The 57,480-nt window shown below is 58.1% G+C and carries 50 protein-coding genes and 6 pseudogenes (1 of these 56 cut by a window edge); 22 read left to right on the top strand and 34 right to left on the bottom strand.

From position 1 onward, the window contains the following. From B0G74_RS34220 to B0G74_RS34195, 6 genes are all read right to left on the bottom strand, one after another. Window positions 1-495, bottom strand: the beginning of a protein-coding gene (locus B0G74_RS34220; protein WP_132380608.1) for a 2-dehydropantoate 2-reductase N-terminal domain-containing protein. The gene continues 534 nt to the left of window position 1, outside the view; the window shows 495 of its 1,029 coding nt (coding positions 1-495); it begins with the start codon at window positions 493-495; its stop codon lies beyond the left edge, outside the window. A gap of 551 nt (window positions 496-1,046) precedes the next feature. After that, entirely contained in the window at window positions 1,047-1,829 is a 783-nt protein-coding gene (locus B0G74_RS34215) for a glucose 1-dehydrogenase (protein ID WP_132380606.1), read from the bottom strand. 68 nt (window positions 1,830-1,897) lie between these two features. After that, window positions 1,898-2,665, bottom strand: coding sequence for an SDR family oxidoreductase (locus B0G74_RS34210; RefSeq protein WP_132380604.1), 768 nt, complete (start codon window positions 2,663-2,665; stop codon window positions 1,898-1,900). A 74-nt stretch (window positions 2,666-2,739) separates the two neighbouring features. Then, on the bottom strand, window positions 2,740-3,564 hold the full coding sequence (locus B0G74_RS34205; protein ID WP_132380602.1) for a 3-keto-5-aminohexanoate cleavage protein: 825 nt from the start codon (window positions 3,562-3,564) through the stop codon (window positions 2,740-2,742). A gap of 42 nt (window positions 3,565-3,606) precedes the next feature. Further along, the gene (eboE, locus tag B0G74_RS34200; RefSeq protein ID WP_165923984.1) at window positions 3,607-4,806 is read right to left on the bottom strand and encodes a metabolite traffic protein EboE; all 1,200 of its coding nucleotides are present in this window, start codon (window positions 4,804-4,806) and stop codon (window positions 3,607-3,609) included. A gap of 84 nt (window positions 4,807-4,890) precedes the next feature. Continuing rightward, window positions 4,891-5,196 carry a Dabb family protein gene (locus B0G74_RS34195; RefSeq protein WP_132380600.1) on the bottom strand — a complete coding sequence of 102 codons (306 nt, stop codon included), beginning with the start codon at window positions 5,194-5,196 and terminating at the stop codon, window positions 4,891-4,893. Between the two features lie 417 nt (window positions 5,197-5,613). On the opposite strand from B0G74_RS34195, the gene B0G74_RS34190 reads away from it, so the two are divergent. The 6 genes from B0G74_RS34190 to B0G74_RS34165 all read left to right on the top strand — a co-directional run bounded on the left by B0G74_RS34190 (window position 5,614) and on the right by B0G74_RS34165 (window position 11,649). Continuing rightward, window positions 5,614-6,717, top strand: a complete 1,104-nt coding sequence (locus B0G74_RS34190; protein WP_132380598.1) for a sugar ABC transporter substrate-binding protein — start codon at window positions 5,614-5,616, stop codon at window positions 6,715-6,717. Window positions 6,718-6,805: 88 nt separating this feature from the next. After that, window positions 6,806-7,756: an ABC transporter permease gene (locus B0G74_RS34185; protein ID WP_165923983.1), complete on the top strand. Its 951-nt coding sequence runs from the start codon at window positions 6,806-6,808 to the stop codon at window positions 7,754-7,756. After that, the gene (locus tag B0G74_RS34180; RefSeq protein ID WP_132380594.1) at window positions 7,753-9,273 is read left to right on the top strand and encodes a sugar ABC transporter ATP-binding protein; all 1,521 of its coding nucleotides are present in this window, start codon (window positions 7,753-7,755) and stop codon (window positions 9,271-9,273) included. The genes B0G74_RS34185 and B0G74_RS34180 overlap by 4 nt, the downstream gene beginning before the upstream one ends. Before the next feature lie 22 nt (window positions 9,274-9,295). Further along, the gene (locus tag B0G74_RS34175; protein WP_165923982.1) at window positions 9,296-10,267 is read left to right on the top strand and encodes an ABC transporter permease; all 972 of its coding nucleotides are present in this window, start codon (window positions 9,296-9,298) and stop codon (window positions 10,265-10,267) included. 90 nt (window positions 10,268-10,357) lie between these two features. Beyond that, on the top strand, window positions 10,358-10,651 hold the full coding sequence (locus tag B0G74_RS34170; RefSeq protein WP_132380590.1) for a hypothetical protein: 294 nt from the start codon (window positions 10,358-10,360) through the stop codon (window positions 10,649-10,651). Window positions 10,652-10,875: 224 nt separating this feature from the next. Continuing rightward, window positions 10,876-11,649 (top strand): glucose 1-dehydrogenase, encoded by a 774-nt coding sequence (locus tag B0G74_RS34165; protein WP_132380588.1) that lies wholly within the window; start codon window positions 10,876-10,878, stop codon window positions 11,647-11,649. Between the two features lie 109 nt (window positions 11,650-11,758). Here the strand turns inward: B0G74_RS34165 and B0G74_RS47050 are convergent, their stop codons facing one another. The 11 genes from B0G74_RS47050 to B0G74_RS34115 all read right to left on the bottom strand — a co-directional run bounded on the left by B0G74_RS47050 (window position 11,759) and on the right by B0G74_RS34115 (window position 20,871). Further along, a complete protein-coding gene (locus tag B0G74_RS47050; protein WP_243658485.1) occupies window positions 11,759-11,893 on the bottom strand; it encodes an SEC-C metal-binding domain-containing protein in 135 nt (44 codons plus the stop codon). Window positions 11,894-12,204: 311 nt separating this feature from the next. Beyond that, on the bottom strand, window positions 12,205-12,399 hold the full coding sequence (locus B0G74_RS46280; protein ID WP_207915751.1) for a hypothetical protein: 195 nt from the start codon (window positions 12,397-12,399) through the stop codon (window positions 12,205-12,207). Between the two features lie 282 nt (window positions 12,400-12,681). Further along, window positions 12,682-13,596 carry a LysR family transcriptional regulator gene (locus B0G74_RS34155; protein WP_132380586.1) on the bottom strand — a complete coding sequence of 305 codons (915 nt, stop codon included), beginning with the start codon at window positions 13,594-13,596 and terminating at the stop codon, window positions 12,682-12,684. Between the two features lie 147 nt (window positions 13,597-13,743). Then, window positions 13,744-14,028 (bottom strand): YciI family protein, encoded by a 285-nt coding sequence (locus B0G74_RS34150; protein WP_132380584.1) that lies wholly within the window; start codon window positions 14,026-14,028, stop codon window positions 13,744-13,746. 54 nt (window positions 14,029-14,082) lie between these two features. Beyond that, window positions 14,083-15,156, bottom strand: coding sequence for a zinc-binding dehydrogenase (locus tag B0G74_RS34145; protein WP_132380582.1), 1,074 nt, complete (start codon window positions 15,154-15,156; stop codon window positions 14,083-14,085). 101 nt (window positions 15,157-15,257) lie between these two features. Then, on the bottom strand, window positions 15,258-16,334 hold the full coding sequence (locus B0G74_RS34140; protein WP_132380580.1) for a maleylacetate reductase: 1,077 nt from the start codon (window positions 16,332-16,334) through the stop codon (window positions 15,258-15,260). 174 nt (window positions 16,335-16,508) lie between these two features. Continuing rightward, window positions 16,509-17,387 carry an intradiol ring-cleavage dioxygenase gene (locus tag B0G74_RS34135; RefSeq protein ID WP_132380578.1) on the bottom strand — a complete coding sequence of 293 codons (879 nt, stop codon included), beginning with the start codon at window positions 17,385-17,387 and terminating at the stop codon, window positions 16,509-16,511. 145 nt (window positions 17,388-17,532) lie between these two features. Continuing rightward, a complete protein-coding gene (locus B0G74_RS34130) occupies window positions 17,533-18,507 on the bottom strand; it encodes a zinc-binding dehydrogenase (protein ID WP_132380576.1) in 975 nt (324 codons plus the stop codon). Between the two features lie 30 nt (window positions 18,508-18,537). Further along, a complete protein-coding gene (locus B0G74_RS34125) occupies window positions 18,538-19,548 on the bottom strand; it encodes a Gfo/Idh/MocA family oxidoreductase (protein ID WP_207915750.1) in 1,011 nt (336 codons plus the stop codon). 105 nt (window positions 19,549-19,653) lie between these two features. Further along, window positions 19,654-20,538, bottom strand: a complete 885-nt coding sequence (locus tag B0G74_RS34120; RefSeq protein WP_132380574.1) for an NAD(P)-dependent oxidoreductase — start codon at window positions 20,536-20,538, stop codon at window positions 19,654-19,656. A gap of 42 nt (window positions 20,539-20,580) precedes the next feature. Further along, window positions 20,581-20,871, bottom strand: coding sequence for a YciI family protein (locus tag B0G74_RS34115; RefSeq protein ID WP_132380572.1), 291 nt, complete (start codon window positions 20,869-20,871; stop codon window positions 20,581-20,583). A gap of 166 nt (window positions 20,872-21,037) precedes the next feature. Between B0G74_RS34115 and B0G74_RS34110 the strand changes: the two genes are divergently transcribed. Then, window positions 21,038-22,792 carry an extracellular solute-binding protein gene (locus B0G74_RS34110; protein WP_132380570.1) on the top strand — a complete coding sequence of 585 codons (1,755 nt, stop codon included), beginning with the start codon at window positions 21,038-21,040 and terminating at the stop codon, window positions 22,790-22,792. A 492-nt stretch (window positions 22,793-23,284) separates the two neighbouring features. Here the strand turns inward: B0G74_RS34110 and B0G74_RS34105 are convergent. After that, window positions 23,285-23,503: pseudogene (locus B0G74_RS34105) on the bottom strand (integrase core domain-containing protein); the annotation flags it as partial. A 161-nt stretch (window positions 23,504-23,664) separates the two neighbouring features. On the opposite strand from B0G74_RS34105, the gene B0G74_RS34100 reads away from it, so the two are divergent. The 4 genes and pseudogenes from B0G74_RS34100 to B0G74_RS45975 all read left to right on the top strand — a co-directional run bounded on the left by B0G74_RS34100 (window position 23,665) and on the right by B0G74_RS45975 (window position 28,217). After that, on the top strand, window positions 23,665-26,595 hold the full coding sequence (locus B0G74_RS34100; protein WP_132380568.1) for a Tn3 family transposase: 2,931 nt from the start codon (window positions 23,665-23,667) through the stop codon (window positions 26,593-26,595). 27 nt (window positions 26,596-26,622) lie between these two features. Beyond that, a complete protein-coding gene (locus B0G74_RS34095; protein ID WP_132380566.1) occupies window positions 26,623-26,862 on the top strand; it encodes a hypothetical protein in 240 nt (79 codons plus the stop codon). Between the two features lie 60 nt (window positions 26,863-26,922). Continuing rightward, a pseudogene (locus tag B0G74_RS34090) lies at window positions 26,923-27,957 on the top strand (tyrosine-type recombinase/integrase); the annotation flags it as partial. Window positions 27,958-28,019: 62 nt separating this feature from the next. Continuing rightward, complete coding sequence (locus tag B0G74_RS45975) at window positions 28,020-28,217, top strand: hypothetical protein (RefSeq protein ID WP_165923981.1); 198 nt, start codon at window positions 28,020-28,022, stop codon at window positions 28,215-28,217. Between the two features lie 324 nt (window positions 28,218-28,541). Here B0G74_RS45975 and B0G74_RS47045 read toward each other — a convergent pair whose 3' ends face one another. After that, the gene (locus tag B0G74_RS47045; RefSeq protein WP_243658445.1) at window positions 28,542-29,207 is read right to left on the bottom strand and encodes an aldehyde dehydrogenase family protein; all 666 of its coding nucleotides are present in this window, start codon (window positions 29,205-29,207) and stop codon (window positions 28,542-28,544) included. A 228-nt stretch (window positions 29,208-29,435) separates the two neighbouring features. Beyond that, the gene (locus B0G74_RS34075) at window positions 29,436-30,134 is read right to left on the bottom strand and encodes a glutathione S-transferase (protein WP_132380562.1); all 699 of its coding nucleotides are present in this window, start codon (window positions 30,132-30,134) and stop codon (window positions 29,436-29,438) included. A 124-nt stretch (window positions 30,135-30,258) separates the two neighbouring features. Between B0G74_RS34075 and B0G74_RS34070 the strand changes: the two genes are divergently transcribed. Continuing rightward, entirely contained in the window at window positions 30,259-30,834 is a 576-nt protein-coding gene (locus B0G74_RS34070; protein WP_132380560.1) for a TetR/AcrR family transcriptional regulator, read from the top strand. A gap of 532 nt (window positions 30,835-31,366) precedes the next feature. On the opposite strand, the gene B0G74_RS34065 is transcribed toward B0G74_RS34070, so the two are convergent. Beyond that, a complete protein-coding gene (locus B0G74_RS34065) occupies window positions 31,367-31,978 on the bottom strand; it encodes an NIPSNAP family protein (protein ID WP_132380558.1) in 612 nt (203 codons plus the stop codon). A gap of 116 nt (window positions 31,979-32,094) precedes the next feature. On the opposite strand from B0G74_RS34065, the gene B0G74_RS34060 reads away from it, so the two are divergent. Together B0G74_RS34060 and B0G74_RS34055 are read left to right on the top strand one after the other, a co-directional pair. After that, entirely contained in the window at window positions 32,095-32,973 is an 879-nt protein-coding gene (locus B0G74_RS34060) for a LysR family transcriptional regulator (protein WP_132380556.1), read from the top strand. 254 nt (window positions 32,974-33,227) lie between these two features. Beyond that, a pseudogene (locus tag B0G74_RS34055) lies at window positions 33,228-33,907 on the top strand (IS6 family transposase). Window positions 33,908-34,276: 369 nt separating this feature from the next. Here B0G74_RS34055 and B0G74_RS34050 read toward each other — a convergent pair. From B0G74_RS34050 to B0G74_RS34040, 3 genes are all read right to left on the bottom strand, one after another. Further along, window positions 34,277-35,350, bottom strand: coding sequence for a porin (locus B0G74_RS34050; RefSeq protein WP_132380554.1), 1,074 nt, complete (start codon window positions 35,348-35,350; stop codon window positions 34,277-34,279). Between the two features lie 191 nt (window positions 35,351-35,541). Beyond that, entirely contained in the window at window positions 35,542-36,984 is a 1,443-nt protein-coding gene (locus B0G74_RS34045) for an MFS transporter (RefSeq protein ID WP_132380552.1), read from the bottom strand. Between the two features lie 240 nt (window positions 36,985-37,224). Continuing rightward, a complete protein-coding gene (locus B0G74_RS34040; RefSeq protein ID WP_061152167.1) occupies window positions 37,225-38,148 on the bottom strand; it encodes a dihydrodipicolinate synthase family protein in 924 nt (307 codons plus the stop codon). Window positions 38,149-38,330: 182 nt separating this feature from the next. Here B0G74_RS34040 and B0G74_RS34035 point away from each other — a divergent pair, with 182 nt between their 5' ends. Together B0G74_RS34035 and B0G74_RS34030 are read left to right on the top strand one after the other, a co-directional pair. After that, window positions 38,331-39,275, top strand: a complete 945-nt coding sequence (locus tag B0G74_RS34035) for a LysR family transcriptional regulator (RefSeq protein ID WP_132380550.1) — start codon at window positions 38,331-38,333, stop codon at window positions 39,273-39,275. 137 nt (window positions 39,276-39,412) lie between these two features. Further along, entirely contained in the window at window positions 39,413-39,670 is a 258-nt protein-coding gene (locus B0G74_RS34030) for a DUF4148 domain-containing protein (protein ID WP_132380548.1), read from the top strand. A 399-nt stretch (window positions 39,671-40,069) separates the two neighbouring features. Here B0G74_RS34030 and B0G74_RS34025 read toward each other — a convergent pair whose 3' ends face one another. Then, entirely contained in the window at window positions 40,070-40,801 is a 732-nt protein-coding gene (locus B0G74_RS34025; protein WP_132380546.1) for a GntR family transcriptional regulator, read from the bottom strand. Window positions 40,802-40,961: 160 nt separating this feature from the next. On the opposite strand from B0G74_RS34025, the gene pcaB reads away from it, so the two are divergent. From pcaB to B0G74_RS47040, 4 genes and pseudogenes are all read left to right on the top strand, one after another. After that, window positions 40,962-42,332, top strand: coding sequence for a 3-carboxy-cis,cis-muconate cycloisomerase (pcaB, locus tag B0G74_RS34020; RefSeq protein ID WP_132380544.1), 1,371 nt, complete (start codon window positions 40,962-40,964; stop codon window positions 42,330-42,332). A gap of 26 nt (window positions 42,333-42,358) precedes the next feature. Beyond that, window positions 42,359-43,774, top strand: a complete 1,416-nt coding sequence (locus B0G74_RS34015; protein ID WP_132380542.1) for a cation:dicarboxylase symporter family transporter — start codon at window positions 42,359-42,361, stop codon at window positions 43,772-43,774. 306 nt (window positions 43,775-44,080) lie between these two features. Continuing rightward, window positions 44,081-45,481: a class II fumarate hydratase gene (locus tag B0G74_RS34010; RefSeq protein WP_132380540.1), complete on the top strand. Its 1,401-nt coding sequence runs from the start codon at window positions 44,081-44,083 to the stop codon at window positions 45,479-45,481. Window positions 45,482-45,748: 267 nt separating this feature from the next. After that, window positions 45,749-46,132, top strand: a pseudogene (locus tag B0G74_RS47040) (LysR family transcriptional regulator); the annotation flags it as partial. A 144-nt stretch (window positions 46,133-46,276) separates the two neighbouring features. Here the strand turns inward: B0G74_RS47040 and B0G74_RS34000 are convergent. From B0G74_RS34000 to B0G74_RS33990, 4 genes are all read right to left on the bottom strand, one after another. Beyond that, entirely contained in the window at window positions 46,277-47,605 is a 1,329-nt protein-coding gene (locus tag B0G74_RS34000; protein WP_132380538.1) for an FAD-binding oxidoreductase, read from the bottom strand. A 268-nt stretch (window positions 47,606-47,873) separates the two neighbouring features. Next, on the bottom strand, window positions 47,874-48,035 hold the full coding sequence (locus tag B0G74_RS45970) for a hypothetical protein (RefSeq protein WP_165923980.1): 162 nt from the start codon (window positions 48,033-48,035) through the stop codon (window positions 47,874-47,876). Next, window positions 48,028-50,139, bottom strand: a complete 2,112-nt coding sequence (locus B0G74_RS33995; protein WP_132380536.1) for an acetate--CoA ligase family protein — start codon at window positions 50,137-50,139, stop codon at window positions 48,028-48,030. The genes B0G74_RS45970 and B0G74_RS33995 overlap by 8 nt, the downstream gene beginning before the upstream one ends. Before the next feature lie 17 nt (window positions 50,140-50,156). Beyond that, entirely contained in the window at window positions 50,157-50,939 is a 783-nt protein-coding gene (locus B0G74_RS33990) for an enoyl-CoA hydratase/isomerase family protein (RefSeq protein WP_132381298.1), read from the bottom strand. Window positions 50,940-51,187: 248 nt separating this feature from the next. Between B0G74_RS33990 and B0G74_RS33985 the strand changes: the two genes are divergently transcribed. Continuing rightward, the gene (locus B0G74_RS33985) at window positions 51,188-52,522 is read left to right on the top strand and encodes an MFS transporter (RefSeq protein ID WP_132380534.1); all 1,335 of its coding nucleotides are present in this window, start codon (window positions 51,188-51,190) and stop codon (window positions 52,520-52,522) included. 18 nt (window positions 52,523-52,540) lie between these two features. Here B0G74_RS33985 and B0G74_RS33980 read toward each other — a convergent pair whose 3' ends face one another. Then, window positions 52,541-53,332: an IclR family transcriptional regulator gene (locus B0G74_RS33980; RefSeq protein WP_132380532.1), complete on the bottom strand. Its 792-nt coding sequence runs from the start codon at window positions 53,330-53,332 to the stop codon at window positions 52,541-52,543. Window positions 53,333-53,773: 441 nt separating this feature from the next. Here B0G74_RS33980 and B0G74_RS33975 point away from each other — a divergent pair. Continuing rightward, a pseudogene (locus B0G74_RS33975) lies at window positions 53,774-54,391 on the top strand (substrate-binding domain-containing protein); the annotation flags it as partial. Between the two features lie 250 nt (window positions 54,392-54,641). On the opposite strand, the gene B0G74_RS33970 reads toward B0G74_RS33975, so the two are convergent. From B0G74_RS33970 to B0G74_RS33955, 4 genes and pseudogenes are all read right to left on the bottom strand, one after another. Continuing rightward, the gene (locus B0G74_RS33970; RefSeq protein ID WP_132380530.1) at window positions 54,642-54,809 is read right to left on the bottom strand and encodes a DUF2934 domain-containing protein; all 168 of its coding nucleotides are present in this window, start codon (window positions 54,807-54,809) and stop codon (window positions 54,642-54,644) included. Window positions 54,810-55,073: 264 nt separating this feature from the next. Continuing rightward, window positions 55,074-55,928, bottom strand: a pseudogene (locus B0G74_RS33965) (N-6 DNA methylase); the annotation flags it as partial. Window positions 55,929-56,469: 541 nt separating this feature from the next. Further along, entirely contained in the window at window positions 56,470-56,733 is a 264-nt protein-coding gene (locus B0G74_RS33960) for a hypothetical protein (RefSeq protein WP_132380526.1), read from the bottom strand. Further along, the gene (locus B0G74_RS33955) at window positions 56,730-57,389 is read right to left on the bottom strand and encodes a ParB/Srx family N-terminal domain-containing protein (RefSeq protein ID WP_165923979.1); all 660 of its coding nucleotides are present in this window, start codon (window positions 57,387-57,389) and stop codon (window positions 56,730-56,732) included. Before B0G74_RS33955 ends, B0G74_RS33960 begins: the two co-directional genes overlap by 4 nt. Window positions 57,390-57,480: the final 91 nt, after the last annotated feature.

Here is a 57,480-nt window from a genome sequence, read left to right as displayed (position 1 = left end):
GCGTCCCTGTGTCGACTCGTCGAATCCTCCAACTGCAAACCATGACGTGTCGTGATCGTTCTGCCGGTTCGTGATGCCGGGAATGAACATGTTCGATGCAATCTCGATGACGGCACCGATTGTTCGATTTGGGCCAACGACGCTCGCGATGTCATCAATTGACATCCCATTTTGCAGACCCACCACGAGTCCGTCCGGTTTGACGTACGGCTCAATCAATTGGCAAGACCACTTGGTGTCGTACGCTTTAGTCACAATGAACACAACGTCGAATTTCTCGCGAAGCTCGGCCACCTGACAGAGATGCAATGCCTTCACCTTTGCATTGATGGTTCGGGTAGGGAGGTTCACCGTGATGCCATCCCTTCGTATCGCTTCAACATGATCAGGCCACTGCTCGATGAACGTGACGTCAAGTCCAGCGAGTGCCAGATCTGCACCGATGGAAGCCCCCTGCGCGCCAGTCCCCAACATAGCAATCTTTAAATCGGTCATTTCGAAATTCCTCAAAATTGGATGAATGCGGTCGTGTTTCGCGCACCCGGACAAACTACAAGAATCGCCAATACCGTGGCCCGTCTAAATGCGCTTCACGTTCGCTGAAGGACACCGGAGAGGAAGTCTCGATGACTGGCCGCAACCGCGATGCGTAGATTGGTACCTGTCTTCGCTTGCAAAAATCTCTTTGTTGTTCACCACTTCCCAACTGGCATGTCTTGCGACGCGGAGTTGCCCAATCGTGTCCACCATCGGAAGACACGGGTTAAAAAAGAGTGGCCGCCAGGGTGCTACAGCAAGCCACTCAACCCTGGAAAGGAAAGCGAATTTCCAGCTACCCTAGTTATAGCCAAGGATAGTTACAGAACGGATCTCGGGTCTTTCGGAGGATTCGGCTGCCAGTGAAAGAGCAGGACCGGCCTTCAACAGCTGATGCGGTGTACTGAGGCGGTAGGTCGAGGCCGGTATCTCGTAGGCGTTTGAATTACCGTTGGCGCCTGTCTGGATTTCCTGGTCCGTCAAGAGAGCTCTCATTTCTGTTGCCCCAATTAGACAAGTATCATTCCGCCATCAATCGCTACTATCTGGCCGGTCATGTAATCAGAATCTGACGACGCAAGAAATGCGCCGGTACCACCAAGATCATCGGGTGTCGCGGTCCGCCCCAGTAGGATTCCCTTGGAAAACTCGTCAATCGCTTCGCCAGGCTTCGAGCTGGCCCCCATCTCCATAAGATCCTTGTCCAACGTCTTCCAGAGAGGCGTCGCGACGACCCCCGGGGAGAATCCGTTGACGGTAATCTTGTACTGCGCGAATGCTCTAGCGGCAGCCTGGATGATCGCGACCACTGCGAACTTACTTGCGCAGTAAGGGGTGAAATCGGGATACCCCTGTCGGGCAGCGATCGATGCAGTATTGATAATCTTGCCGCCGTTCCCTTGCTTGATCATCTGTTTAGCCGCCTCTTGCGTACCAATAAGCACGCCGAGCCCGTTGACGCGCATGATCGCGTTCCAGTTGTCTTCCGTGATCTCAAGGAACGGCATCGGCTTATTGAAACCCGCGTTATTGAACATTACGTCCAACCGGCCGAACGTCTCGACCGTCTGCTTGATAGCAGCCTGAATCTGGCTGCGCTCCGCTACGTCAGCCCGAATGGCAATCGCTTGCGCACCGCTCTTAGTGAGTTCGTCGGCGGCCATTTGCGCCTGTTCCAGATGAATGTCGACGATGCTCAAACGCGCACCCTCACGTGCAAGTCTCGACGCGATGCCGAATCCAATCCCTTGGGCGCCGCCTGTGATCAACACAACCTTATCCTTGAGCCTCATTTCTGCCTCCAGTTCTCCACCTGATGTAGATGTGAATCCGCGTTGTCAAGCGCCCCGTAGAATTGAACTCATTGCGCCGTGTAGCCGCCGTCACAGACGAGGCTCGTGCCGGTCACAAAGCCCGCTTCATCTGACGCCAGGAACAGAACGCAGTTAGCGACGTCAATCGGTTCGCCAAGGCGCAACGGATGCAGCCTCTTCATCATGTCGAGATACACTTCCAGCCCTCCCGGATATGTTTCACCTGCTTTCATGAAAAGCGGTGTTTTCGTCGAGCCAGGATGCACTGCGTTGACGCGAATGCCGTATTCTGCGTAACACAGCGCGTCAGTTTTGGTCATCGCCAGGATCGCGCCTTTCGTTGCGTGGTACGGAGGAATATCGTTGTTTCCGATGAGCGCGTAGATCGAAGAGAAGTTGACGATGGCACCTGCGCGCTTTTGCATCATGTGCGGAACGACATGTTTGGTGCACAAAAACGAGCCGCGCACATTCACCGCGAAAACCTTATCCCACTCATCGATGCTTACGTCGTGAGCGAGCTTGTTGACTCCCGTGATGGCGGCGTTGTTCACCAGAATGTCAGGCGAACCAAGTCGGCCGACTACCTCCTCGACGCCCGCGCGAATCTGAGCCTCATCCGTCACATCGACAGATACGAAGATCGCATTGCCACCCGCCTCCCTGATGCGGGCCGCTGTCGCTTCCCCGGCTGCTTTCACGACGTCGAACACAGCGACCTTTGCGTTTTCTTCAGCGAAACGCCGAGCTGTTGCTTCCCCGATACCCGTCCCGGCGCCAGTGATAATGGCAACCTTCTGTTCAAGCCTCTTCATACGAGGTCTCCTTCCTGAGAGTGATCTGATAGCTGATATTTGCTTCTGGCATCCTGAGCGAACTTACGCGGCCGTCAGGCAAAGGATCTTTGGAATGCCGTTCTCAGCGACAATATGTGTCTTGCCTCGGCAAACGACGCGGGCCTTCGACCGTTTTCCTTGCACAGATGAATGACCTTGTAGAGCGTTGCGTTGTCACGCTTGCCGCTTGTGCTAATCGAGCCCTGTGCTTGTGTGACCGTGGCCTTTCCGTGGCCGCCCATTTCGATCGACCAGCGAGCGAGTTCCAGTTCGCTCTTTCCTCGGCCGACACCGGTCCATGTTGCTTCCGGAGCGAGCCTCCTGAGTGTTTCCACAAAAAACAGAAAGGCATCACGATCGGATGGCACGCCGAACTCGCGGCCCAAGCAGAAATTCACGCGAAGGCGACCATCGAGAAGACCGTCGTGCTGCAACTTCACAGCTCGGAAGACCATCGAGAGATCTTCAATGTCTAATGAGAGTTTCCCTCTGAGCTTTCGAAGGTGGTCCTCGCGTGACCGAAGCAGACCAATCGCCTCGCTGTTGCAAAAGATGGCGACCGGAACCGAAACGATGTCGGGATCGAGTGCGTCAAAATGTGTAAGTAGTCGATTCAACTCAAACAGGTTGCGGCAAGCGACCTGAAAAATCACTTCGGGGAAGCTGGCCCTGATTTCATTGATAACTAACCTCAGTTCCTCAACGCCTCCGCTGTTCTGCAGAGCGTGCGCGACCGCCCCAATGTCCAAAACGCTCGCACCGTGTTCGATCGACGCCTTCAGAATCTCTACAAATTCGGCCGTACTGCTTTGCTTACTATCGGAATCACCATCGCGAAAATAAGGGATCGACGTATTTACGATGCATAGGGAATTCATTTGCCTGGCTCCTACACAGCCGTTCTCGCGACTGTGATGGCATTAGTCGATCAGCTGTCCGCGGACCCAGTCGAGTTCGCGCGACACATAGTCCACAATGTCGCCAGTCTTCAAATGATCTGGCAGAACATCCCACGTGTAAGTCTCGATTTCCAGATGGGTCGAAAGCGGCAGAGCCTTGTGAACACGAAGTGCCTCTTCGATGGCGAACCGGGTTGTCCCGAGGCTACCCAACGCATCCAGAAATACGGGGACGTGAAAATGAATTCGCCACTCACGGGGACCGGGGTCACGTTCCCACGCATCAAACGCTTCTTCGAGGTTCAGATACTGACGAATTTTCCCGTCCTTTTGCTCCGTGGTTTGCGTCAGATAGATCGTGTCTGCGAACTTCTTGAGTAAGTCGACGTTAGCCTGCGTGACTTCCGGCACCCGAACAGCAGACGCTTCCTGCAACTTGAAGATGGGGATGCCGGCGTCGACGAGTCGATTCAACGACGCTTCAATGTCCTCACACTCAACAGCTTGGTGACAAATGTCATAGACGATGCCGACATATCGACGCAAAGAACCGATCGCTTCAGACACTGGCATTCCACCGATCTCGGCCAGCTGCCGCGCAGCGGCACCTGTATGCACGTGATCGCGGAAGTACGTCACGACATCGTCGGTCGTTTCCAGATAGCATGCAGGCTCTGGTTCAATCGCGAGCGTCACACGACGTCCAGTGCGGCTTTCGAGATCCGCAAGGTGCGCGATCATACGTAGCACGTTGCGCGTCATAGTCGCCAGATATTCGGGGCTATTGACCTTGGGTCGAAATGCAAGGGGCGCCGTCTGAATCGATGGAGCAACACCCGCCGGTGATATATCCGCAAGGATGTCTGCAACATTTTTCGTGTACTGCAGGCGTTCTTCCGAGTGCCAGTCCGGTTCGTACACCTGCTCCTTCACAAGAGTGTTCTTGAAACTTCCGTACACGAAGGCGTTCGCCGTGTACACGTAGAGATCGTTCTCTTTAAAGAAGCGTTTGATGTCGTCGCGCTCCTCTCTGTTCTCGACGAGTTCCGCAGCTGTCGCAGCGGACAGGCGGATTGACACGCCGAACGGAGCATGCGGAGAGACACGCTTCTTCACCTGGGGCAGATACTTGTGAAGGCTCTCACGCATCTGCTCCCATGTGTCACCCGGATGGACTAGGGTCGAGTACGAAAGGTGTCCATATTTGTTGCCGATGTCCATTTGCGTCTCCTGGATTGGTAAGCGCTGTCGTGATTCCCACGACTAAATCGTCGCCCGAATTTGAGCTGGATTTGTTTCTAAAATTCAAGCCGATGTTTGATAGTCGACCTGATGCCTCGCGGTGCGAACACTTCCGATCTGCTCTTTTACTCGCAAGTGCTCAGGATGATCCGCGTAGCCTATTAGGGCATCGTGCGAATCAAACTCCGAATACAGCACAACATCAAAGGCGTAATCGACCTGGCTCATATCTATCCCAACCTCGAGCATTCGCATCCCAGGAATTTTTCCATTAAGCGACTCGAAGGCGCGCTTAACGACATTCATCGCTTTCATTTTTTCCTCTGACGAGGAACCCGCGATCTGCCACATGACGATATGTTTGATCATGTTTTGCCTTTTGCATCTATTCTGCATTTCGATATGACACGCGGAATTTAGGCAGCTACGTGCACCTGCCTCCGCCACGCATCTAGTGTGGATGACTATAAGTGTCGTTTCCGACACCCGAAAGCTGCCGCAGCAAAAATGTAATTTCCTCCTCGCGGAAGAATTCGCGAAACGCATAGTCAGCAACACTCGTCGAAGATCCATTGCCGCGATCCCAGGGTAACCCTCATGATTTTTCCGCGCACCGGAAATGTCATTTATGCCTGGCCCCTTCTAATTTCCAGGCTGCGAAACTATCGTTTGTACAAGGCCACTGCGAATCGAACGTTGCAGCGCAACGACAGCGTCCACAGCTTCGGTCGAAAACCATTCGCAGTCGAGCCGCGAACTCACAGACATAATCATTTGGAGACGGACATGGCATCTAACGCTAAGGCAGGTCTGAAACTGCTCGCAGGAATCCTTTCAGCCACCGCATTCATCGGTGGAATTCTGGTTAACCCGTCCACGGCAATCGCCGCCGACTCGCCGAAGCTCATCGCCGGCATCGATGAAACCGCATCGGAATATTGGGCTGAATATCTGCGCGGCGTTGAGGCCATCGCCCAATCGGTCGGTACCAAATCGACTGTTATAGCCGACAACTATCAGGGCGACCAGTTGCTTGCGCAACTCGGCGCAATTTACGCCGGCGGCTGTACAGGCTGTTCGCTGGTTACAAACTCCACTTCAAATGCGTATGTGAAAGCTGTCGTTGAGCGATCGGCTCGGTCTGGCGTTTATGTAGTGACCGTGTGGAACCGTCCGGAAAATCTGCACCCGTGGGATACGGGGAACAACAAGTGGGTCGCCCACACGTCGTTTGACGGCGTTGAATCTGGCTACCTGCAGGGGATGGCACTTTGCAAGGCACTGAAAGGCAAAGGGCAGATCGCCGCCATCGAAGGCGTACCGTCAACGCCGCCGGCCTTCCAACGGATGGAGGGGCTAAAAAAAGCGCTCGCGGAGTGCCCCGGGATGAAGCTTGTCGATACACAGGTCGGCGAATGGCAAGAAACGAAGGCGCAGACCATCTCACGCACCTGGCTTGCACGCTACGGTGATTCGCTCAACGGGATCTTCGCGTCGAACGATGCGATGGCGCGAGGCGCCGTCGCAGCGCTTCGCGAAAAGCAACTGAACGGAAAGGTGTTCGTTACCGGTTCCGATGGCTCAAAGGTCGGACTGGATATGGTCAAGAGCGGCGACATGTTGGCGACGGTGATGAATGACGCCGTACTGCAGGGTGCCATCAGCATGGCGTTGGCGCGCGCGGCGGCTGTGGGAGACATCCAGCCGGACAAGCTGACGAAGGCACAACGCGACTTCTATTTGAAGCAGCAGTTGGTAACAAAGGACAACGTCGACCAGTTCCTCGCGCAGAAGGCGAACGCACCGAAGTACACCTATGCCGACATCAAGAAAGACTTCTGGAAATACTCGCAAGGCGAGATCCCGGCCGGCGTGAACGCCGCTAAATAGTTTCAGATCAGTTGTCGGAGAGATCATGGCGAACTCAAATAGCGTTAGACACGAAGGCATCCACTTCGGAAGAAGTCGACCCCTATCCTTGAAAACCCTTTACAACATGGGTCCGCTTATCGCCCTTGTCTTGATGGTTGTCGTATTCCAGGTGATCACGGGAAGCTTCGTTAGCATCGGGAATTTCAGATCCATCCTCGAAGCGGCGGCAGTTCCATCGATCCTGGCAGTGGGGCTCAGCTTCGTGATCCTGCTTGGCGCAATCGATCTCTCCATGCAAGGCGTGATCGCGGCTACGAGCATGACGCTCTCACTCCTGGTTGCCAATGGCATCAATGGCAATAACTTCGGATTCGCCGGAATCATCATCGCAATCATGGTTGGCGTGGGATTCGGCGCATTCAATGGTGTATTGCATGTCGTCGGGAAGACACCGTCGCTGATCGTCACCCTCGGTACCTGGTTCATTGGATTGGGGGTTGCAGCAGTTTTGTTTCCAGAACGCGTCCCCGCAATCCACGAGCCTCTGGTTCTTGGATTGTCATCTGTTCATGTTGCCGGCGTGGGCCTCATCGTCTATTTGGCTTGTGCAGTGATCGCCGTTGCATACGTCGTACTCAAGTACACCAGGGTTGGACGGATGATCTACGCAATTGGCGGCGACGAAGCAATCATCGTCGCGTCGGGTCTGCCGGTGAAGCGCTACAAGTTCATCGCATTCGTGATTTCAGGCGCAATCGCGGCGTTCGGCGGTGTCCTTCTTTCCGCCCAGCTTGGTAACGGCAACGCTGATATTGGAGCAGGTCAATTGTTTCCGGCCATCAGCGCCGCAGTGGTAGGCGGAACCTTGCTCAGTGGTGGTCGTGGTGGTGCTTTGCAATCGGCTTTGGGTGCGCTGATGCTCGAAGTGTTGAGCAACGGGCTGATCCAGATTGGTGCGGGACCGTACTCGCGAAACATCATCAGCGGTGCCGTCATCCTCATCGCTGTTGGCATCAGCAGCTATCACATGCGTCGTAAGTTGAGGGTCGTGAAATGAGTACCATACTTGAGTTGAAAGGCGTGAACAAGCGGTTCGGCAAAGTTGTGGCGCTCGACAACTTCAATCTGGAACTGCGAGCCGGGGAAGTGCTGGGACTGGTTGGTCAAAACGGCTCCGGCAAATCCACACTCATGAAGATGCTTGCCGGTCTTCAAGGCCCCGACTCTGGGGAGATCCTCTTACGCGGCGAGCCGGTACGGATTCGGTCAGCAGCAATGGCCACCTCCCTCGGGATTGGAATGGTCCATCAGGAGCAGTCGCTGGTTCCAAACCTGACAGTGGCCGAGAACATCTTTATCGACAAACCCAACGATGCGACTCGAGGCGGCCTATATCGTTGGGGCGCGCTGTTCAAGGCGGCACGCGCTCAATTGGACAAGATCGGTGTCGACATCCGTCCAGAGGCTCTGGTGGAAGAGCTTAGTTTCGCTGAGCGTCAGCAGGTAGAGTTAGCCAAGGTTCTTGCTATCGAAGAATTGGTGGACCACCCGCCAATCATCCTTTTTGACGAGCCCACGTCGGTTCTGAATCCCGACGAAATCAAGATTCTTTTCCGGGAAATTCAACGTCTAAGGACCCGTGCATCGATTGTCTTCATCTCGCACCGTCTGGATGAAATTCTGGAGATTTCGGATCGTGTCCTCGTTATGACAAACGGCGTGAAAGTGGCCGACAAACAAGTAGATACCATCGACAGAGACGACTTGTACACATTGATGGTTGGTCACGAGCGCGAAACGAAGGAGCGAGAACACACTCAGACTGTGCAGAGTTCGCGCCCCAAGCCGCGTCTCAGCATTCGGAAGCTTACGGATGGCAACAAGTTCAAGAATCTTGACCTTGACGTTGCAAAGGGCGAAATCGTCGGACTCGTCGGTGTACAGGGATCTGGGGCGGAAGAGCTGTGCCGGACCATCTTCGGCGCAGAAGACTCAGTCACTGGAGAAATCCTGCTCGATGACGTCCCAGCGCTTTGCCAAGGCCCACGCCAGGCCGTGAGCAAGGGGATCGCCTACCTCCCTTCCAACCGACGTCTGGAAGGCATGTTGGCAGGTCGGACGCTCGTCCAGAACATGGTCATCACGTATGGCCTCGAATACGGCCGTAGCCGCTTCCTTGTCGACTACAAGGCGGAAGAGGCTGCTGCGACCCAATGGATGTCGCGGCTGAAGGTGAAAGCAACGTCCGGAAAGGATCGGATCAATCGTCTCAGCGGCGGCAACCAGCAAAAGGTTGTGCTCGGAAAGTGGTTGATGTCGAAAAAGCTGAAGCTTCTACTCCTCGACCATCCGAGCCGCGGACTTGATCCTGGCGCACGTGACGACCTTTTCGAGGCGATCAAGGAGCAAGCGAGACAGGGTCTGTCTATTGTCTTCGTTGCGGATACGAGCGAAGAAGCGCTCGAATTGGCAGACAGGGTGATCGTACTCAGAGATGGACAGATAACCGCGTCCTACGATCTCCAGCAAGGTGTCATCCCGAGCCAAGAGGACATCCTCAGGGCAATGATCTGAATCAATGTGGGAGTCCTCGAAAATGAATGCCACGAAACCTCTTGGCTCCAATTTTGGAGCCTACGCCAACCAGGCGCGCGGACTAATTCCGCTGCTTGTACTCATCTTGCTCGTAGCTGGTAGCTCTCTCTTCGCACCGGGGATGCTTTCGACGGGCGGTCTTTCAAGCTTCTTCACAGATGCGGCGCCGCTTCTGATTCTTGTTGTCGGTAGTACCCTGCCGATTCTCGCAGGCAGCATCGATCTCTCCGTTGCCGGGATCGCTGCGTTGGTCGGTGTGCTCATTGTCCAACTCCATCCGATTTTCGGGGTGTGGGCGACGCCGGTTGTTCTCTGCGGCGCGGCTCTGTTCGGAGCACTGCAGGGGTATGTTCACGCGAAGTTGCAGCTTCCCTCGTTCATTACGACATTGGCGACGCTCAGTATCGTGACCGGTCTCGCGTTGCTGCTCTCTAACGCCACCGCCTTGCCGATTCCAGACGACGACTCCATCGTTGGTTGGATCTCCGGGAGCTTGGGTCCGATACCAAACTCAATCATTGTGGTGGTCGCCGTCACCATCATTCTCGCTGTCGTGTTGCGGTACACAAGATTCGGTCGAGATCTGTACGCGCTGGGTGCAGGAGAACGGACGGCGATTATGTCTGGCGTAAACACGATCAAAGTTCGCTGCGTCGTTTTCGCATTGTCGGCACTTTGCGCAGGGATCGGGGGCGTGCTCCTGAGCTCGATTACCGGCTTCAGTTCACCCGGTATCGCCGGCAATCTTCTGCTCCTTTCTATCGTTGGTGTCGTCCTCGGCGGGACCGCGATCTCTGGGGGCGTAGGCGGCCTCGGTTCAGCTCTGGTTGGAGGAGTGATTACCTCGTGGTTGCGCGTGATTACCGTCATGGTTGGCGTCGCACCGACAACCCAGAACATCGTATTCGGTGTCATGGCACTCATCGCTGTGATGCTCACTACGGATAGAGCAAAGATCGGCATCGTCAAATAAGAGTCGGACGGATTTCACTCGGGCTGCCTACGAGTTAATCCGTCTTGCCTTGCCGGGTGATGTGGTAACCGTTCTTGATATGAGTGTCCCATGAGCAAGATCGAAGAAACCGTGCAATTTGACGCGTACGAAATGAGCATCATTGCGAAGGCACTAGCGCTTTTCCTGAATGAGCGTTCTCGCGCATTCGAGCTAGCCGTAGAAATTGCGAGCGAAAAAGGTCAGGCCTCCCCCGACCATGAGGATTTTGGCCTGACGACCATCCTGCGGCTTTCTCGCCGCTGCGCCTCGTACCACCCTCGACGAGACGGTTCCCGAACTGTCTTGGACGTCGCGCAGAAGTCCCTGCAGCGCACAAGTCTGACAAACATTGATGCCAGGTAGAGGAGACATATCGTGGCAATTCCCGACTATTTCAGAGCGGCACGCGCTCAGTTTGTTCTCCGGGTCAAACGGTATCTTTGGCGTGTGGTCTACCTGCGAACGCGTGGCGAGTGTGTGTACGTTGATGACGAGTGGTAACAGCGGTTCACCCCATTCAGGAATGTTCTTGAACGGAAATTAAACCAACTGAATGAAAGCGGAGGTGGATAGTGAGTTCGCGGAGATTGGAAGGAAAAGTAGCAATCGTGACGGGTGCCGCGCGTGGGGTCGGGCGGGGAATCGTGCTTCGGCTTGCGCAGGAAGGCGCAAAAGTCGTTGCGGCAGACCTCGCATCATGCGACGAAACGATTGCAGAGGTGCAGAAGGCCGTCCCTGAGTGTGATGTAACGGCGGCATCGGTGAATGTGGTTCAAGGCGAATCGGTAGATGCGCTTGTAGACTCCACGGTTAGGAGGTTCGGGCGACTCGACCTCATCGTCAATAATGCAGCCGTCGTACAAACGATGATGGCGATGGCTGACACCCCGGACACCGAATTTGACCGTATCTACAACGTCAACTTCCGTGGTGTATTTAACGGAAGCCGCGCCGCTGCACGAGTCATGCGTGAGCAGAGGAGCGGTTGCATCCTCAACATCGGGTCGTGGTATGCAAAGCAGGGGTTCGCCAATTTCGCAGTCTATTGCGCGACTAAGGCCGCTGTTATGCGCATGACCGAGGCCTTGGCCCTTGAGATGGCTCCCTTCGGTGTACGGGCAAACACAGTTTGCCCGGGTAACACGGAGACCGAGATGCTGAAGAAAGCCATGAGGGAGGAGGCTGCGCTTCGGAACATCACCTACGAGGAACAGGTTCAGCATGTGAAGGACAGCATTCCCCTGGGGCGCCTCGGTCGTCCAGAAGACATCGCTGCGGCCATTGTCTATCTCGCCTCGCCCGAAGGTGAATACGTGACGGGCGAGGCGCTGAACGTCAATGGTGGTGTCATATTCTCATAGGACTTACGCCGGGGCTGTCCGCCAGCGACCTGAAATCTGGATCGCTGGCACCTTCAACAGACGACTCTCTCGTACGATGGCGGAAGGTTCTCGTCGGCAAATGACCGGCTTAGCTAAGGCAGCGCTTCTTGTATTTGCTCCCGCTACCGCACGGGCACGGGTCATTTCGGCCGGCCTTTTTTTCTCGGCTGCGCGCACTCAGTAACGCGCTCAGTGCCTGTTCGATCGGTATCGGAACTGCCATGTCTCGAGTTCTCTCATTCATGTCCTGGTCTTCGGTCCATGGATATGTCAGCGAAACCCCGAACCGCACATCCGGTCCCGTCGAACTCATACACAGGCCAAACCACCTTTCTGCTTTCTCCCTGTATTTACGCAGTTTGCAGTGAGATTTCAGACGAGGTCCAGCCACATGTACGGGCTCGTCCGTGCATTGGAACGTGATGCCAAAGCCTTCCTTGAAAGCGAACGTCGCGTCATGTATCTGGCCGTCTGCTCGAGTACGTGCTGCCTGTCGGTTTATTGCGCTACTCATCTCGATAACGGCCTCCTCGCTCATCGCAAGGAGCCTGAAACCCGGTCGATTGTTGCTGATTCCGGCCGCACCTCGACCTCCTTAACCACGCGACCAATTGTCGTGTCGGCGAAGCGCGTCAAGACGCCGTCCGCAGTAGCAGCACCCTGCACGCCGTCACGACGAACCGCCATCGCGAGGTCAAGTCCTGCTGAAAAATCGTCGGCGAGGTGCATAAGACCGACTTCAGGATCGACCCAGAGGTTCTTCTCATGCCTACTCCGAGGTAGCGATATGTGGCGTTGGCGCGTCGCTATTCGCTGACTTCGCAACGTGGTCGAGCCTCGAAGGACGTACGCTTTCGAGGTCAATAAGCACGGCAGATGAGCGATTGCATCGCTATCTGCGTTCTACGGACTGGCCATATAGGTGCGTGGTCTGAAGCACTCACACATCTGCCAGGATGCCGCCCGTGCCCCCAAAGCTCCGTGAGCCTGCAGCGGCGCATGCAGTCCGCCTCAATTTGTCCAAAGGCGTTCGTAGTCTTTCTCGCGAAATGTTCCAGTTAGCAAGTCAATGAATGTCCGCACTTTTGCCGATAGATGCTTCCTGCTTGGATAAGCGAGGTTGATCGTCAGTCGTGGCAGATCCCATTGATCCAGGACAGGAATGAGTCTCCCTGCTTTAACATCGTCATATACGATGTACTTCGGCTGCACAAGAATCCCTAGGCCGGAAAGCGCAGCAGTACGCAGAACCTGACCGTCGTTCGACTCCATAAGGCCATCTACGGCAACTGTCGACGTCTCGTCGCAGCGCGTGAACTTCAGCTCTCGATAGTTTTTGGACAACGTGTAGTTGAGGATCTTGTGCTCAAGAAGCTGCTCAGGGCATTCCGGCGCACCATTCAGTCGGAGATATTCGGGTGATGCCGTGAGTATCCGACGTGTCTCCGCAAGACGACGGATTGTGATTGAGGAATCGTTCTCATATTCACGCGTACGGACCGCCAGGTCGATGCTGTTGTCGATGATGTCGAGATACCGATTTGCGGTCTCTACATGCACCGATACGTCAGGGTACAACCGCGTATATTCGGGTATCAACGGTGCGATATGCAAGATGCTAAAAGATAGGGATGCCGTGATCCGCAATGTCCCGGTCGGCTTGACGTTACTTGCCTGCGCCGCCGAATCAGATTCCTTGGCATCCTGAAGAATAGCTTTGGTACGTTCAACATATTCACGGCCGATTTCCGTGAAATAGAGTCTGCGCGTACTGCGCTCGACCAGCCTCACACCCAGTCGATCTTCCAGACTCGACAGATAGCGGGTAGCTGCAGGATTCGACATCCCGAGCGCCTCTGCGGCGCGACTCAAGCTTCCCAGTTCGGCCGTTTTTGCGAGCAGTTCGAGTTCTGTCCATCGATCCATAAGTCTCCTCCCATCTTGTCTATCACGGGATTTTTCTTTCGAACCAGGTCTCAAATTGTCCGTCCATGGACTGACAGCAAACAACGACGTAGGTTCACGCATACTGCGCCGGTTGGTCTACATGTGCTCGCTGCCGTGGCCGGGATGTCAACGGTTGTCGACCCGCTTCAGAAACGGTCGAATATCAACGGTCTTCCAGATGCCGGCCTCGTTAAACGGATCGGCTTGATTGAAGCTACGCACCTCCTCGATCGAATCGGATTCGTACAGGAAAAAGCTGCCAATCATCGTCTGATTATCCTCAGCGACGACGGGGCCGGATACGAGGGTCTTTACTGGTGACGTCGCTAGGTAAGCCTTGTGCGCATCATAGTTTGCAAGCCGCTTCTCGACCATTCCATCATGGTCAAGGCAGTAAACAATATAGTTCATTTGTAATCTCTCCGATTTGTCAGAATTGAAGGTCGTTCAACATGCCTTCGCCCGTTATTCGCCCACGTTGACCAGAATTTTCAGGTGATGGCCGGCTGGATCAAGCAGGGCTTCAAAGCCGTCGCGGACAACGTTGTCCATGTCGATTTGAGCGGTCGCCACTTTCTCCACCGGCAGGACGCCGCTCTCGATCATCGCCGCAACCCGAGGGAAGCTGTAGGTCGGGAAGCACCATGTGGCTTCAACCGTAATGTCCTTCAGCGCCCATTTCATCGCGTCGACGGTCGCAGGTTTCGAATGCAACCCCGCCTGGACCACGACGCCTTGCGGACGAACCACATCTACACAGGCGTTCAAGGATTTCTCAAGCCCAACGCATTCAATCGCCGCATCGACACCTACACCTTCCTCGGTCTGGTCGCGAATTGCCTCATACAGGTCCGTCTTCGACGGATCGATCGTGATGCAGTCGGGGACGAGCTCGGCCGCTTTCCTCAGTCGGTTCGGATTAACTTCCGCGACAAAAATCTTCGACGCGCCAGCTGCCTTGGCGCCGAGCAGAGCCAAGGCGCCGATTGGACCGAGTCCCGAAATGAGCACCGTCGAACCGGTCGTGACGCGGCCCCGATCCAGCGCATACAGGGAAACCGCAGTCGGCTCCAGCATCGCTGCCTGCGCGTCGGTCAGTTTCTTGGGTACCGGGATTGCGTTATATCCCTTTACAACCGCCTGCTGGCCCATCCCGCCCCACTTCCACGAAAGGCCAATGCAGGCCTGACAGGGACTCAGATGAAACAGTCCTCGACGCCCAAAATAGTCATCACGAGGCGAGACGAGTGGCTGCACAGAGATTCTGTCGCCTGGCGCGACGTGCTTTATCCCGCGACCCACGTCCATCACTTCCGCGGAGAACTCGTGACCGAGAATCTGCGGAAGCGTAGCGCCGCTGTATACGTGCGGGGTCTTCGGTGTAACGATCGGTCCGCCGATATATTCGTGTAAGTCCGTGCCACAAATTCCGCATACCAGTGGGCGCACCAAGACATCGTCGTCAGCCAGCGGCTTTTCGGGCGCGGCTACTTCTTCGACACGAATGTCGCGCTTGCCATGAAATCGAACTGCTTTCATAAATCTCCTCCATCAGTGGAACGTAAGTTGGTAAAGCGATGGTTGATCCATCTGCCCCGCCCTTGGTTGCCGAAATCTCGCTAGTTGTTGTTATCAACTTTTCATAAAGCCCATGTGCGCGGTTGAGCGCCATCGAAGGCATCCTGCAGCAGCCTTCTGATCTTTTCCCTGTCAACAGGCTGCGGATTCCAGTACGGATTGGATGCCGCTATGTCAGCCGCGCGATCAAGGTCGTCTTGGCGCATTCCGATGTCCTTCAGCGACAGCGGCGCGCCAACCTCCTTCGCGAACTCGTGCATGCCTGTTGCCGCGTCCGCGGCTTTGAGTGCACGCGCGATCCTTTTCATTGCCTCTGGTGAGGCATTCCTGTTGTAGGCCAAAGCGTGCGGCAAGATGATCGTATGAGTTGGCGCGTGCGGCAGATTGAAGCTCCCGCCCACGGTATGGCACAGCTTATGGTGGAGAGCCATGCCGACATTTCCAAGAACAATGCCGCACAACCAGGAGCCATAGAGCGCCTTCGACCGCGCCGCGACGTCCGAAGGGTCAGCGACGATAGCCGGTAGCGCTTCCGCCAGCGCACTGATGCCTTCTTCTGCCATCATGCTCGTCACGGGATTGCTATCGCGTGCATACAACCCTTCGGCGGCATGGGCGATCGCATTGATACCGCTGGTGACCGACAGGCCGACTGGCAACGTCGTAGTCAATGTCGGATCGTAAATGACCGTTTTTGGCAGCACCTTGATGTCGGTGCCGGTGCGCTTCAAGGAAGCCTCTGTGATGCCGAAGATAGGCGTCATCTCGCTTCCCGAGTAGGTCGTCGGTATGGCGAGAATTGGTAACTCGGATTCGAGTGCGATTGCTTTTCCAAGCCCGATCGCCGATCCACCACCCACGACAACGGCGCAATCCGCATTTAGGCGACGCGCGACCGCGAGTGCCTCACGCGCCAGCTCGATGGGAACATGCATGACAGCACGATCAAACAGGCCGGCACATCGCTGCCCAAGGCGCTGCGCTATATGCGCCCCGGTATCTTTCTGCTCGGGACTACAAATAACAAGTGCCCGTTCGGCGTTTAAGGCGAGAACTTCTCTCTCGAGGTGATTCAATGAACCCTCGCCGAAGACCACTCTCGATGCGCGTGCCTGGTATACGAATTCAAGCGATTCCATGACCCAGTCTCTATAGAAAAATTTCGCCCAACTTCATCTGTTGTCGTAGAAGGTCAGCGTCGGGTTCGGGGATGCCAAAGCACGCTCAATGGACTCGTCCCCGTGTTCGGCCTCTACAACTCTGCCGGCGACGCGCTGTCGAATGCGCAAATCTGCCCGGTATTTCTGTTACACCTAGTTTGCTGCGGGGTTGAGTACAAAATCGTATTGAAGCGTGTAAAAGGCGTTGTGCATTTGGGTGCCATCTGGAGCGACGCCGGCGTCGTGCCGGACCCAGTCGGCGATCAATGACGATCGCACGCCGAAGACCGCATCCGAATCGAGGTATTTGTCGCCGTCACGGAAGACATGCGTCACCAGCGTTTCGTAGCCGGGCGCCTCAATCATGAAGTGGAGGTGGGCAGGCCGCCACGGATGCCGGCCCAATGCTTCCAGCATCCGTCCCACCGGACCATCGTGCGGGATTGGGTACGCAACGGCCAAAATAGAGCGAAAATTGAAACTACCGTCGGCCGCGCTCCTCAGCCTGCCACGCGCTTGATGTTCGGGCGCGGAATTAGGTTCGGGAGGCCTCTGGACATCGTAGAAACCTTCGTCGTCCGACTGCCACACGTCGATTTTGGCTGCCGAAATCGGCAATCCGTCCAACCCGAGAACTCGGCCACTTACAAAGCATGGCTCACCAGACGCACCGTTGGAGATGTCGTCTCCGTTCTTGTACTCTGGCGCGCCATCAACGAAGAAAGGACCGAAGACGGTCGCCTCTGTACATTCCGGAGGCTTTTTGTTGTTCTGCGCAGTCACGAGCATTGACAGTCCCAAGGTATCCGACAGGAGAATAAATTCCTGCCTCTTGTCGTCCGTGATATGTCCGACCTCGGTCAGAAAGCGAATCGCGTGAAACCATTCGTCTTCCGTGAGTTTGACTTCGCGAGCAAACGCATGCAGGTGATGGACAAGACTGTTCATGACCGTGCGGAGTCTTGCATTTCCCGAGTCACGCATCGATTCGACAACCGCTTGGGTAATCGTATTTTCGTTGATGTTGCGCATGGGCGTCTCCGCGCTTGATGAGTATTTCAAAGACCGGGTCTTCAGGTACTGCGGCGGTGTCGTGCCGTGTGAGTCCCGGTGCCTGGGGTGCGAGGTCCGGCCGTATCGGCCCCAGCCGTACGACCGACCATCTCCATGGGCAAGCTCAGTCGTTCGTGAGCGTCACCTTGATGCATTCGCTCGGCTTGATGTTCAGTGCTTCCACCGCGTCCTTGAGATCGAAACGATGGGTCTGGATGGGCGACAGATCGATCCCGGTTTTTTCGAGGAATCGAATCGCTGCAGGCCAAACGCCCGGCGATCCGATACAACCGCGAACCGTCAGGTTGCGCATCTGGATCTGACCAAGGTTGGACGTCAGCATCCGGTCGATACTGATACCGACCATCGACACTCGTCCTTCTTCGGCCGCAAGCTCGAACACTTTGCTAACCGACGCGTCATGTCCCGAGGCTTCGATAACCAATTCCGCGCCTTTGCCGCCCGTGAGCGCCTTGACCTGCTCAATCACATTATCCGCGGGGTCGAGAACGGCCTCGGCACCGAGCTTCAGAGCAGCTTCTCTACGACGTGCAACCGGGTCGATTACGATGACGCGCGCTCCCATGCCTATAGCTGCCGCAGCCGAACACAGCCCGATCGTTCCACCACCTGACACCACCACGGTTTCGCTGGCATTGGTGCCTCCAGAGCGCATTACCGCGTAGTAGCCGCAGGTGAAAGGCTCGATAAGGGAGCCCGTTGTGTCATCGAGATTGGGGGGAAGCTTGTGAAGCCATTCCGGTGAGACCGCAAAGAATTCACGATCGGCGCCATCCATCGAAAAGCCGAAGTGATGGAGGCGCTCCGGGGTTTCAACGACACATTCGCCCACGACACGATCTCCGACCGCCAGTCCCGATACAAGCTTGCCCACCTCAATGACCTCACCACACCATTCGTGTCCAGGTGTGACCGGATAGGAGATCGGGATGATGTAACGACCGCCAAGCAACTCATAGTCAGAATGGCAAATTCCGACCGCACGAGTGCGGATCATTACTTCGGTGTCTTTCATCTGCGGAACAGGCACGTCTTTGACAACTGGCTGTTCGGGAGCTTCGAATACAAGAGCTTTCATTTCAGTCTCCAAGATGTTTTGAGGACGCCATCAAGCGACGGTCACTACTTGCCCGTTTTGGGCCGATGCGATGATTGCTTCCAGAAGCGCGATGTTTTCAACCATCTCCGAGCCCTTGATCGGATACTCGGTTTCTCCGCGTACTGCGCGGGCGAACGCGACGAGGTTGTCGCGAACCGGCTCAGCGGGAGGCACGTGGCTAACCTCAATGGGCATGCCTGTCGAGGTCTTGGTAACAACCCATCCGTCGGGTGACTCCACATGCGCCTTATCCCGGATGTCGATCCAGCCCTTCGTGCCGAAAACAGCGAATCGCGACACAAAAGGTGTAACAAGCGTGGCGCTTACATATGCGGTCCCACCGTCCTTGAAGCGGACGTGAGCGCTCAGCGTGTCGCCTTGCGGAAAGGACGAGGCTAGGTTTTCACAGACGACGCGGACGTCGCGTGCCGGACCAAGTAGCTTGACTGCAAGGTCAGTGAGGTGAATACCCGTCGCGGTCATGCCAGCTGCCGGCGCATGACTTGCATTCAGCCGCCAGTTGGAGGGATCGAGACTCAGAAACTTGTCATGACTAAAATTCGCTTCGATCTGCAAAATCCTGCCGAGCGATCCATCGGCGGCCGCCGCGAGCATCTGGGCAACCGGCGGCTCGAACCGCCGCTCATGCCCCATCCCTAACACAAGTCCGTGCGATTCGCACGCCTTGACCGCGCGAACAGCACCTTCGCGAGTCAACGCGAGAGGTTTCTCGCAGAAGATGTGCTTGCCCGCCTTAACCGCCAGATCGATCTGCTCCTCATGCAAATCGTGCGGAGTCGCGAGGATAACCGCCTCGACTTCGAGATCAGCTAGAGCCGCCGAGTAATCCGAGAAAAATCGGATGTCGTTCTCTTTGCAGAATGCGGCTGCCGTATCGCCGTACGGCTCCACTGCGGATACGACTTCAAGATCGTCGGCCGCACCTTTCGCGACAGCCACCATCTTCCGGCCCCACCATCCGAGACCAATCATCGCTGCTTTCACCGGTCGTTTTTTCACTTCGCCATCCTAAATGCGTGGATAATTAATTTGGCTCTCAGATCCTGCTTGTTCTTCGATTCCTTTGACTACCTTTAGTGAATACTGCGAGAGTTCATTGCGAACTCACAGAGTTACTTCACTCAAGTTCGCTGCTTGCTCAACTACCTTGATAATTGCTGCATAATCCTCTCCGGCGTAACCTTGCGCCGACGCACTCGATAACAGTTGAGCGGTCAGAGCTGTCAGTCCCAACGGCACGTTAAGCATCTTTCCGGCATCCAGGATGAGACCGACGTCTTTCCGCATCTGCTCGACAGTGAACGTCGCGGTGAAGTCTCGCTTCGACAGCGCGCTAGCCTTGGCTTTCACTATCGGTGAGCCAACGGCACTTGCGTCGATGACTTGCCACATATCGGACCATTCCAATCCACCCTTTCTGCCGAGAGACAGCGCTTCCGCCAGCATTCCGGAGGTCAGCATGATCATGAGGTTGATTGCCAACTTCATTAACCTGGCTTGTTCGCCGTCGCCGAGGTAAAAGCTCTTCTCACCCCAACATTGGAAGATCTTTTTACATGCTTCGAACGCTGGCTGATCACCCGACACCATGATGGTCAGCTTGGCAGCCTCTGCCATGACATTGTTTCCCGATACTGTGCAGCGAAGATAGGTGATGCCCGCGTGCGCCAATTCTTGCGCAACTCTGGCGGAAGCTTCCAGCGACACAGTACTGGCGTCGATGTAGATAGAGCCGGCGTTCGCAGAACGGCAGAGTAGAGCGCTCACCTGTTCGAGCGCTTCGTCGTTGGGCAGCGACGAAATCATCATGGAACTGCTCTTTATCAACTCGTCGACCGCAGACGTAACTGGCAACGCCGCATGGTCTGCCAGAGTCCGACGTTCGGCTGAAGGATCAAAACCGACGACTGCGTGCCCAGCATTTGCAAGATGCAGGGCCATCGGTAGGCCCATCTTGCCTAGGCCGACAAAAGCGATAGCGTTGTCCATGATTTCCTTACCAATTTCTCTGTAGCGGATCTTCGATCCAGTTCACTCGTCGCGATTGTCAATGCGCATCAGGAAACCGTGGATGCTTACCTGCTGCCACACTCCAGCTACAGTGAACGGATCATTCCGATTGAAATTGACCACGTCCTCTTTGCTTCCAGCTTCAAATATGAAGCAACTGCCGATCATCGTTTGCCCATCATCAGACACCAGCGGTCCGGAGATGACCGATTGCACTTTCGCGCTGGCGAGATATTCCCGATGTGCCTCGTAATTTACGAGGCGGCGTTGCAGCGCATCCTCATGATCGAGACAGTGGACGATGAAATGCATTTCCGTCTCCTGTACAGTCCTTGCGACATCACGTGGGTTACGCGATCCGCGACTGGTTGGGCTTTTGATTCGTGACCCTTTGGCGTTAGGTTAGTTGCTGTCGCTCTGGACACCAATCTGCGGCTCATCCAAAATGGACATTTGAGGTCCGCAATGCGCCCAGTTCATGCAAAAACCGCCCAAACTCAGGGAAAACACTAGCGCTCCAGCGATGAATGACCAGGAGTTCCTGAGGATTATTGAGTTCATCGAGAGCACGAGGGCTCCGTTCACCCTGCAGATTCGAGGCATGTCGCCAGATTCCGACTGGGCTCTTACAAGCTACCTGGTGAAGGCAAAGTTGCAACAGCAGGCCGTCTCGATTTCAGATCTCATCAAAGCGTCGGGTCTGACCTACGGAACTGCCCACCGCCGCGTCAACTGTTTGATCGACCAAGGGCTAATTGACGTCGTTCCAGCTTCGCCAACCGGCAAGTCACATTTGTTGTTGCCCAGCCAGACGTTGCTAGAGGGTTTCGAGAGCCTTGCGATTCACGTCAAGTCGATGGTTGCGACGCTCGTCGGGCATCGCGACGACAGCCAGAGCTCGGATCAGTACTACTTCGGCGAGCCACGGGGATCTATAGATGGGTTATTGCCGCCAGCCGATTTGCTGACGTCGCGGGGCGGCACCGGCAAGCGGCTCAGATTCCTGTTCCACGACGACAACTACTTTGTTGCGCTGCGAAACCTGTGGATCGATTTTCGCGCGAACGTGGGGCGCAGCGAGGATTTCGAGCTCGCAAAGCTGCAGGAACTCTACGAGGCTGCGCTGGCAAACGGAGCTCGCAGCGAATCGCAGTTCGACATTGTCACGCTCAACTACCCTTGGCTGGCGGAATTTGCCCGAAAGGAGCTGATTTCTCCCTTGAACATCGACATAAGTGCACCGTCTGCGAATCTGGGCGATTTTCACCCGGTGGCGTTAGAGTGCGTGCGTTATGAGGACCGTCTCTATGGGATGCCGTTGTACGTGACCGTCGAGTCACTGCTAGCACGACGCGACGTGTTCGAGGACAACGCGTTACCTTATCCCACGACGCTGAAGGACCTGCTCTCTGTAGCTCGCCGACTGCATAAGCCGAAGCGGGCGCAGTACGGCCTCGTATGGAATGCTGCGAGAGGAATGCCAGTTGCAAGCGCATTCATGTTTTTTCTGAACGCACACGGTGGCACAGTTATCGCTGATGAGGTGTTGGAGGCGCAGATCCACTCTAAGTCTTCTGGCCGGAAAGGAACTCGCGCCCGTCTTGATAGCAAAGCGGCGCACGCGACGCTTGCGTTCATGCAACAGCTTCTGTCGGTTTCACCACCCGACACTCTCGCCTTCAACTGGGAAGACAGTTTCAACGAATTTATGTCGGGGCGGGCAGCACTGTGTTACGCGTGGTCGATGCGTGCGGCACGTCTGGAGCTAGATTTCCGGTCGAAAGTTAAAGGGAAAGTCGAATTTCTGCCGCATCCAAATGTGCATGGAGTTCGTCGCTCGGTTCCGCTTGGCGGATTCTTTCTTGCCGTACCGAGCAACTTGCCCCCGGAACGGGCAGCGCTTGCTCAACAAGCTATCAGATGGATGACCTCGTCGGAGGCGATGAGGTCGAGCGTTCAGAATGAATTGCCCGTGGCGCCTCGTTTCAGCGTGAGTTCAGACCCTGACCTTAACGTCGTCTCGCCGATCGTCAGTTTCGTCGACAATCTCGCTCGGAACGGCTTGATTTGCAATTCCATGCGGCCTCTCACGCCTGTATACACACGTATTGAGGAGATTCTTGGCGTCGAGATCCACAATGCGTTATGTGGATTGACCTCGCACGTAGATGCCCTGCGGAGCGCGCATACCAAAGTTCAGGACTTGTTGGACTCGTTGTCATCGGACAGCTAGGTTGCCGGCTCAACTGATACTAAGAAGCGTTAACAAGTGCGACGCGTGTCGCCGTCCGCCGGACGTAAATCGGCAATGCAGTGGATGGCAAAGCTCTTCTCAGCCTTGTCACATTCAACAAACTGAATATCGGAGTTTGAAACCGTGACCTGCTGTACGACCAGCAGTTGCCTACGCGGACGTGCGCGACTGGTAACGGTCGGGTTCGAAGCTTCGGGGACAACGTACCCGCCTTACGGGCGATTCACTCGGGTGACGGGAGGGAATCGACACTGCCAGCAGCCGCGCGGTGTCGGGGCCAGGCAAGTTCCGCATGCGCAACGTAAGTGAACTGTTGCAAACCTCGTTAGCTTCGAGGAGCCAAAGCTGCTGAGAGGCTCTGACCAAAACGGTGAATGGCCGGTTACATCCATTTGTTATGGATGTACGTCGTCAAGGCGCCATCGGGGAATTGAACCGCCCCGGCTTTGTCGGAGACTGCCGAGTTTGGCGCTACGCCGCGCGAGCGGGCCTCGCCAGATTCCGATTGTAGACTTTCTCTGCTTCCGCCGGCGACACGTATCCGAGCGGGCCGAGCAATCGATGATGGTTATACCAGTGAACCCATTCGAGCGTGGCGAGCTCGACGTCTTGGAGCGTACGCCATGAACGCCGATGCACAACTTCGGCCTTATACAAGCCGTTGATCGTTTCGGCCAGAGCGTTGTCGTAGGGGTATTCGTCCTTTTCGTGCTAAATCTGGCGGTTTTCCCTTCAGAGCCTGATTTCGCGAACTGCCATCGGATCTGACTTTTGTCTGAACAACCAAAAGCGCCTGCGATACCGTACCCGCCCGCGATTACAGATCGCGCCACCTTGACGGGAGGGAGGAGATGCCAGGCCTGGAATTTCGCTATGTGGGGCAGGATCGCCTGCCCTCCCGACTGTCGGAATTCGACGTGGAGCGCTACTTCGCGTTGACTGACAGCGACATTGCCGCGATCAACGAGCGATTCTGGCGCGATCGCCGAGCTGGCGTTGCCATCCAACTAGTCTTTTTGCGTGCCAGCGGCCACACCCTTGATCATGTCGGCACACTGCCGCGCGCGTTACTGCACTACGTTGGCGAGCGGCTTGGCCTTCCTACCCCGACGATCGCCTCCCTTCACACACTTTATCAACGCTATAAGACGCTGTACGAGCATCAGGTCTGGACCTGCGAATATCTCGGCCTGACGTCGATCGAACCGAACCACTGGGCGGCACTGGAAGAGTGGATGCGACAGGATGCCGCCGAATCACTTACCCTTGAAGAGCTGCTCCAGCACGTCCATTACTGGCTGTATGAGCGTCGCATCCTGATACCCTCCGAGCGGAAATTGCGCGATCTCGGCCGCAAGATCTGGTCGGACCTTGAGCGTGGTCTGCTCGCACTTATCAAAGCAGCAGTCACGGAAACGCAGTTAATGCATGCCGATTCTGTCCTCTCTGCCCAGCATGGGACCTCCGGCATGAGAGTTCTCGAATGGCTGAAGACGCCGCCCGCGCGACACAGCCCGACGACGCTTACCGAAACCCTCGCGAAGGTTCGGTTCCTCAAGGAACTCGGTGCGCACACGTGGGTACTCGACGCCGTGCCGATCGAAAAGCAGCGTGCATACGCGCAGCGCATCCAGGCTCGCCGTCCTGCTAAGGTTCGTGAACTCAAGGAGTCGACCCGCACCATTGAGCTGATTTTTTTCCTGCGGGTCACGCTGCTCGAGTTGACTGACGCCCTCCTCTATCAGGCAGGACGCAGGGTCTCGGACCTTGTGCGGCAGGCTTACGACCGTACGACGGTCCGGCAGGCACGTTCGGCTGTCGAATACCGGCAGCAACTGCTCGCGATCAAGGCGTTGGTTCAGGATGGCAAGCGTCCGGCGCAGGAACGTCTCGACGATATAGGCAAACTGCTGGACGGCCTCGCGGACAAATCACCGGCAAGTCATGCAGCCTACGTACGCGAAGCGCTCACCGACGATCATCACCGCATCCGCAACCTGCTGGGGCCGTTACGCGAGCTAGGCTTCGTAGGCCGCGAAGCAGAACAAAGCCTGCAACAGTTTGAACTTATCGGCACACTGCATGACAGTGGCGCGACCGAATTGCCACCCAACTGCGATGTGCCGGTAAGCGCCGCCTGGCGCGATCTCGTCAAGGGTGACGATCGGGCGCGCGCGTTGCGGGCACTGGAAGCATCGGCAATCACAGGTCTGCGTAAGGGGCTTCGACGCGGCTCGGTCTGGATCAACCACAGCCTGTCGTTCCGGGAGCGTGATCAGTTGCTGATTCCGCCCACGCAATGGGAAAGCGATCGCGAGCGCTATCTGTCGTCGCTCGGGTTGCCGGGGACCGCGGAGCCGTTTCTAGAACGGTTGACGGAACACCTGAAGGCAGGCCTTGCTGCGCTGGAGGAGGCGCGAGAGGCAGATCGCGTGACAATCGGTACCGACGGCGCGTTGCACTTGTCCGCAATCGAGGCATTGCCGACCGACGGCATACCGAAACGCACGCGGGATCTGATATTCAAGGAGATCGGCACCGCGCAGTTCGCCGACATTATCATGGAGACGGATGCCCACACGGGCTTCAGTGAAGTGCTCCGGTCACGCAAGGCGCGCGATGCAAACGAACTCGTCTCGCTGTACGCTGCGCTGATCGCCCACGGCACGGAAATGGACGCGAAGAACGTTGCCGCCATGATCCCGCAGCTGGACCCTGCGCACATTTCGACGGCAATGCGCCTGCTTGAGATGCCCGGTCGGCTGCCGCGTGCAAACGACCGCGTAGTTGAATTCCAGCGCAGCCATCCGATTACGGAACTCTGGGGCACCGGACGGCAGGCATCAAGCGACTCAATGAGTCTTGATACGTCAAGGCACCTCTTTTATGCGCGGGTCGATCCGCGACGTCGCACTCATGCGGTGGGTATGTATACGCACGTGCTGGACCAGCACGGCATCGTTTATAACCAGCCGATTGTGCTAAACGAACGTCAGGCTGGAGTCGCGATCGAGGGTGTGATCCGTCACAACGAGAACCGTGACGACGGCGGGTTGCTGCGACTTTCGGTAGACACGCATGGGTACACGAATGTAGGAATGGCGGTGTCGAAGCTCCTCGGTTTCGATCTATGCCCGCGGCTTCGCAACCTCTCGGAACGCAAACTGTATTTGCCCCGACGAGTGGCCGCTCCCGACGGGCTGGTATCGGTCGTTGCCTACGAAATATCCATCAAGGCAATTCGGGATGGCTGGGAGGAACTGCTGCGCGTCGTCGCGTCGATTCATTCGGGACGCGTGAGCGCAAGTGTCGCTTTGCAGCGATTCGGCAGCGCCGCGCAGGGTGACCCGGTGTACCGGGCGGCGGACCACCTTGGCAAGCTACTGCGCACGCTATTCCTGTGCGATTACTTTAGCAACCTGGAGTTTCGTCGCGAAATGCATACGTTGCTTAACCGCGGCGAATCCGTTCATCAGCTGCAGCGCGCGATCTATACCGGCAAGATCGCGCCTGAGCGCGGACGGCGCCGCGACGAAATGATTGCAATATCCGGCTCGTTGACGTTGCTGACAAACCTGGTAATTGCGTGGAACACGCAGCGGATGCAGACCACTCTTGATGACTGGCAACGCAAAGGACAGGGAATTGACGACGACTGGTTGCGGCGGCTGGGGCCGGCGCACTTCGCACATGTCAATTTCCGCGGTACGTTGAGCTTTCCGATTGACCGTTATCGCGACATGCTACTGGATGCGGCACGTTGGCAGCGTACGGCCGGATAGTGAAGCGGCGCGGCAGAACCAGTGACGATGAACCTCGATACTGGACTCGTCGTACCGCAGAGGGAGATCAGGCAGTTCAACTTGGGCAATGCGCGTCTGGTCGCCAAGGCGCGCGCTGAGCCGAAGCGTGGACCCGAACGGCGGGCGCATGGTGCGGATTTGCTTGTCACCTTCGAACCTGCGCTCGCCGTACGGCCCGATGAAAGCGCCAGATTTTGCGTTAAGGCGCCGACCTTCGGAAAAATTGACGACCGCATACGACTTTGATTTTTAAAGAAAAAGCCAGGAAAACCGCCAGATTTAGCACGAAAAGGACGAATACCCCGGCTCGCCCGCTTCGCCGATACGAAAACCACGTTCGACAACTACCGCAAGGAAGCCGAACGCCTGCTGCTGTGGTCCGTGCTCCAGATGGGCAAACCGCTGTCGTCGCTGACCCACGAGGACCTGCTCGTCTACCAGCACTTTCTTGCCGATCCCCAGCCCGCCGCGCGGTGGACCGCTGACGGCGGACGCAAGCATCCGCGCCACGATCCGCGCTGGCGCCCGTTCTACGGCCCGCTGTCCGGAGCCAGCCAGCGCCAGGCCATGGTGATCCTCAACGTCATGTTTGCGTGGCTCGTGCAGGCCGGGTATCTGGCCGGCAATCCGCTGTCGCTGTCGCGTCAGCGCGCCCGACGGGCCAGGCCGCGCATCGTCCGGTATCTGTCGCCCGAGCTGTGGCTCGAGGTCAAGACCTGGATTCAGGGCATGCCCGTGCAGACAGCTCGCGAGCGCGAACACCACGCACGCGTGCGCTGGCTCTTTACCCTGCTCTATCTGGGCGGTCTGCGCATCACGGAAGTCGGCACGAACACAATGGGACGGTTTTTCCGGCGCGCTGACGAAAACGGCACGGATCGCTGGTGGCTCGAAGTGATGGGCAAAGGTGGCAAGGAGCGGCTGGTGCCCGCCACCGCAGAAATGATGACGGAACTGGGCACCTACCGGCGGGCACGCGGACTGCCCGCCCTGCCCTCGCCGGGCGAGGACACGCCGCTCGTGCTGCCAATTGGCCGGTCGCTCAAACCGCTCACGCGCGCAGCGTTGCACCGGATCGTGAAGGATGTCTTTAACGGTGCGGCGCAATCCCTGCGCGCACGTGGTGAAGACCATGCGCCGCGCGCGGACCGCCTCGAGCAGGCGTCGGCACACTGGCTGCGTCACAGCGCCGGGTCCCACATGGCGGACCAGCAGGTCGATCTGCGACTCGTGCGCGACAACCTCGGGCATGCGTCACTGACGACGACCAGTCAGTATCTTCACGTCGACGACGATCGCCGGCACCGCGAGACCGACGAGAAACACCGCATTGACTGGTAATGAGAAGTACCCGATGGCAGCCATAACTCACCACCACCTGCCGGCTGATCTGGACAGCGTCGGTGGTGAGCCTGAACTGGCTCACCCGGGCGCAGGCGGAGTTTTCTTCCGGCGACCGCAATGATGCGGCGGCGTCCGTCCGCAAATGCCTTGGGCAAGCGGATCTGGTCAGCGTCTGGCGGCAACCAGAATGGCACCTCGGGCGCGTCCCGCGTAATCGCACAGGCGACCTCGCCGCGATGCCCGGTCAGGCGAAATGAAATTTCATGTCGGTCTGCCGCAGTGGAGATTGCGCCTGCGTATGCTGGAGGCAAGGTTTGCGGTTGAGGGAGACGCAGACGTGCCAGACGGTTAGTTGCATGTTTGTATCGACACGGACTTCCAGAGTGAGCCTTTATGGGAGACGACATTCACAACCATGCGAAAGCGCGCTCGCCTGATACTGCGTGCCGCTGTCGAAGACGGCGCTCATCCACCCTATCGGGTGCCAGGTGAGGCGCCATTTAGATTTGCGTTCGCGTTGGGTGATCGGCGGTACTCGACCCCTGACGAGACATTCGACCTTCAGAGTTGTAGCCGGCGGCTCACAGACCCGGATCGGTCATCGGGGGCGGTTTCGCGCAGCTTGGCACAGTCGTCGACATTGCCGTGGTGCATCTCTTTGAGAGGGGGCATTTGTCCGACAACGGCTCTTCGCATTGGCGGCGATATGAGTTAAGAATCCCCGAATTTTGACTACACTTGATAACACTATTGAGAAGCCGGTCTGCCGCACCTAAGTTCCCCCAACTCCTTCTCGTGCATACGCGTTGCCAGGTGAGGCAGCCCACCAGTCCAGCGGCAGCGCGCAACACGTGCTTTCCCGTCTCTGTAGAACCTGTGAAACTGATCTTGGCGATGTCGGGATGATTGGTCAGCAGCGGGCCAAGTTCATTGCCGCCCGAAACAACCGACAGCACGCCTGGCGGCAGGACGGATTGCGCAATCTGCCCAAAGCGCAGTGCTGACAACGGAGTAAAGGGCGAAGGCTTGATCACCATGGTGTTGCCAGTAATCAGCGCAGGCGCCACCTTCCAAAGTGCAAGCAGCACCGGAAAATTCCACGGTGTGATGGCACCGATCACGCCGAGCGGCGTATGGTGCAGCTCGACAAGATGTTCTTCGGTCTCCTCGACGATCTCGACCGGAATTCGACGGGCGGCAATCTGACGAATCCACGAGATAGACTGATCGACCTCCGGCTCCGCCATGGTTGATTACGTCAAAGCTATCTTGCGACTTCACAAGATTACCAGCGATGCTGAGGTAATACGGGCCGTTGAAAATGCCAACGGACTGAACTGCTTGTGGTAATGCAGACATGAATTGTTCTCCAAGGTATGGACGCTGAGGTGCCGTTGCCGCGAATCCCTGCAACAAACCGGCGCGGTTTTTCGGCGCTTGGTAGGATTACTTAATTTAAAAAATATAATGTTTTTTCAGTCAGCCGTTAGTACGGAAAACGCCGGCTGGGTGCTTACGCTGGGCCGCTCCTGCATTCTTTCGTACCACGCCAGCAGCGCGGTGCACTCGGCTGGCACTGGCAGCTTCACGATAGAAGCGAAGACCAGGCCGCCGATTACGGTGATGTCCGCCATCGAAAATTCGATGCCGGCAACGTACGGCTGGTTTCGTAGAACAGCATCGAAGTAATGCATTCCGCGCAGGGCCTTGTCGCGCTGCCTGAATCCCCATTCGGGGTTCTGGTACAGCTCGACCTGCGGCCCCAGCCCCGGCGTCCCGTGATGGAAATACACGCTTATTGCGTCGAGCAGTTCCAGTTCGGCACGCTTGCTCATCATGTGGATCAAGCCTTTTTCGAGCGGCGCCCTGCCAGTCAGCGTCGGCACGCCATCGAGTCCATCAAGGTACTCCGTGATGGCCGTGCACTCGGCAATGCAGGTCCCGTCATCGAGTTCGAGCACCGGCAGCGTGCCCGAGTAGTTCTTGCTCGCCATGAATTCGGGCTTCTTGTGCTCACCCGCATACAGATCGACCAGCACGAACCGCACTCCCGAGTGCAGATTCTTCTCCGCCAACGCAATGCGAACACGCGTCGGATACGGCCCTTGCGGGAAGTCATAAATTGTCATCGTCGACAACTGATTGTCATTGATGCTCGTCGCAATAGCACTCATTTGGCTTTCCTTCCGCAGTTGTGTCGTGACGAACGGCTTTGTCTACCTAACGTTCGTTAGGTTTACGATATGCGTTATAATCCGGGTTGTCAACACTGAGTAGTCGATGCGGAGAACCGTACAAGTGAGGAACGAATCGAACACAGGCTCCAGGGAGCGGATCCTTGGGGCGGCCACGAAGATTGCTCAGGCCCACGGCTATTGTGGGTTGAATTTTCGTGATCTCGCGCAAGACGTCGGTATCAGACCCGCTAGCATCTATCACCACTTCACGAACAAGGCCGACCTCGGTGCAGCGGTGGCAAGACGCTATTGGGAGGACTCGGCGGCGGTTCTTGAAGCCCTCCAGGCGGAATCCCCGGACCCGTTACACTGCCTGCACCGCTATCCCGAAACGTTTCGGAAGGCGCTGGAAAACGCAAATCGCATCTGCTTGTGCAGCTTCATGGCTGCCGAAAGCGACGACCTTCCCGGTGAAGTGATGAAAGAAGTCCGAACCTTCGCTGAGGTGCACATTGCCTGGCTGAGCAAGGTTCTCTCAGCGGCGGAGGTTGTTGACTCAAAAGGGAGTGATGAACGGGCCCGCGCTATCTTCGCCGCCGTAGCTGGCGCACAGCTCATTGCGAGGAGCCGTTCGGACGTCTCCCTCTACGACACATTGATCGACGGCTATCGTGCGGCCGGTCTACTTCCTGCCTAGCACGCTTATGAATTGCGTGATACACCCTCGCCCCGCATTGTTGCCGCAACTGGGGCGGTTCTTGCGTGAAGATACACCGGTGCTCGCGAACTGGTTTCGTTGGCTGAACCAGGGGTGGCGACGCTGATCGGATGAACCGCTTCCAAAAGCTGCAGGAGCGCCTGCGCGCCTTCCCGGTTATCGGCTTGCGTAGTCATGTTCCCCCTGATGAGCTGGAGTGCCGTATATCATCCTATTAGGGACACTTGGCTCTGGACTTCGCAGATGCAAGATCATAGGCCCGGGGGGCTCGGACGCCAGCGGCGCTACTCGCAGCTCTCGCCAGCGACGGTTGACCGCAGCCAATGAGACGTTCGGTAGGTCGCGCTTTTGGAATGGTTTGTGACTGTTTGTAGCCGCGCACCGCCTCATACGAACCGCATCGGCGGCTCGACCTCCCTCGGTCTCGATCGACAACACGCGACCCGTTGCAGCCCATCGTCGTGAACTGGTCAACGTCCGCTTTTTCGGAGAGAAAATTGCCAGGCCCAACTCACCGCAATGGCGAATTGATGGTCGGTATCCAGATAGTGGACGTCGCCTCATAGAAATTCTCAGGCCCGCCTTTAGGTGGCCAGATTCCATCAGCGAAAGACTTTGCACGTATCGCGATGCGTTCATCCAGGCTTTCCCAAGGCCATATGTGCGTGATCCGCGGCACGCCGTCAAGCGCGTACATGTTGACTGTCAGACGGGACCGTTTTGACCGTTCAGGCATCGCGGCCTCCCACGCCTCAATAGTAGGCGCCAGTCCACCTGGTCTTAGCCAGTAGGTACGAAACTCGTAGTACCTGCCGAACGAACCCGCCTCGACGGGGGGAAGGAAAGGAAAGCCGGCGTAGCTCTCCATCTCAATCGTACACGTGCCGTTGGCCGCCCCGAACGGGTTGGCATGATGTAACGCACGCGTTCGTTCCTGAGACAGTTCCCCGGCATCGACGAACCTTCGCAGAATACGCACGCTGCCTAGTCGCCCGTTCTCCGAAGTCCATGTGCCAAGCCAGCACCCCGCAGTTTTGGGATGATTGAGGTAAACCTCCGCATTCGCGATCACCTCCGGCAGCTTCAGAATATGCGACGACAAGGTAACCAGTTCGTAGAACATGTCAAATTCTCCTGAGTCCGTGAAGGGTCATCAGACGACCGCTACAAAGGAGGCTAGACTTGCCTTGGTCCCTTGGGAATTCCTCATCGGTTCACAAACTCTGTTAAAAAATAGCTATGTTCGACTGGCAAGATCTGCAGTACCTTCTGGTACTTGCGCACACCGGAACACTCTCAGGCGCCGCCAGCGAACTGTCGGTCGAACACGCCACGGTTGGGCGGCGTGTAATGTCGTTAGAGTCGGCGCTCGGATTGAAATTGATTCATCGACTTCCCCGTAGCACCCGTTTGACCGAGGATGGAAAAGCCATCGCAATGCTGGCCCGATCGATGGCCCAAGGCGCTCAGACAGTTGAAGCATACGCATTGCGGGCGTCATCCGCGCTGTGCGGAACGGTCCGCATCAGCGTGCCGCCTACGGTTGGTAGCTACTGCATCGCGCCACACATACGTGTGTTCCGGGAATCGCATCCGGCCTTGAAGATCGTGATGGAGGGATCTCCCGACATAGCGCCGCTGGATCGAGGCGTCGCAGATATTGCCGTTCGCATGGTCAAGCCAGAGGAAGGCAGTCTCGTTGCGCGACGCATAGGCACGGTCCGATTTGGTCTGTATGCCAGCCATGCATATGCGGCTCGCCCTTCTGCGCGATGGGAGTTCATCGTTTATGACTCGTCGTTGGACCATGTGAAACATCAAAAGTGGTTACGCAAAAATATCGACGGACGGCCCATCGTATTCGAAACGAGCGATGTGGTTGGGCAGCAGATGGCCGTACGCAACGGCGTCGGGGTTGCGGTCCTGCCTACGATGATCGGCGATAGCGACGCTGAACTGGTCAGACTTGACATTGGATCCGAGCCGCCCGAAACCGGGCTTTGGCTTGTGACCTACCCTGACCTGCGTCGAACGCCAGCGATCAAGGCTGTCATGGAATTTTTAGTCCACTGCATCGGTCGTGAAACCCATTACGCAGATAAGGACGCTCGCAAATAAATCGCCGTCGCCAAACGGTTCGCTTTTCTGCCCGACAATGCCATCCTCTAGAAAGCAGCCATTCACTGAAGACTCGCGAACGGCCGAAGCTGGCCGAGGGCGTGTGGAAACTCGATTTTCGCGGCTAAGGGCGAGGTTGGCGGTCGGGTCAATCAAGTTAGATGCGTCCAGCTTGCGCTATTCGAGCGATGCGAGCGCAAGAAGCCCTTCAGGTGCACTGTCACGTTGCAGAGATGGTCGAGTAAGATCGGATGATGAAGAATGCAAAATCGCTTTACCGCGGCCATCGCTTTCCGGCGGCGATCATCAGTTGCGCGGTACGCTGGTATTTCAGGTTTCAGCTCAGCCTGCGTGATATCGAGAACTGCTGTTCGAGCGCGGGGTTATCGTCAGCTACGAAACGGTCCGAAGCTGGTGCGATAAGTTCGGTGCTGGCCTCGCACGCCGTGTGAAAGCGGCGCGTCGCAGGCCCGGCACCACGTCGCACCTTGACGAAGTATTTGTGACGTTGCGCGGCGGGCCTTACCTGTTGTGGCGCGCCGTCGACAGCGAAGCGGTTTTTCAAGCGCGTGCTTGCCTCGTGTGGTGAGGCACCGCGCAAGATCGTGACCGACCAGTTGCGCAGCTATCCGGCGGCGAAAGCCGAGATTCCCGAACTTGCCCACGTCAAGCACGTCTTCGTCAAAGCCAGCGCGCGGGTCAATGACCGGGCGGAAAACAGTCATCAGCCGACGCGCGAACGCGAGCGACGCATGCGCGGCTTCCGCGATCCTGAACGCACACAGGCTTTCTTATCGAGCTTCGGTCCGATCCGGCAGCACTTCGCGCTCAAGCGACACTTGATACGCGCCTCACTCTATCGCAAACAGCTCGCCACACGCTTTGCGCCTGGCATCGTTTCACTGAGGTCACCCAAGATCCGTCCGTTTTCTGAGCAAGCGTTTGTCCTCTCCGCTATTGCGCCGCGAACAATTGAACGTGGCAGCGCCGTGATAGGTATCCATATCTGACAGGCCTTGCGCCTGTCATTCCCCCCCCTGAACTATCGCCGCCCGTGAAGGCTCGGCAAAGTTACTTTGAACGGCCCAGTTCGACCCTAAGCCGCCGTTCTGCCTCATCTAAGAAGAACGGCCGCTTCTGAGGGTACGACCGCCACTCGCGGGCAGAGTTAGCACCGACCGAGCACTCGCCATCTCGGTGCAGGCTCATCGAAGGCGCTTCCCCGCCTGCAGGGTGCTTCGGGGACCCGCTGGAATCGTCCACTGCCTCCAATCGAGGAGCTGTTCACCGACCAGGCCCGAAACTAGAACGTGTGTCGAACGCCGACCGCAAAGGTGTTGCCGGTGGGACGAGCGCTCAGTTTGTCGTAGGTGTAAATCGCGTAGATGTCTGTCCGCTTCGAGAGAAGGTGGTCATAGCCGAGAGACGCCGTATTGCGAAAGCCGTTGGTCGCAGGGGTCGGTCCCGACCGTTGCGTCCGCGCCCACTCGGCGAGCAGGAAATCGGCCGGTGTGAACGGGATGGAAAAACCCGCCTCGTACGTGTGGCTGCCTGTTGGCGTACTCACGTCACTTGTCATCGCCCACGCGCCATAAAGCGTCACGACCTTGAAGTCGTACGCTGCGCCCGCGAGGTAGGCGTACTGCGCGCCGACCGGCCCCGCTGCGGTGTACCGTACACGCTGGCCAGAGAGCACGGCCGTAAGCCCGTGACCTTGATAATTCAGGTGAACGCCGAGGTTACCGACGCCGGGCGACCCCGCAACGCCACCGAGGCCATAGATCACCGTTGCGCCGAAACCTTTAAAGTCTGGCGTTGTGTACTTGGCGGTGTTATTCCACACCGTATCGCCGATGATCGTGCCGCCGTAGTTGGTCACGAACGTCTGAAGGATGAGCGGCGAAAAGACCGTGGACGAACTGAACGGGTTGATGAGGGATTCGGCCGTATAGGTCGGATTTCTATGGCGCCCGAACGTCAACTGACCGAAGTCGCCTTGAAAGCCCACGTACGCATTGCGTGAAAAGAACGGGTCTGTCGCATTGCGGCCCTGCGCGCCGTTTTGAGGCTGGAAGAAGCTCTCAAGAGCGAAGATGGCGCTAACGCCACCCCCCAGATCTTCCTTGCCGCGGATTCCCCAGAACGAAGTGGTCAATCCGCCGCTGCCCATGAGTACTGTGGATTGCGGCGTGTCACTACGTTTGACACTGCCGACATAGGTGCCAACAATCCCATACAGTTGGACTTGGGAACCACTATCTGCGCGGGCTTTGACAGAGGTCAATGCGAGGCCGGAGCTTAGCATCGCTGCTACGCCAAGTGTGCCAGCAACCTTCCGCAATGAGGCGCAGGCCATGACCCGTTGTACCTTTTTCATTTCGGTTGTCTCCATCCATCTTGTTATATTCAGCTTCCACTGACATCCGATCAGTAGTACGAACAGAGTGTCTTGGAGCGTTGTCGCTATCTGCGAACGTGTCGCGCTGAAATTAAAGGTTGTGTTGCGACCGAGGAGCCTCCTTCCCTTGGTTCAATACCAGGAGAAGGAGCGACAAGGAATCCGAGCGGTTACGGGGAGATCTCTTCGAGCGCGCGATTGGTCGTCTCCACCATTCGCGAAGCCACGAAGAAGCCCACTGCGCTGACCACAGCGAACAGGATGAATACCGCAGCGATACCTTTCCCTGTTAATACGACGCCGACGATCGCGGGCGCGGCAGCAGAAGCGGCTCGCAGCCAGGACGTCGCGAGGCCCGTACCGATCGCGCGCATCCGGGTCGGATAGATTTCAGGGGTGTACAGGTACAGCAGTACAGTCGTGGTTGCCATTACCGCGTAGGCCGACGATCCCAAGAACATCACTGACCACGCGCTGCCAGCGCCATGAATACCCAGTGCGGCGAGCAGAATGCCGCTGATGATGAAACAGGCCATTGCCCACCGCCGGCGCCCGACACGATCAATTAACAACGCGCAGGCAAGCACCCCACACGTGCTCAGGACGTTCGAGATGGACGCCATGTGAAGCGACTCTTGCAGCGGCAGATGGTAGACCGTCTTATAGAGGCTGGGCAGCCAGTTGTTGATGCCGTTCGCGACAAAGTAAGACGTCGCCCAGAGTAACCACACTATGATGGTGCGCCCACGGTAGAACGGCGAGAAGAGTTCCTTCCACGATCCCTTCTGCTTCGACTGCAGGCCGTTCAGGAGGCTCACCACGCGCTCGTCGACCTCGGCTTTCTGCGTCTGCGTGTCGAGGCTGCGCTTCGGCGTGCTTGCCTCCAGCCGCTCGATGATGCGTTCAGCTTTATCGAAACGCCCCTTCGAAATGAGCCAGCGCGGCGATTCTGGAAGGCGCGCGATCAGGATCGCGACCACGATTCCGGGAAGTCCACCTATGAGGAACATATACTCCCAGCCGAAGCGGGGGACGATGAACGCACCCAACTGCGCGGCTGCAAGCAGACCCAGCGGGAAAATGAGTTCGTACAAAATAAAGAAACGGCCTCGACCATGTGCTTGCGACAGCTCGTTGATGTACGTGGCCGCCACGGGCACTTCTCCGCCCACGCCGATGCCTTGCAGAAAACGCATCAAGAACAGCATATGGAAGCTGCCGGTGAAAGCACATACGACGCTCATGGCCGACATCACACCGACTGTTACCGTTGCACTAGGCACGCGACCGACGCGCTCAGCAAGCCAGCCGAACACCAACGCGCCTACGACTTGCCCGAGATAGCCTGAGGCGATCAGCACGCCGATCTGGCCGGGAGAAAGATGCCAGAGACCCACCAGCACAGGCAGCACGAAAGCAAGCGAGAGGGCGTCGAATGCGTCAAAGAGGGTCGCGCTGCCCATAATGATGCGTGCCTTCGTGTGCCACTTGCAGAACGGCACGTTCTCGATGCGAAACAGCAGGTTTGCCGCACGCAATTGCTCACTCACGGGGCGCGTTTCGCTCGGGGATTGACCAACGCCGACGCCATAGGCGGTCGAAGGGGTGTTCATGCTGTCTCCTGAAAAGCTGCATTTTATGGGCCCTCGGATTTCTTCTTGTTTTGAAGCACCGGTCGCGTTTCTTTCTTGTTGTGTCGCGACGCTGGAGCCTGTTTGGTCGTTTCCCGATCCTGTTATGAGCGACGCGTTGAAACGGGGGTTTCGTGCGTCGCCGTTACGGCTTAAAGCGGATAGCAAAGCGGGGCAACGCTTCGCTATCGTCATAACGGCTACAAATACGCAGCTTCCGCGTCAGTCGACGAGGCCTGCCGAGCGAAGTGCGTCGGCGATTTCAACGTCTGCGCCTTCCGCGAGCGGCAGCAACGGCGAGCGCACCGTGGCGTGCTCGAGAATGCCGCGGGCCACGAGGCCATGCTTGAGTGCCACGGTGCCTTCCATGTGCGAGCCACGGTGGTACACGTTACGCGTCACGGGCAGCAGGCGATCGTGGATCGCGCGCGCGGCCTGGTAGTCTTTCGCCTTGCCTGCTTTGATCAGCTCAATGAGCGGTTCGGGAGCCAGGCCGCCGTAGCCGACGAGAGCACCGTCAACGTCGAACATCGTGTGCAGCAGATATTCGTCATGGCAGGTCAGGATTTGCAGTTCCGGACGCTCGCGACGGATGATGGGGATCTCAACATCCCAGCGACGCATATTGCGCACGCCGTTTTTCATTGCAAACACGCCCGGTTGTGCGGCGATCTCCAGCTGCGTTTCGAGGTTGTAGGTCGCCTTGGTGGCATCCGGGTACTGGAACAGGATGAGCGGCAGACCGCTGCCTTCGTGGATGGCGCGGTAGCGGTCTTGCGGTGCACCCTTCTGGTACCCAAAGCGCAGCCAGCCGTGCGACGGATACACCAGACCGGCCGAAGCGCCGGCTTCCACCGCTCGCTTCGCTTCATCGACTGCGACTTGCGTACCTTCGAGTGTGATACCGGCGATGACCGGAATCTTGCCGTCGACGGACTTAACAAAACTTTCGATAACTTGAGCCTGTTCTTTCTGCGTCATGAACGTGCCTTCGCCAGCGTGCCCGAGCACCGTCAGACCTTTAACACCTTCGATGCTGCCGAGCCAGGAACCCAGTCTTTGAATTGCTGCATGGTCCACCGCTCCATCGCGGGTGAAGGGGGTAACGGGTGCCGGGACCAAACCGCGCAGATCGATCGCTTTCATGACGTCTCCAAATGTGAGCTTTTCCGCTCCTCTTTCCGTAGAGGAGAGCCCGCTGCTCGTTTCGCATCAAGCTGGAACAACGGTGCATGCGTTGCAGTGTAGGGATGAACGACCCATGCTAGAACTGCTCAACCAGACATTTCAGCTATACTGAATCAACATATCTTGTCGGAGGCTGGGCGGTGGACTACGCAGCTTGGAAGCTATTCATCGATGCGGCGGAACTCGGAAGCTTGAGCAAGGCGGCCGTGGCGTACGGAACCAGTCAGCCGCATATCAGCCGCCAGATTGTTGAACTGGAGCAGTACTGCGGCGGCCGCTTGTTTCAGCGGACAGGGCGCGGCGTGATATTGACGGAACTGGGGGCGCGGATCGCCCCGCGCGTCAGGACGTGGCTGGCCAGCACGGAACAGTTGTCCAACGACATCCGCAGTACCGCGGGAGAACCGATTGGCGTGGTCAGGCTCGGGATCTTGCCTTCCACCGCCCATCCGCTGGTCAGCACGCTCTACCATCGCCTTCGAGAACGTTATCCCCAGGTGCAGTTACAGGTGCGCGAGGGGCAGGGGGCTTTGTTGGATACGTGGTTGGAAAACGGCAGTGTTGACCTCGCCATCCTTTTTAGAAATAGCCCCACGCCGAAAGACGGTGACGAGTATTTGGTTGAGGCAGCGACCTACCTGGTCGGCGCGGAAGGCGATTCTCTGACCAAACACCCCACGGTTGCTTTCTCGAAGCTTAACGGGATTCCCTTGGTTTTCTTCTGCCGCCCTAACAGCTGGCGCGACCGGCTCGAACAAATTGCCGGTGAACACCAGGTCTCCCTGAATTTCGCGGCAGAAGCCGACTCGTTGAGTCTGCAGGGGCACATCGTGGCCGATGGCGGCATCTACGGGTTGCTCGGACCTTACGCGATTGCAAACCTTGAAAAGGAATGCCGGTTGCAGGCGTCAATGGTGGTTGAGCCGTCCGTGGCGCGCTTCATTGCGCTGGCCATGTCCCCTCACGGCGAACTGACGCTGGCGTGCCGCACGGTGAAGCAGCTCACCAAGGAGATCGCGCGGTCGCGCACCCTCTCCTCAGATCTTCGACGGGGCGTCTCTACTGCCTTTCTGCGGTCCGTCTGAAGTCTGTAGGCGCGCAGCATTGTGCTTTGCGCAATGTAGCATTGTCCGAATAAGGGAAAATACCTAGCTTATGGCGCATATACTTTGAGGCTTCTAGCAGTACTTCAGATGACCCGACACCAAAAAGTAGGTATGTGATGAAACAGATTTTCGTGACGGCCGCCCTCGCCCTGCTCGCCTCTGCTCCAATTACTTCGTTCGCTCAAGCCGATGCGCCACTTACGCGCGCACAAGTAGGCGCCGAACTCGCCAATCTCGAACAAGCCGGCTACAACCCGCTGTCTGTTGATGTGGACTACCCGATCAGGCTGCAAAATGCTGAAGCGCAATTGCAGGCTGAGCAAACGTCATCGCAGCGCCAGGCCGCGATTCAATCCGGCACACAGCAAAACTGATGTTTACCGTTCTCTGGCCGAAGCGCCGGCACGCGGCGTGTCGGTCGGCCGAATCCTGCCAGCGCCAAAAAGAGGATCCCTCGCACGGGGTGCGAACCGCAGCTTGAGCGACGCCTCCCGGAGGCGAACTGCCGTTCGAACGTCGAAATGCTGACAACCGCGAGCGTCCCTTCCTGGCCGAACTGAGCCCGACGACGACCGGTTCTGTTCGACCCACGCCTGCCGTTCATGGGAGACATTTCCACCGTCAGTAATGGCCCACTCATAGCTGACACCGAGCGCCGATTGCCGATTGCCTTAAGCGTTGCTGTCGGCGTCGGGTTTAGAACGGAGCGGCCAATTGGCCGCAAAATGCGGTCGATCGGCTCATCGGCGCCGCCCGTACAACGCCTGCGACGGCTAGGCGTCCGAGCGCTTCAGTCGCATCGAAACCGAGAAGCGTTCAGCCGGATGGACGCTGATCGATACCTCAAAGGTTTCCCCCGTGGAGTCGAGATATCGTCGCACAATCTCAAGCGCCGCACTCCCCTTCTCGACTTTCAACCTTTCCGCCATCTCCTGCGAAATCAACGCGGCGTGCACGTCCTGCTGAATCTCCGCGATGCAGCGACCGTAGCGCGCTTCGATTAACGAACTGATCAGCGTGTCCGGTTGAGCTCGCGCAGCCTCTGCGACTTCAGTATAAGCCGGGTCGATATACACGTCGGTCCAACCGACCGGTGGACTCCCCCTGTCGCCATCGATGCGCAGGCTCGAAACGCGCAGCCATCGCGCACCGTCTGAACATTTCAGAGTCTTGGCGAGCCTGCCGCTTGCGAGGATCTCCTCCGTCGATTGCACCAGACGCAAGTGCTGAGAGCCGAACTGCACGAGATCGTCCACCGATGCGAGCGACGGCCGAAACTCGTTCGTCGGCTGCGCCGATTCGACCCGCGTTCCCGCGTTCTTGCGCCGCGACACGAATCCCAACTGCTGCAATTCATGCAGCGCTGCGCGAATCGTATGCCGGCTCGTCTGATAGTGGTCGCGCAGTTCAAGCTCGGTAGGCAGATACGAGCCGACCGGATAGCGGCCGGACGCAATGCCCTCAGTCAAGTGGCGAGCGATGTCGGCGAAGTGCGGTTTGTTCATTTTTGGGTCGCGATGCAATCGATTTATCAGGGGCTAGGGTAAATCATAGCTTGCTCAACATGTCCGAACATATTAATTTAATTATGTCCGGACATATCGTTGCTTCTGCGAATGGTACCGGCCCTTTTAAGCCGCTTTCCGGCACTTTCAAGAGGATGTCATGACGAGTCGCAATGTCCCTATGGCCAGCACTGTGGTCGATTCAATCCTGTTCCGCGACGCCTTCGGCACGGCGAAGATGCGTGAACTGTTCTCCGACTACGCCCTCGTGCAGCGCTACATCGACGTGGAAGTGGCGCTGGCCAGGGCTGAAGCGCGCGTCGGCGTGATTCCGGCCGACGCGGCGGAAGTGATCGCCCGTGAATCGACGATCGAGCGCATCGATTTCGATCACATGCGTGAGGAGACAGATATCGTGGGTTATCCGATTCTGCCGCTGGTTCACCAGCTCGTCGGCATGTGCGGCGACGCGGGCCGCTACGTGCATTGGGGCGCGACGACACAGGACATCATGGATACGGCGGTCTCGCTGCAAGTGCGCGATGCGCTCGACGTGATCGACAGCGACATACGCGAGCTGCGCACGATTCTGGTCGATCTTGCAAAGAAACACCGCGATACACCAATGGCGGGCCGGACTCATCTTCAGCAGGCGCTGCCCGTGACGTTTGGCTACAAGGTCGCGATCTGGCTGGCGATGTTCGACCGGCATCAGCAACGCCTCGCGGAGCTGCGCCCGAGGGTGGCTGTCGTTCAGTTCGCGGGCGCCGCGGGCACGCTGGCCTCGCTTGGCGACAAGGGTTTCGAGGTTCAGAAGGCACTCGCTGGTGAACTGAAGCTAGGAGTGCCTGCAACCACGTGGCACGTGGCGCGCGATGGTTTCGCCGAAGCGGTGAACCTGCTCGCACTCGTGACTGGCTCACTCGGCAAGATCGCGCTCGACATTATGATCATGGCGTCGACGGAGTTCGCTGAAGTGTACGAGCCGTTCGTCAAGGGACGCGGAGCGAGCAGCACCATGCCGCAAAAGCGCAACCCGATTTCCAGCGAACTGATGCTTGCCGCAGCGAAAGCAGTGCGTCAGCACGCGGGTCTGATGGTCGACGCGATGATCCAGGATTTCGAGCGGGCCACGGGTCCGTGGCACGCGGAATGGATCGCGATTCCCGAGAGCTTCATCCTTTCGGCTGGCGCGCTGCATCAGGCGAAGTTCGCGCTCGGGGGATTGATCGTCGACACCGAACGCATGAAGCACAACTTGGGTATCACCAGAGGGTTGATCGTCGCGGAGGCGGTCATGATGGGCATGGCGCCGTTCACCGGCCGCCAGCAGGCTCACGATATCGTCTACGACGCATGCCGTACCGTCAACGAGCAAGGCGGCACGCTCGCCGACGCGCTCGCGGCGCTGCCCGACGTCACGACGCACTTCGACCGCGCGGCGATCGACCGGATGACCGATCCAGCCAACTATCTTGGCCTCGCGCCGCAAATGGTTGATCGCGCCGTCGAATTGTCCAGCGGCATCTGAGTGAAAGACGTGGAGAAGCACACATCATGAACAACGAGATCGCATCAAACGAAACGCCGAACGTGCCGCCGCCCAGAAAGCTGCCGTGGTACCGCAAGCTCGGCATGCAGGTTCTGGTCGGGCTGATTCTCGGAATTGCCGTCGGGCTGATTTTTCCGAAGGTGGGTGGACAGCTTAAGGTACTGGGCGACATCTTCCTGTCGCTTATCAAGGCCGGTGTCGCGCCGCTGGTGTTTCTGACCATCGTGCATGGCATCGCATCGGCCGGTGACGTCAAAAGCGCGGGCCGCGTAGGATGGCGCTCGATTGTCTATTTCGAAGTGGTATCGACCATTGCGTTGATGGTCGGCCTGCTGGCGGGCAACCTGCTGCAAACCGGAAAAGGCATGACGGCCGTCGCCGTTGGAGCAGCACCGCCGGTGGTTGCAAAGATGGACTCACACGGCTTCGTCGCGTTTGTCATGCACATCGTGCCGGACAACTTTATCGGCGCTTTCGTGAAGGGGGAACTGCTGCAGGTGGTGGTGCTGGCCGTCATGGTGGGTATCGGCATACTTGCGATTCCTGAACGCCGCCGCGTCAGGATCAACGAGGGACTCGACCTGGTTTCGGAAGTCCTGTTCTCGTTTATCAACCTGGTCATGAAGCTGGCCCCGCTTGGTACCTTCGGCGCGGTCGCTTACTCGGTGGGCAGCAACGGTACTGCTGTGCTGATTGCGCTTGCCCAGCTCGTTTTGAGCTTCTATGCGGTCGTGATCCTGTTCATCGTCGTTGTCATGGGAATCATCGCGAAGCTCGCAGGTTTCAGTCTGTGGCGCTTCCTGCGCTACATCAAGGATGAGATCTTCATCGTGCTCGGGACCGCTTCTTCCGAGAGTGCACTGCCGCGCCTTTTGATCAAGCTTGAACGACTCGGCTGCGCGAAGCAGACGGTCGGTCTCGTGCTGCCTACCGGCTATGCGTTCAATCTCGACGGCACATCGCTCTTCATGTCGATGGGTGTGCTGTTCATTGCCCACGCGTACGGCGTACCGATCACGCTGGAGCATCAGATAGGGCTGCTATTGCTGATGCTGCTCACGTCCAAGGGCGCGGCCACGGTGTCGGGGGGATCGTTCGTGGTGTTCGCGGCGACGGTTGCTTCGACCGGCATTCTGCCCGTCGAAGGCGTAGCAATCATCTTCGGCGTGTACCGCTTCATGTCGATGGCGATCGCCACCTGCAACACGATCGGCAACAGCCTCGCCACGGTCGTGATCGCGAAGTGGTCGCGCACGTTCGACGCGCAAATTGCCGAGCGGCACTTTTATCCGGAGCGCTATCCGGACACCGCACGGGCCGACGAGCGTCTTGCCGACGGCAACTTGCTGCCCGAGGACATGAACGACGCGAATCCGCACCCTGCCGGGATTCCTTTGAAAAGCGCCGGCAACACACCGTGATTCGATTGACCGACCGCCCACGCGCGCTGTTCCCAATCGTGAGCGCCGCGTTGCTCAGATGGCAGATTCAGGGCAACGGTATTGAAACGGTATTCGCTCGATCAGTCTGGCCGAAAGGCGCCTCGGCTAACCGTTGATCGCGACAGCAGACGCAGGGCGCAGTGGCACGCGTGACGTGAGTCGGCCCAGCCTAACAGTGGCGCGAAGACTTACTGTTCAAAGTATTCAAACGCTAGTCGCCATCGCGGCTGACCGCATCAAGCTGCATCATAAACAGGCACCATCACGACCATTGGGAGTATCACCATGACGGCAGCAACACGGACTGAGCAGGATGCCTTTGGCACTGTCGAAATTCGTTCGGATCGGTACTGGGGAGCGCAGACTCAACGAGCACTTGGCGTATTCGAAATAGGCGAAGAGCGTTTCCCGGCGGTATTAGTGCGCACCTTCGGTTTGCAAAAGTTCGCTGCCGCACGCGCCAACGTGCAGTGCGGCGTGCTCGCTCCGGTGCTTGCCTCGGCGATCGAGACGGCCGCTCTTGAACTGCATGAAGGGCTATGGGACGACCATTTCCCGCTCACGATATGGCAAACGGGGTCGGGGACACAGACCAATATGAACGCGAACGAGGTCATTGCGAATCGGGCGAACGAGCTACTCGGGCGCCCGCTTGGGACCAAGGCGCCCGTCCATCCGAACGATCACGTCAACGCGTCGCAATCGTCGAACGACAGCTTCCCGACGGTGATGCACGTAGCGGCCGCGATCGAGATGACGGGACGCTTGCGACCCGCGCTAGATGAACTGCGTTCGGCGCTCGCGGAGCGTAGCCATGCATTTGCCAGCGTAGTAAAAATCGCCCGTACGCACCTGATGGACGCGGTGCCGATGACGATGGGCCAAACGTTCGCGACGTTCGAGCACCAGATCTCCAATGCTCTTGCGCGCGTCGACGGTGCGTTGCCGCGACTCTTGACCGTCCCTCAGGGCGGCACGGCAGCCGGCACGGGATTGAACGCGCCCCGGGACTTCGACAGCTTCTTTTGCGCGACGCTCGCGGAGGCAACCGGACTGGCGTTCGCTCCCAATCCGCACAAATTCGAAGGGATGGCGGCACACGACGCTTTGGTGGAGGCCTCGGGTGCGCTAAACACAATTGCTACCTCGCTGCTGAAGATAGCGAACGACATACGATTTCTTGGGTCCGGTCCCCGTTGCGGGCTTGGCGAATTGCTGATCCCCGACGACGGGCTGACTTCTTCGATCATGCCCGGCAAGCGTAATCCCACGATTGCGGAGGTTCTTGTGCAGGGGTGTTTTCAGGTAATCGGCAATCACCAAACGATCACGCTCGCTGGCGCATCCGGCAACTTCGAATTGAATGTCGCAAAGCCGGTGTTGATCTACAATCTGCTGCAGTCGCTGCGCGTTATCGCCGACTCCGTCCGCGTATTTTCACGGCGACTCGTTTGCGGAATTGAAGTTGATCGTGAACGTCTTGTCAAGAATGTGGACCAGGCACTGCTCGCAGTAACGGCACTAAATCCAATACTCGGATATGACCAAGTTGCGCAGATCACGGCAACAGCCTTGGAGGATCGGATCACGCCGCGTGCGGCAGCAATCGCGCTCGGTTTTATTGACGGCGACGAGTACGATCGGCTGGTTGATCCAGCCATGCTCGCTCGAGGCGGGCGGCTCTAGCTGTCTCACGCCCTCGGGCGGTCCTTCCCGGCCAACTCCATCACTATGGGTAGCGGATCATTAACGCTGTTGCTTGACCGCAGAAATGGGGTCTCCAGCAACATTCACTTGCGAACGGTGGTTATGAGCGCGACAGTGGACGCACCGACGACACTGACGTAAGTCTCTTCATGGCCGATTGCACCAGTTCGATGACGGTGTCGCCGAGAGGATGTTCGAATTCTCGATGGCAGCTTTCCGGCAGTTTGTGCGCACGCGTACTTCCGGCCGATCCCGAGGGAGGAATTTGCCCGGCCCATCCAGCTCGTCGTAACGACAATCAGCCCGATGCGGAAAAGACACAACACGGGGTCGCCGGTGAACGCCAGTGGCTGGTGAATGACCTCGGCGCGAAGCACGATTTGTAAGGGGCAGCTTATGCTGGGGGCACATGCCGCATCATGTGTTGCGGAAGACCTCGCGAACGGAACACTTGTCGAACTCCAACGGCGCGCATGGCACATGCGCGCCCTCACGTTCATGATCTCGCAGCGGCGCGGGTACTCGTTTTCCGAATGCGAGACACGGCTGGTCGAACTCCTTGGCAATCGTCATCGCTTCTCAAAGGGTACCAGCAAGCGCTCCGTCTCACTCAAAGGCAAAAAAGCGTGAAGGCCCGCCACGCGTGATACGAGGTCGATCAAGATCTCCGGCCGCTTTTCGAATTGCAACGGCCGTTAGTCAATACGGTTGAATCGCACTGGAGGTTCAATCTCCCGAAGTGGGCTGCCGCGATAGTTTGCCCGCGGCCTCGACTCACATCATTTCGGGGCTGCTCAGTTTCGTTCCGTCGGAAAAGCGGGCCAGTCTGTAGGGACTAATGTCAAACTGCGGCGCCTCGTCCATTACCAACCGGCTCACGAGCACCCCTGCGCCTGGTCCTAGTCCAAAGCCGTGTCCGCTGAAGCCGGATGCGATCACGAGACCGGGTTTCGCATTAACCTTCGAGATGACGGGAACGAGGTCCGGCGTCGTGTCGATCGCGCCCGCCCACGCGTGAGCGATCCGCAAGCCCGACAGTTCGGGAAACACGCTGGCCACGTTTTGCAGCGCACGTTCGAGCCATTCGGTATCAGGCCGGGGATCCAGCACCCGTGTTCCTTCGAACGGCGAGACGTCATCGTCGCGCCAGGTCGCGCTTGCCTCCGGTCCGTGGAAGAAGCTGGCACCGACGCGAATCTTCAGTTTTTTCTTCAGCTTGCTGCGGAACATGGTGCGGAACTTCACCGAATGCCGCAGGTTTTGTGGCGCGAGCTCCACACGTCCGTGGCCGGGAACCGCGATCGTATAGCCGCCGTCCAACCGTCGCCTCAGCGCGAAGTTAGGCCCGGAGAAACAGCCTTCGATAACCCCCGGCGCCTCAGCGGTTCGCAACGCCGTTCCCATCACGTTGATGGATGGCAGGTCGATGCCGTGATGCTGGCAGAACAACGCGCTCCAGGCGCCTCCCGCGAGAACGACGGTGTCGGCTGCGAGCCGGCCGCGCTCCGTCCAGACGCCAGAGACACGCCCCGCGCTCATGTCGAGACTTCGTACCGCGCAGTTCTGATACACCATCGCGCCGAGACCTTGCGCGCCGCGAGCAATCGAAGGCGCGGCTTTCGACGGCTCGGCGCGGCCGTCCGTGGCCGACCACAGCCCTCCAGCCCACTTCGCACGTCCGGACGGAATGCGCACTGCCAGTTCGCGCGCACTGAGGATCTCGCTGTTAAAGCCGACTTCCCGGGCGCGGGCAAGCCACGACTCCCATTGCGCGATGTCAGATTCATGCTCCGTGCCGTACAGGATGCCCGCCTTACGAAACCCAATGTCCTCGCCCAGTTCTTCGCTTAGTTCGCTCCAGCGCTTGAGGCTCTGCATCGCGAGCGGCAACTCATGGAGGTCGCGGTTCTGCTGACGCACCCAGCCCCAATTGCGGCCCGACTGCTCGCAACCAATGACGCCCTTTTCGAGCAGAGCCACCTGGAGGCCGCGTCGCGCCAGTTCATACGCGGTGCTGACGCCAACAATGCCGCCGCCTATTATCGCGACATCGCATCGCTCGGCGAAACCTTCGCTATTCGTGACTTCGTCGATCCTTAGCATTTCATAGCCGTTGGTTGCCGCTTCTCGGTAGGTTACCGCAGTCAAGACCTTCGGAAATGCGCAGCTGAAGCGCGATTTCGCCATCCGCAGATCGTGGCTAGGATTTTCGTATCTTCCATTGCTTCGCTGATAGGACGATCCTGTTGTATCCGAAAGGGATACAACTACGATCTACCAAGCACTGAGGCAAATCTTGAATTGCAATCTTGCAGACAGTTGCCGAGACCAGGCTTCTGCTTAGCCACATTCTCACGCTCTTGCTTCCTGGTTACCGGTAGACGCGCGCACCTACCCCGATCACGGCGATCGACTCTACGACACTTGCAATCGAGAGGTCGATGTGGGTGGGATTTGCCACCTCGCTCTCGGCACGCGCAAAGTAGGCGAGCGGGGATGTTTCGTCGAGTGTGACCAGAGCATCGTCATCCATCGTGAGCCTCCGATTCGAGTACGGCAACGCCGTCAGCCGCCCGTACGCCTTGGCCCGCAGGCAGCACGAAGATCGGATTGATTTCTGCTTCGACAATACGCCCGCCAAGCCGCACTGCCATTCGTGCAAAGGCGACGATTGCGGTCACGAGGGCGTCGATATCAGCGCGCGGCCGTCCACGATACCCGTCTAGCAAGGGCCACGTTCTCAGTTCGTGGATCATCGCGAACGCGTCTGCGCGCGACAGCGGCGCTTCGGCGGAAAGGAGTCGCATCGTCGTGTCCTTGAACAGTTCCGCTGTGACGCCGCCCATGCCGAGCAGCAATGCTGTGCCCAACGGGTCTCGATGAAGGCCGAGAATCAGTTCCGTTCCACCGGCCACCATTTCCTGAACGAGAAACGCATTCGCGGATACGCCAGTTGCGGTTTCAACGTCGTCCCGCATACGGTTCAGGCGAGCCCCGATGCAGTCAGCAGTGACCCCAACCACTACGCCGCCGACATCGCTCTTGTGGGTGATCGTGTTCGACAGCAGTTTGAGTACGACCTTGTCACCCAGCTCGCGAGCGGCGCTCTCGGCTTCATTCGCGTTCGTGACGACACGCTCGCGCACCGCTGTCACACCAAAGCGGGCAAAAAGCTCTTTCGCCTGCGCCTCGTTTAGTGATCCGGCGGGTAGATCGCTCACGTTGACTTCGGCTTCAGCGAGTTGTTCGTTCAAACTCACGGCGCGTTGCATGGACTCGCCGTGTTGCCACATCGCAGCCAGCGCGCTCGTCACGCTTTCGGGCGAAGGGAAGGCCGGCACTCCCTGCCCATTAAGCAACTTCGTGATCTCCGGTGCGTGCGGGCTCACGAACGCCATCACGGGCTTGTCACTGCCTGGCAGCGAATCGCGGATCGCGTCAGCCATCAGGTCAGGCATCGCAAGACCAGACGATCCAACGATAACCACGACTGCGTCGTATGTCGGACTGTCGAGTAGCGTGCCGATCGCACCACGCAGGAGAGCCGGCTGCAAACCCGCAAGCGTCACGTCAATCGGATTGCGGTCGAGAACTGCATGGTCGCCGGTCTGGAGCGCGCGCAGCCTGGCAGCTGTTGCCTCGTCAGGAGGTGGTGACTCAAAGTTCGCCATGCCAAGGCTATCGGCGACGAGCGTGCCGGCACCGCCGGTCGAGGTCAGAATCGCCACCCGTCGCCCGGAGAGCTTGCGACGAGTAGCGAGCGCATGAGGAATGTCGAGCAAATCGGAAAACGTCTGGGCACGAATGACGCCGACCTGGCTGAAGAGCGCGTCATACATGCGGTCCGAGCCGGCCAGCGCGCCCGTATGCGAGACCGCCGATCGCGCGCCTGATTCCGAGCGCCCGATCTTGAACACGACGACCGGCTTGCCCGCCGCGGCCGCCCTTAGCGCGGCGCGGCGAAACCGGTCCGGATGACGTAGCCCTTCCATGTAGAGCGCGATAACGGAAGTCGAATCATCGTCAACCAGATAATCGACGAAGTCTGCCATGTCGAGATCTGCTTCATTGCTCGTCGACACCAGCTTTGACAGGCCAATACCGCGTGCTGCCGCCCGCGACAACAGCGAGCCAAGAATCCCCCCGCTTTGTGATACCACGCCGATGCCGCCGACCGTGAAAGTGTCAGTCTCCAGCGCTCCGCTTGCCGACAACGTGATGCGGTCAGTCAGGTTGACGAGCCCGATCGTATTCGGGCCGAGCAGGCGCATGGACCCTGCTGCCTCTATCAATTGAGCCTGACGTCTGGCGCCTTCCTCGCCGATCTCTGCATAGCCACTCGCCAGCACGATTGCAGCGCTCGTCCCGCGGCTCGCCAGATCCCGCACCGCAACGTGGGCGCGCTCGGCCCCGAGCAGCACGATACCGACATCGGGCGCACGCGGCAACGACGCTACATCGGGATAGCAGGGCAGGCCACCGATCGAGTCGTAACGCGGGTTGACAGGGTAGATGTCGCCGACGAAGCCGTGCTTCCGGAGGTAAGCCACCGGGCGCCCTGAAGTCTTGGCTGCGTCCGCCGAAGCTCCGATTACCGCTACGCTCGCCGGGCGCATCAATTTTGAAATTACGTTCATGCCGATCTCCTTCGTGCTCACTTGGTTTTGTTCAGGAATGCGAGCACCGAGTCACGATGTTCACGGCTTGTGTAGCAGACGGCCTGTGCCTGGCTGCCTTGTGCAAACACTTGATGCGCGGACAGTTCGTAGCTCTGGTTGAGAATGCTCTTGCCCAGCGCGAGCGCTGTGGCCGAACCCTCGCTCAATTCGGCGGCCCACGCGTGGGCGTCGGCGATGAGCAAATCCGGCTCGCTCAGGCGATCCGCGATGCCGATTTCCAGCGCTTCCTTTGCATCCACCTTGCGCCCGCTGAAGATCAGTTCCTTCGCCCGCGCGAGGCCGACCCGTCGCGGCAAAAAGTACATCCCGCCGCCGTCGGGGATCAGCCCGCGTTTGATGTAGCTCCACGTGAAGCTCGCTTCCTGTGACGCGAGGATAAAGTCGCAGGAGAGCGCCATATCGGCACCGAGACCCGCCGCTGCGCCGTTGACGGCAGCGATGGTCGGCTTGGGCATCGAGTAGAGCAGATTGACCGTGTGATGCACGAGTTGCTGGCGGGACCAGCCATTAAACGCAATCTCGCCGGCGGGTGCTTCAATGCGCTGCGCCATACCGCTGACGTCGCCGCCAGCGCAGAACCCCTTGCCGTTGCCAGTCAACACCACGGCGTGCACCCCCCGGTCGCGCGAAACGGTCTCCAGCGCCCCGATCAGTTCGGCACGCATTTCGTTGGTGATGGCGTTACGTTTTTCAGGACGATTCAGCGCGATCATGGCGACCTGCGCGTCGATAGTGACTTGAATGGTGGATGCGCTCATGCGTGTCTCGATGGTTGAATTGGAGTCGACTGACAAGGTCAATCTGACAATGCAGCTTAGCCCCACCTGCCACCCATGACACCCCGTTAATTCCACTCTGTGGAACGGAGCGCGTTTCATCAGGGGCCCGAGAAATTCCACTGGGTGGAATTGGCGGATTGTCATCGAGCGTTCGGTGCCGATAATGGATTCCAACGCAGGACACTTGCCACGACGATCCTGCGGCCCAATACAAGCCTGGAGACATGATGCACGCAGCCCGTTCCAATCCAATCGACGTCAGCGCCGTTGCGCAACCACGAACAGAGGCCGTCTACCGGAAAGTCACCTGGCGGCTGCTGCCGTTCCTCTTTATTTGTTACGTCTTCGCGTATCTGGATCGCGCCAATATCGGCTTTGCGCACCTGCAGTTCTCGCGTGACATTGGTCTTTCTGACGCCGCATTCGGTCTCGGCGTGGGACTCTTCTACGTGGGTTACATGCTGTTCGAGGTGCCGAGTAACCTGTGGCTCGCGCGAGTCGGCGTGAGAAAAACGCTCATGCGGATCATGGCGCTATGGGGCATCGTTTCGGCGGGCACCGCATTCGTGCAGACGCCGACGCAGTTCTACATCGCACGCGTATTGCTGGGCGCAGCGGAAGCAGGATTCTTCCCGGGCGTGATTCTCTATTTCACCTACTGGTTTCCGGCCGCGCGGCGCGCCCGAGTCACGTCAATCTTCATGACGGCGATCTGCGTATCCGGCATTCTCAGTGGGCCCGTGTCGGGATGGATTCTCAATAGCATGTCGGGCTTACTTGGCTACAACGGCTGGCAATGGCTCTTCCTTCTCGAAGGATTTCCGTCAGTGATCGCCGGTGTCTTTGCCTATGTCTATCTAACGGACCGCCCCGAGCAGGCGACCTGGCTCTCGGACGACGAGAAGGCCCTCCTGCTTGCGGAGCTTAACCGGGACGCGCAAACGAAGGCCGCACGCGCTCATGGTTCGATCTGGGCCGCATTGAAGGAGCCCAAGTTCTATTTCCTGACGTTCGCCTATTTCAGCGTGCCGTGGGCGAGCATCGTCGTGCACATCTGGGCACCGAGCGTGATCCAGAAAAGCGGCGTATCGAACTACTGGCACATTGGGCTTCTTTCCGCGATTCCGTATGTGGTCGGCGCAGTCGCGATGTATCTGCTCGGCCGGAACTCGGATCGTATGCTGGAGAGGCGGTGGCATTTCATGGCAAGCGCATTGATGGCCGCACTGGGCGTCGCGCTTCTGCCGGCGGCGGCGAATCACGCAGGCATTCTGGTAGCACTGCTTTGCATCGCGACGGCTGGTTATCTTGGCATGCTGTCGCTGTTCTGGACGATCCCACCCGCGTACCTGTCGAGCACCGCCGCAGCAAGCGGCATCGGCCTCATTAGCAGCCTCGGCCAGTTTGGCGGGATTTCGGCACCTTCGGTCATCGGCTATGCATCGACGCACTTCGGCAGCAGCGCCGTGGGACTCTATGCGGTTGCGTTCGTCTCCATTCTCGGCGGTCTTGCAGTGGTGCTGGGTATTCCAGCGCGCGCGATCAGTGAACGCCGGGAATGAAAGAGAGGCTTGCAGTCTTCAGCCTTCCAGGCGGGCGCATGCGGCTGTAATCTCGTCGCGCAGACGCAGCAGGGGTGCCGCGAGTTCGCTTACAACGCTGTCGTTTGACGCCGCCGTGCGGACGCTAAAGTTCAGGACCAGCAAACGATGTCCGGGAATGGCGAGGGGCGTCGCGAGTGCAATCACTTCCGGCTGCCAGCTTGCAACGCAGAAGCCGCTTCGGCGCACATCGTCTACAGCTTCAGTGATTTCCAGCGCAAGACGCTCCCAGCCGCTCCGTTTGCGCCGCTTGAACGCGTCCATCAGGGCGGTGAATTCCGCCAGCGGCAGTGCTGCGAGATACGCGCGCCCGAGCGACGTCAGTTCCATCGGCACGCGTTGTCCCGAAACGATCGTGCGTAATGAGGCTCGCTGGTTATAACGAATGGACTCAAGGTAGACCATCTCTTCCCGGTCGGCGCCCGCGATTCCGACATTGATGTGCTTTGCCTGGGCAATATCGCGGATTAGCGGTCCTGCAGCATTGAGTACTGTGGATCCGCTGCGCAATGCCTGCGCCAGACTGAGCACGGGCAGGCCCAGTCTGTACGCCCTGCGTGCCGCATCGTGCTCGAGATAACCCGCCTCGACGAGCGTTCGCGTAAGGCGGCTCACCGTTGCTTTCGGCAAGCCGGTGCGCTCCGCGAGTTCTCCGTTGCCGAGAAGTGTCGCACCGGGGCCGAACGCGCGCAGCAGTTCGAGCCCGCGTTCGAGCGATCGATTCGATGGCGTAGCGTTCGATTCCGGTTGTTGATTTGTGCGGTTCGCCATAGACAGTGGGTTTGCCGTGCTTAACGTGGAAAGGTCGATTATCGATGCCGAATCAGACCGCATCGTAGCGCCGCGGCCTTGGTCCGCGGATCATCTCGCGATTGGCGTCCGGAACGGCAACCTGTAGGGGGCGACGTTTTATCGACGCAGCAGATGGTACCCCTCCTGGATTTCGTGTGGATATTCGCAGACTCTCTGTGCAGTTGCGTGCTTCCCTTCCAGGAGCTGGATGGTTTTGCGCATCTTCGGTCCGGCCGGGTTCCAAACCGGTCGCGCCAATTGCTGGAGCATGCGCAATTTTGCGCTTCCTGCCGGCCACATCTTCCCTGTAGCCACCGCATGTCAGTACATGCGGCGAGATTCGATACCTGAACAAACCGTCGCTTCACTAAAAAGGACAATCCGATAGTCATCAACAATGCAAAGCGCCGACGCGCGACCGTGTCTGCCGCACTCTGGAACGCGTCACTATTGTCAACTGCGGTTCATGCCGCTGACGTTCATGTCCTGGCAACCGGAGCGCTGCCAGCAGCTTTTAGGGAGCTCGGACCAGGGTTTGAACGGCAGACCGGGAATCACCTCGTCATATCGTGGGGGCCTTCATACGGTGCGTCCGCTGACGCGTTGCCCACGCGCATCAAGAATGGCGAAAAGATGGACGTCTGCTTCATGATCCGCCCTGCGCTAGACGAACAGATCAGACAGGATAAGTTTCTCCCGGACACTCGCACAGATCTCGTTGCGTCCCGAATTAGCGTCGCGGTCCAGGTTGGCATGCCGAAGCCGGATGTCAGTACTGTGGAAACACTACGTAATGCATTGCTCGCAGCGAAATCAGTAGCTTTCTCGGAAGGAGCTAGCGGCATTTATATTACTGAGACATTGTTCCCCAAGCTCGGCATCGCAGATCAAATGAAAGCCAGGAGTGTTCAGATCAAAGGCAAGGAACTGGTCGGAACGGCCATTGAGCGCGGCGACGCCGAATTTGGATTGCAACAGATCAGTGAACTTCGCGCCATTCAGGGGATCCAGTACGTTGGCTCGCTCCCGCAAGAAGTCCAGAAGGTGATGGCACTGCACTTTACGGCAACCGAGTCGATCTTCAGTTACTTCGAGGCGATGCGCGCGTACCTTGAACAGCATGGCAAGCCGGTTGCGCTGTACAGCGACAAGGCCAGTGTGTTTCATTGCAACAGCGGAACCACATCAGGCAAACCGTGCGTCTGACAGAACCCACTGCAGTGGCAGGATTTGCCACCGGTATCCTCTTCCAAAGCGGCCCGCATCGCGACGTCGCCGCCGAAAACAGCTACATCGCAACGTCTCCCTCGGATGCGGCGGGCGAATCGTTCTCGCCCTCCAGATGCCGGCGTGCCCTGTCCCAGTACTCTTCCGACCGCCCCGCCGGGCTGCCGTCCTTCTCCCAGAGGTAAAAAGCGAGAGTCCGAATCTGCTCTTCGGTGACTGGTACGTCCATTTTGACCTCCGTTAAAAAAGCTGGTCTGCCCGTATTTAGCTGACCTCCTGTTGCACGAGAAAACAATGTGCACGACCACCGACTTCCCGGTGCGGGCAGGAACTGGCCAATTTGAGACGTTCGGCTGCATCGCGAACGGCCGCTCCGAGGCAGCCTGCCCCAAGATCGCAGCCTCGTGCGGCTCAGGTAAAGATGGCATCCGCTCTCTCAATGGGTTTTCTTCCGATCGAAATTTGTCCCCAATTCGGGCATAACACCGGTGGGGTTGTAGTCGATACCCCGGATGGCGAGGTTCATCGCCGCCAACCGCCAGGTGGTGGGATTGGACTCCTGCCCGTAGACGGATGTCACCCAGCCTGCCGCCGTGGGCTTCGATGAATTTTTCAGACTGCACGAACATTCCACCGGAGCCACAGCAGGGGTCGTAGACTTTGCCGTGGTGGGGCGCCAACATCGCGACCAGCGTCTTGACGATGGAGGCTGGCGTGTAGAACTGCCCACCCTTCTTGCTTCGGCACTGGCGAACAGTCCGAGGAAGTATTCGTACACCTGCCCGAGCACATCGCGCGCGTGGCTGGCGTCCTCGCCAAAGCAATCGGACGTGCCGGCGACTGCAAAAAACCGGTTTGGCCAGGTTGGACCGGGTACTGACGCGAACCAGCTGTCACATACGCCGAACTGCCTGGCGAGGAAGTTAAGTACCGGCAACTGGTCGGGAGTGAACGCACTGAACGCATCCGCGACGACGTCAGCGTGGTCCTCGTATGTCGCGGCGAACCCGGTGGTAGACGGGTCTACAGCCAAGGGCGGGTAGCCTGTTGAGCCCAGGACAAGCGAATCGCTTCTAACCATATCCGCGCTTGCGGAGGGCAAGCCGCACAACTGGACGCAAGTGTCCGTAAATTCATGGCCCGGGTCAAAGCCGAGCGCATACGGCGAGCGTCTGCCCAACTGATAACGCGTACCGGTCCGGCCAAAGTTGACAATCGGTTGCGCCGGCAAACCATTGGCCGTCGCGGCGCCACCGCCCGGTAGATGGCCAGCAAAAGCCGACAGGCCGAAGATACTGTCGTACGAGCGATTCTCAAGCATGAGGACGAAAACGTGCTCTGTTGCCATTGCTTCCTCCCGTTCTTCGTTGGGCCAGCCTCAGCACCGTACGCCCATGAGCGGGCTCAGGGCGCCCGTGCGCGTCCAGCCATTCAGTTACATCAAGCGCCGCGGCCATATCGCGTGGCAATCGAATGCAATGCGAGCAGGCGCAAGGCTCGCCTCAGGCAGCGTTGGTTGGAAGTCATCAGCAGGACGGGTAAGCGGGTCGGTCAAGCCAAGGGTTAAAAACGCTTCTACGTCCTTATGATGCCTGCCTCGGAAGGGTGACCTTTTCGGCGTGAAAAAGCCGGCGCGAGTATCTGTCCTAGCCCGCTGCTGTGAACTCCGGCGGCGGCTCGTCCGTTAGGGCCGCAAAAGATAGCAAATCCGGCTCATCGGATGCGCTCCAACTTGACCACAGACAGGCGACCAACGTTAACATCGTTGCAAGTCGGACATGGAGACCCTCGCACTGTTAGACGGTGAACGGTACACGTAACGACTCGCTCGCGGCATCACTGGCTTGGCGCACGCGTTGCTCTCATTCGGAGTCGTCGCCGATGCTCGACTACCTTGCGCTCCAGCTCGGGCTTCGTACGCTCTGGTCGGATATGACGTCGTCACCTTCCAGCACGCGCGAGACATACGCACGATCGTTATCGTCGAGTATCTGCGTCCACTGTGCGGCGAGCGCCTCATCCAGCGTCTCGAGCACGCTGACCGCCACTCCGTTCTCGCTGGTGCGAGACGCAAGCGTAAAGCTCGCGGTGCTGGATCGGTCTACCAGGCCTTCGTCCTCGGCGAGGACCTCAAGTCTGTACCGCCTCGTCATGGTGTGGACCTCCTATTAGAAATATAGCCCGGCAGCCCCTTCGCCTCGGGCAACCGGCAGGCCGCGAAAGCGTCCGCTAGCATGAGTGCAAAGCCGTCGACGGTCGAGCGGCGCACGGCAACCCGCTTCCTGAGAAATTCCGCCCAAGCGAACTTCGCGTTGAATTCGCCAGGATTTTCGAAGACGCCCGCCGTGCGTACGAAAGCAGCCAGGCTCTGGAAAACGTCGTCCGGTATCGACTCAATAGATTGAGGCAGGTCAGACACTGGAAACTTCCGTCCCTGCTCATCGAAGGGATGCAACCAGCCCCGCTCCGACATGGTCTTCACAAATTGCTCGGCAGTGAGCCCGCTGAAGTCTTCCCTGATGCGCACGGGCGCTTCCGGCAAGCCCATGTCAAACCATGCACGCGCCCAATGATGATGGTCGACTACATGAAGCGTCCCTGAAGGCCCGAGGACTGCCACGATGGCCTGCTCTTCAGCGAACGAGCGCCTGTTCTCGGGTTTGAGTTCGCGGTAGCTCGCCTTCTTGGCTTGTACCTGAACATAGCCGATTGCGCCCTGCGTCGGTCGCAGCACGCCCCACTGGACCCAGCGCTGCGGTAAATTGCCCCCAGTTGTCACGCCGCCTACCGACTGCGATTTGTCTGTCATGTGTGCCTCCGCGGACCGATGATGCATGCACGGTGCCTTCCCGAAATCTCGCAGCAAGCCTCGAGCCCGAGAGTGGCGAACCCCTGTCAGT

It is taken from the genome of Paraburkholderia sp. BL9I2N2, assembly GCF_004339745.1.
Lineage (GTDB): Bacteria > Pseudomonadota > Gammaproteobacteria > Burkholderiales > Burkholderiaceae > Paraburkholderia.
Note: the sequence above shows the minus strand (reverse complement) of the source record. Positions and strands in the feature narration are given on the sequence as shown.

What these genes read in the sequence shown, in the direction of transcription:
- B0G74_RS34215 (WP_132380606.1), bottom strand. Translation starts at nt 1,829, where the DNA reads ATGAGGCTCAAGGATAAGGTTGTGTTGATCACAGGCGGCGCCCAAGGG.
- B0G74_RS34210 (WP_132380604.1), bottom strand. Translation starts at nt 2,665, where the DNA reads ATGAAGAGGCTTGAACAGAAGGTTGCCATTATCACTGGCGCCGGGACG.
- B0G74_RS34205 (WP_132380602.1), bottom strand. Translation starts at nt 3,564, where the DNA reads ATGAATTCCCTATGCATCGTAAATACGTCGATCCCTTATTTTCGCGAT.
- eboE (WP_165923984.1), bottom strand. Translation starts at nt 4,806, where the DNA reads ATGGACATCGGCAACAAATATGGACACCTTTCGTACTCGACCCTAGTC.
- B0G74_RS34195 (WP_132380600.1), bottom strand. Translation starts at nt 5,196, where the DNA reads ATGATCAAACATATCGTCATGTGGCAGATCGCGGGTTCCTCGTCAGAG.
- B0G74_RS34190 (WP_132380598.1), top strand. Translation starts at nt 5,614, where the DNA reads ATGGCATCTAACGCTAAGGCAGGTCTGAAACTGCTCGCAGGAATCCTT.
- B0G74_RS34180 (WP_132380594.1), top strand. Translation starts at nt 7,753, where the DNA reads ATGAGTACCATACTTGAGTTGAAAGGCGTGAACAAGCGGTTCGGCAAA.
- B0G74_RS34175 (WP_165923982.1), top strand. Translation starts at nt 9,296, where the DNA reads ATGAATGCCACGAAACCTCTTGGCTCCAATTTTGGAGCCTACGCCAAC.
- B0G74_RS34170 (WP_132380590.1), top strand. Translation starts at nt 10,358, where the DNA reads ATGAGCAAGATCGAAGAAACCGTGCAATTTGACGCGTACGAAATGAGC.
- B0G74_RS47050 (WP_243658485.1), bottom strand. Translation starts at nt 11,893, where the DNA reads ATGGCAGTTCCGATACCGATCGAACAGGCACTGAGCGCGTTACTGAGT.
- B0G74_RS46280 (WP_207915751.1), bottom strand. Translation starts at nt 12,399, where the DNA reads ATGCACCTCGCCGACGATTTTTCAGCAGGACTTGACCTCGCGATGGCG.
- B0G74_RS34155 (WP_132380586.1), bottom strand. Translation starts at nt 13,596, where the DNA reads ATGGATCGATGGACAGAACTCGAACTGCTCGCAAAAACGGCCGAACTG.
- B0G74_RS34150 (WP_132380584.1), bottom strand. Translation starts at nt 14,028, where the DNA reads ATGAACTATATTGTTTACTGCCTTGACCATGATGGAATGGTCGAGAAG.
- B0G74_RS34145 (WP_132380582.1), bottom strand. Translation starts at nt 15,156, where the DNA reads ATGAAAGCAGTTCGATTTCATGGCAAGCGCGACATTCGTGTCGAAGAA.
- B0G74_RS34140 (WP_132380580.1), bottom strand. Translation starts at nt 16,334, where the DNA reads ATGGAATCGCTTGAATTCGTATACCAGGCACGCGCATCGAGAGTGGTC.
- B0G74_RS34135 (WP_132380578.1), bottom strand. Translation starts at nt 17,387, where the DNA reads ATGCGCAACATCAACGAAAATACGATTACCCAAGCGGTTGTCGAATCG.
- B0G74_RS34130 (WP_132380576.1), bottom strand. Translation starts at nt 18,507, where the DNA reads ATGAAAGCTCTTGTATTCGAAGCTCCCGAACAGCCAGTTGTCAAAGAC.
- B0G74_RS34120 (WP_132380574.1), bottom strand. Translation starts at nt 20,538, where the DNA reads ATGGACAACGCTATCGCTTTTGTCGGCCTAGGCAAGATGGGCCTACCG.
- B0G74_RS34115 (WP_132380572.1), bottom strand. Translation starts at nt 20,871, where the DNA reads ATGCATTTCATCGTCCACTGTCTCGATCATGAGGATGCGCTGCAACGC.
- B0G74_RS34110 (WP_132380570.1), top strand. Translation starts at nt 21,038, where the DNA reads ATGCAAAAACCGCCCAAACTCAGGGAAAACACTAGCGCTCCAGCGATG.
- B0G74_RS34100 (WP_132380568.1), top strand. Translation starts at nt 23,665, where the DNA reads ATGCCAGGCCTGGAATTTCGCTATGTGGGGCAGGATCGCCTGCCCTCC.
- B0G74_RS34095 (WP_132380566.1), top strand. Translation starts at nt 26,623, where the DNA reads ATGAACCTCGATACTGGACTCGTCGTACCGCAGAGGGAGATCAGGCAG.
- B0G74_RS47045 (WP_243658445.1), bottom strand. Translation starts at nt 29,207, where the DNA reads ATGGCGGAGCCGGAGGTCGATCAGTCTATCTCGTGGATTCGTCAGATT.
- B0G74_RS34075 (WP_132380562.1), bottom strand. Translation starts at nt 30,134, where the DNA reads ATGAGTGCTATTGCGACGAGCATCAATGACAATCAGTTGTCGACGATG.
- B0G74_RS34065 (WP_132380558.1), bottom strand. Translation starts at nt 31,978, where the DNA reads ATGTTCTACGAACTGGTTACCTTGTCGTCGCATATTCTGAAGCTGCCG.
- B0G74_RS34060 (WP_132380556.1), top strand. Translation starts at nt 32,095, where the DNA reads ATGTTCGACTGGCAAGATCTGCAGTACCTTCTGGTACTTGCGCACACC.
- B0G74_RS34050 (WP_132380554.1), bottom strand. Translation starts at nt 35,350, where the DNA reads ATGAAAAAGGTACAACGGGTCATGGCCTGCGCCTCATTGCGGAAGGTT.
- B0G74_RS34045 (WP_132380552.1), bottom strand. Translation starts at nt 36,984, where the DNA reads ATGAACACCCCTTCGACCGCCTATGGCGTCGGCGTTGGTCAATCCCCG.
- B0G74_RS34040 (WP_061152167.1), bottom strand. Translation starts at nt 38,148, where the DNA reads ATGAAAGCGATCGATCTGCGCGGTTTGGTCCCGGCACCCGTTACCCCC.
- B0G74_RS34030 (WP_132380548.1), top strand. Translation starts at nt 39,413, where the DNA reads ATGAAACAGATTTTCGTGACGGCCGCCCTCGCCCTGCTCGCCTCTGCT.
- B0G74_RS34025 (WP_132380546.1), bottom strand. Translation starts at nt 40,801, where the DNA reads ATGAACAAACCGCACTTCGCCGACATCGCTCGCCACTTGACTGAGGGC.
- pcaB (WP_132380544.1), top strand. Translation starts at nt 40,962, where the DNA reads ATGACGAGTCGCAATGTCCCTATGGCCAGCACTGTGGTCGATTCAATC.
- B0G74_RS34015 (WP_132380542.1), top strand. Translation starts at nt 42,359, where the DNA reads ATGAACAACGAGATCGCATCAAACGAAACGCCGAACGTGCCGCCGCCC.
- B0G74_RS34010 (WP_132380540.1), top strand. Translation starts at nt 44,081, where the DNA reads ATGACGGCAGCAACACGGACTGAGCAGGATGCCTTTGGCACTGTCGAA.
- B0G74_RS34000 (WP_132380538.1), bottom strand. Translation starts at nt 47,605, where the DNA reads ATGCTAAGGATCGACGAAGTCACGAATAGCGAAGGTTTCGCCGAGCGA.
- B0G74_RS45970 (WP_165923980.1), bottom strand. Translation starts at nt 48,035, where the DNA reads ATGGATGACGATGCTCTGGTCACACTCGACGAAACATCCCCGCTCGCC.
- B0G74_RS33995 (WP_132380536.1), bottom strand. Translation starts at nt 50,139, where the DNA reads ATGAACGTAATTTCAAAATTGATGCGCCCGGCGAGCGTAGCGGTAATC.
- B0G74_RS33990 (WP_132381298.1), bottom strand. Translation starts at nt 50,939, where the DNA reads ATGAGCGCATCCACCATTCAAGTCACTATCGACGCGCAGGTCGCCATG.
- B0G74_RS33985 (WP_132380534.1), top strand. Translation starts at nt 51,188, where the DNA reads ATGCACGCAGCCCGTTCCAATCCAATCGACGTCAGCGCCGTTGCGCAA.
- B0G74_RS33980 (WP_132380532.1), bottom strand. Translation starts at nt 53,332, where the DNA reads ATGGCGAACCGCACAAATCAACAACCGGAATCGAACGCTACGCCATCG.
- B0G74_RS33970 (WP_132380530.1), bottom strand. Translation starts at nt 54,809, where the DNA reads ATGGACGTACCAGTCACCGAAGAGCAGATTCGGACTCTCGCTTTTTAC.
- B0G74_RS33960 (WP_132380526.1), bottom strand. Translation starts at nt 56,733, where the DNA reads ATGACGAGGCGGTACAGACTTGAGGTCCTCGCCGAGGACGAAGGCCTG.
- B0G74_RS33955 (WP_165923979.1), bottom strand. Translation starts at nt 57,389, where the DNA reads ATGACAGACAAATCGCAGTCGGTAGGCGGCGTGACAACTGGGGGCAAT.